We start from the raw sequence: 40,857 nt of genomic DNA on the forward strand, positions 1-40,857 counted from the left end.
TAACCTAGCTGCAATTGGTTATCCCGACTGCGGCCATCGCGGTAATCCTGTGACGAGGCGGTGAAATACAGTGAACCGTAGTCCTGCAAACTCTGATTCATCGACATTTCAACCCGCGACCGCTGTTGGTAGCTACCGGACTGCCAGGTTTCACCGTGACTGACTGCCCGAACACCAATGACATCTCCTAAATCACGATAGCCTTCGGTGGAATAACGATAACCTGCCAGAGAGAACGTGGTGCCCGTCGGCTGAAAAGTGCGGCTAAAGGAGGCGCGCATCATCCAGCCGTCCTGATGTTCATCATTAGGCAACTGCGCGCTGGAGTAAGTGGTGTCGAAGCCCAGAGCACCAATATAGTGAGTGAACACGCCACCGAGCATAACGCCTTGATAACCAGAGGCTAAACGCAGGCCTCCGTTGGCGGTTAGGGCGTTATTGATACCGTACTGATAGGTTAGCTCGCTAAATGTTTCGCCGTTCCCAACATCGCGTATCTGGCCGCTGGAAAAGCTGTAGCGGGAATAACCGGGGCGCAGGGATTCTGGTACCGAAGAAAAAGGTACACGAAAACTGCTGGTGGAGCCGTCGGCTTCGGTGATGATGATCGTTAAATCGCCACCAAAGTTGGTAGCTGAAAGATCGGTTATTTCGAATTGTCCCGCAGACACGGCAGTTTGATAAATAGGACGATCATTCTGATAAACCGTTACGTTGGCATTGGTTTTAGCGATGCCTCGCACTACCGGCGCATAGCCGCGAAGGGAATCGGGCAGCATTCGGTCGTCGGTTGCCATGGTCATGCCTCTAAAACCCAGACTGGAAAAAAACTGGCCGGACGTAAATCCCTCACCCAACGTAATTTCGCTGCGCAGGCTTGGCAATGCGCGTTGAGCGTAAACCCGCGTAGTCGTCCAGTTTCCACCGCGGTTATTGTCATAGCGAAAGGAACCCTGTTGGCGTAAACGCCACAGGCCGGCGTTTACGCCGTTAGTTAGCCCAAGGTAAGTGGAATCGGTATTCTGCGTGACGCCGTTGCGGTTGTAAGCTACGTGATATTGGTTCAGATTATAATTACTGAAGCCTATGCTATCGCCGATGCTGAGGTTTTTCGGATCGACATAGCCCCGAGGCACCTGCTTCACAAAACTTTGTGGTACGCCTAGATCGAAGCGTAATAAAGAATAATCAAAATGCTGAGTGTTGCCCGGCAGTAACATTGCTAGAGGCTGACAATCCGCCTGTTTATTGGCATCTGCCAGCGCTTTATCTGCTATTCCCGCCTGAGCCAATTGATCGAGAGAAAAACAGGCCTGAACCCCGGTCGTTTGCTGCGTGAATTTCAGATCTATTCTGTCGATAAAATGATTATTCATATAGAGGTCGACTTGATAGATGCCGATCTCAAGATTATTTGCTTTATTAAATCTGGCGAGTGAACCTTCGCCTAATGGGGAGCCACGTAATAAGGCTTCTTCAAAAACGTATTCATCTCTATTGCCATCATTAGGCACTGAGGCAAAGGCGGAGTGCATTATCAGCAACCCCGGCCCCAGCGTATAAGACAACCAAGAGATTAATTTCACTTTCTATACCCACTGACTTCTTGATTAAACATAAACCAGTTACAAGCGATAAATGGTTGAGATATTCGCTCCGTAGTCGTTCACTAACGTAAGGGTAAGTTGCTGACCTTTAATCGCTTTTATTCCCTCTGGAATCGTCAGAGTGGACGAGGATTTTGGGGATACCATCTCACTGCTGGCGAAAGAAACGATTTTATTATTCACCGTCATCTGCGCGTCTCGTAAGCTAATGAAATATCCGGTTGGGTTATTTATGGTTATTTTCTGTCCGGTATTGTCACTGAGGCTAACCTGGATTTTTTCATGCAGGTTATCGGTATTTTCATTAAGCGCCGTTGGTCGATAAAATACCTTCAGGCGATTTTTTACAATCAGCACTAATTTATTATTGACTTGGTTATCCGCTTTCATGGCGGGAATCTGTAGAAAGTTAAGATAGAAAACGGATTCGCGATCTTTGGGGAGATTACGTTCGATATAAGCTAGACGAACGACCTGACCGCTTTGTGGCTCCATGCGAAATATTTGCGGAGTCAGCAAAAAAGGAACGTCGTCTTTCGTTGGTGATGACTGGTTATTGCCGTCATCCATCCAGATTTGCACCAAATTCGGATTATCATCTTTGTTGCTGAGCTGTAATATTTTTTCCCGTGTGCCTTCCGGATAAACCACCCGCGTACCTGTCATTACAACGCTTGCCTGCGTTGTAAAAGAAACAATGCTGGCCAAGGCCAGCAAGATGCAGGCAATGATGTTTTTAGTGCATATCGTCATTGGTATCTCATATTCTTGGCATGTTTAATTAATTAGCCTGAACTGGTAGGCCAGCATCACTGGGATTATCAGGGGTAAGTAATGGCGTATTGTGCCGAAGCCATAACGCTACCGGCGACGGCATTTCCGCTTTCTGAAATATATTGTACGGAGAGGTCTTGAGAGGCCGAGGTTGAGCCTGTTGCTAGCGTAATTCCCGGAACCTCAACGGGACCGGAGGTTAAAATGACTGGGCGATCGGATGGGTCCAATAGTTGGATTGCTACAAACTGAGCGGTACCGGTGTTACCCAAATTGCCGGCTGGCGTGACGTTCATTCCCTGGAATACCGAACTGATTTTGGTTTCTTTACTGGCGACATTGCAGCCAGTCAGATTGATGGTGAAATTGGTTTTACCGGCGACGCTATTGGGGCCGGAAAGACTGGCGGAAGCGACGGTGGGCAGTAATACAATCGGCGTATTTGCCGAGCCATTTATATCGACCTGACAGGTTTGTTCTGCCACCTCACCCTGAAACTTAATGGTGTTATTGGACGTGGCAGCCAATGTAACACCGGGCAGGGTGAATAGCAGGGCCATCAGTAACGTTTTATTCATTCTGATCTCACTTACTTTATATGATTTAAGGACACAGACTTGTTCGGGGGGGATGGCAAGATCTGCGAGACACGGACGATGGCGATGTCAAAGACCGTGGTTAATCAGCGCGTAGTGTAGGTGGGATGACCTGCAAGCAGAATGAGAGGCGTCTTTGATTTCTATAGGAAACGTCCTACAAACTTTGTAGGACAAAGGCTACTAGAGCTAAATAGTCTATTTTTTAGCGGGTTAGGTATTAATAAAAAGGCGATTGGCGCTAGGCTTCATTTTGTTATAGAGAAGCGTCATAGAGAGTCGGCAGAATTAAACGGGGAAAGCGCCCTCTTTCGGTGGCGGCGTTGTTATCAGTCGCGGGAACTGGCCATTTGCCCGTATTACCGGGCAATGGCTTCATCAATTTGCTCATTGGCTTGTATCAATAACGCCTGCCATATTGGCCAGTGTTCGGTTATTGCGTGATGATTCCGACAGGATAACAAATCCTCAAACCGAATACAGCTTGCGACCAAATCCTCTGCTGAGACAAATTGAACGCCGCCTTTTATGCGATGTATCAGGCTGGCAATTTCCTTGTAATCTTTTTCCCGTTCGAGGGGGTTGTCGCTTAGCTGAGTCATAATGTGCTGGAGGCGCGCCAAATCCAGCTGATTACTGCTCAATAACGAGGCCAATAGCTCTTTTTCCACGCCAGCGTTGCCACCGGAAAGCAGGCGGAGTTTATTGTGCGTCGCGGGCGTATCTTTATCCGCCTGCATCAACTCAGTCGGGGCTTGGGCGGTGACAAAACCTTGCTGTGCCAAAATCATACGCAGGGAATCCAGCGTGACGGGCTTAATGAGACAGGTATTCATTCCGGCTTTTTGACACTGCAACACGCTCTCTTCACGAGCATCTGCGGTACAGCCAATCACAATAATATGACGTAACCGCTCATCGTTACGAATGCGATAAGTCAGCTCAAAACCATTCATTACTGGCATATTGTAATCGGTAATGACCAGGTCAAACGTTTGTTCCTGCAGCAGCGCCCATGCTTTCGCACCATTATTGGCGGTGACTACTTGCTTCAGACCGATGAACGCCAGTTGCTGGCGTAATACTTTACGATTTACCTCCATGTCGTCCACCACCAAAATATTCAAGTGGCTGACCTGTTGTTGCATAGCGGGAAGTCTCGGCGGATTATCGGTTGCCGCCGGTGTCAGTTCAGCCAGCGGCAGAGGCAGCGTGATAAACAGGCTGGTTCCTTTGTTCAACTCACTTTCCATAGAAATATCGCCACCCATCTTCATCACCAGTTGACGACAAATCCACAGGCCTAAACCGGAGCCGCCAAAACGAGGCGATCCTCCCTCATTGGCCTGACTGAATGGCTGGAACAGTGAAGCCTGCGCCGTATCGGAAATACCGATTCCAGTATCCGTAATATCTATGCTCATTATTCCATGGTGAGGGGAGGTGGTTTCCCAGGTCACATCAATAGAAACGCCGCCTTGCTCGGTAAATTTGAGGGCGTTGCCCAGCAAATTGCCGACAACCTGTTTTACCCGCAGCATATCTACCAATAATAATGGGGGCATTTGATCGTCAATCCAGCTGGAGAAGCGTAACTGGCGCTCATTGGCGATAGGCTGATAAATTTGTAACAACCGTTCGAATTCAGTGCGAAAATCGGTCGCAACCGGATGTACGCTAAGTTGTCCTGCTTCGATTTTTGCCGAGTCGATAATGTCATCTAACAGGCGAAGCAGCGATTGAGCAGAATTAGACACGGTTTTTAACGTTTCTTTTTGTACCGGCTGCTGACCACGAATTTCCAGTTCCAGTAGTCCTAAAATGGCGTACATCGGCGTGCGTAGCTCATGGCTAATGGTTGCCAGAAAGGTACTTTTGGCTCGGTTGGCGCTCTCAGCCTCTAGTCTGGCGGCTTCCAACTGGCGTTCGAAGTTTTTACGCTGGCTAATATCCAGCCAGCCGCCTAATAGCCCTTTCTCGGCGCTATTTAATGGGATAATCCACAGGAATATATCCCGCCGCTCGCCGCCAATTTCGATTGAAATATCCAGCATTTGCGGCTGCATATCCTGCAATACCTGTTGGCATAAAGCATCAATTTGTCGATCCAGCGGGGTAATTAACGGCCAGTCGGCATTGTCGCCATTTTGATTCAGCAGATTTTTAAGCTCATCTTCACGATCGGCGGCAAAATAACGGTTGTAGGTCGCCAACTGCCCATCGGCGGTGCGGATAAACACGGCGAACGGCAGGGCATTAATGATCGACTCCTGCTGTAATAATCGCGTATGTAGCTGGCTAGCTTGACGACGTTTATTAAAGACCAAGTACCCAAGGTATAAACCGCATAATAACAGCACCGCAGAGCTAATTTTAAGTAACAGCATCAGCCATTGGCTTTCTATAGAATGATCTGCGGCATACACAGGTTTGGGTTTATAAACGCTCCATTCGCTAATAATGCTATCCAGATCCTCCGGTGCAATGGAATCCAACACTTTATCGATAATCGCTTTTAACTCTGGCAAATCCGGCTGGATAGCAAAAGCCATACCCAGCGGTTCTTCACTCGCAACTGCAACGATTTTAATATTGGGTTTAAAATCCTGCGAAGCAATAAAGTTGGCGGTCATCATATTTTTCAAAATAGCGTCAACTTTGCCTTGCTGTAACCAGCGCACCAGCGTCATGGTATCCGGCGCTTCGATAAAATTAATTTTCTGATTTAAGAATGGGTTAGAAATAATGTTGCTAGAGACGCTGCCAGCCTGTAACCCCACGCGTTTACCGGCCAGATCGGCGACATTATTAATGTCCGTTCGGTCTTCACGCACTAATATTCCCCATAATGACTGGGAAAAGGGCGTGCTAAATAGCGCATCGCCATAAAGGCCATCGCGAACTGCCACGCCGGGCAGTATATCTATTTTCCCAGAGCGGAAATCTTGCAGCCCTTCACCGGTATTAGTGATAAAAATCGGTTCGAATGTAAGACCGGTACGGCGGGCGATCAAATTAATGAGATCGACAGAGAGTCCTGCCATTTTTCCAGTACGATGATCGCGGAATATAATGGGAGCCAGATCGAGCGGAGCCAGATAAGTCACAATCGGATGGCTATGAATCCAGTCTATTTCCTGCTCGGTGAGCAGCATTTTGGCGTCGATATTGTAGTGATGTCGACTGCCAAACCAGCGCTGTTGAATATCGCCGGTTGCTCGGCTGGGCAGCAACTCCAGCACTAAATTGAGATCGTCTATCAGCTTTTGATTACTGGCTTTTGCCAGAAAGGAATAAGGCGCCGGATGATAGGGCGCGAAGTTGCGGATTTGTAATGTCAGCAGCTGTAACTGATCGATTAGGTAGTTGGCTGAGGTTGCGTTAGCGACAAAAACATCGGCGTTACCATAGGCCACCGCCAACAATCCTTGTAGTTGGTTGGGATAGGCGATGATGTTATCGTCATGATAATTAAATAAAAATTCTGGTGATAGCGGTTCATTATTCACAATCGCTACGGTTTCAGGATGGCGGCGTTGGGTTGGGTCCCAATCTTTGCTGCGTACTTCGACGTGACGGTTAGTGAAGAAAGCGTGGGAGGCAATTAGCCCCGGCTGCGCCAGCATCGGTGTTCCCGCCATTAAGTCAATCTGACCGCTTTCTAACGCATTGAGCACTAAACCGTAATCGCAATATCCGATCATCTGGAATGATAACTGACTGGAATCACTGATTACTTTTAGATAGTCGGCTACGATACCTTCGATTGAATTATCATCGCGATTCACCACGAAAGGGGTATTGGCATCGATCACCACGCCCACTCTCAGGGTGCGACGGCTGGATTGACGAGTATCGATTTCTGGCGTGAGCAGTAAGTCATCGCTGTAATTCTTGGCGATGCTATGTAATGTTAGCGGTTGGCCGGTATCACACCCCAGCCGGCTATTTATCGGTGCGGCCAGCGCAGGCGCGACAAGTATAAATAGCAGGCAAAACAGCCAGGCAGATGGCAGGCTACACCAAGTTGTGGGTATGCGCATAGTCAGCCAGCTCAATCACCGAGGATAGCCCCAGCTTGGTTAAAATGCGGGTTTTGTAGGTGCTGACCGTTTTATTACTAATAAACATCTCATCGGCGATCTGTTTATTGGACAATCCATTGACCAGATAACGTAAAACGTTAATTTCCCGTTCAGACAACATGCGCGCGCGGTTGACCGAATCATGGCTGGAAGGTTGCCCTGCGAGCTGGCTTAAGGCCTCGGATGGGAAGAACGAATAGCCCCGTAAGACGTTTTGAGCGGCGAAGAGTATTTCGCTAATATCTTTGTTTTTGCTGATAAAACCGTTAGCGCCAGCTTGCAGTGCGCGCACTGCAAAAACCTGTTCGTTTTTGGCGGACAGGAACAAAGACTTGCCGCTGAATCCACGTTGTTGCAGTTTTTTCAACAAAGAGAAACCGTCGAAGTTAGGTAATTCGATATCAATAATCACTAAATCAACAGGTTGGGTATTTAATATTGCCAGCGCTTCATTACCGTCGGCGGATTCGTAAATCGCTGAGAATTCATTGTCCTGCGATAATAAGGCGCGGATAGCGACGCGAATTGCGGGATGATCATCGATTATCATTACAGACTTCATAAATACTCTCCAAAAAACGTTATTTTAAGGATATATCAAGCATAGCATGCTGAATTTCCTGGCTGACAGAGACACGAATAGTAAGATAAAAGAGACCACAATTAATGACTACCAATCCGCAATCAAACAGATTCTAATCACTGCTAACATATTATCAAGAAAAGAATTTTTTGATTACAATCCGTTATTGTTTCAGCACGATAGCCAGCTTCTGACCTAACGAAAAATGAATGTATTCGGCGTTGGGATTTATCTTAGCTTAATCATAATGCTAGATTTTAAATTGGGAGGAATATATAAACTTATTGAGAATGAATACTATTATTCAGCGATTGCGATGCGTTTAAATTTTTCCTTCGGGTTTCGTGTAAACGTAAATAAACCGCACAAAAAGATCCTAATCTAAAACGCATAAGCAAAAAACCCGACTAAGTTTCCTTAATCGGGCTTCTCTAATATGGCTCCTCTGACTGGACTCGAACCAGTGACATACGGATTAACAGTCCGCCGTTCTACCGACTGAACTACAGAGGAATCGTGTGAACGGGGCGAATAATAGCGGGGTGAGAGGGGGATGTCAAAGGGGAATACGTTAATTTCATTCGTTTGCTCATAGAATGCGCAACTTATTGAGATTTTGTCATTTTTCGCACAATAACCCACCATTTTTTCATATCATATGGGTTGCAATCCCTTTGCAATCTCCGTTAAGGCTGGCCATAGCGTATGGCCAGCGAGCAAATAAGCTTTATTGGTCGGTTAAAACGAACATGCCGTAGGGATGAATTTGTAGGAAATAACTGTCCCCCGGTGCGGGTTGTAGTTGAGTGGCGTTAACCTGTAGCAGCAGTGATTGCCCCTGCCAGTCCACCAGCACTTCGTACTGCGGCCCCATGTAAGCCACTTTATTGATAATACAGCGCTGGCTCGGCTCCCCTTGCTGGCTCAGCGTAATGGCTTCCGGGCGAACGCCGACGGTAGTTTGCTGAATACCGGTAGCAAAATCGTGAGGACGCGGAATGTGATAACCAAAGATTTCCACGCTGTCGCTATTGATTCGCGCGGGGAATACGTTAGCGTCTCCCATAAAGCTGGCCATGAAGTGAGACGCTGGGTGACGATATAGCGTCTGTGGCGCGCCAATTTGCATGATTTTGCCTTTATTCATCACCAATACGGTGTCTGAAACGGCAAAGGCTTCGCTTTGATCGTGAGTCACATACAGTGAAGTGATATTAAACTGCTGCTGTAATTCACGAATTTTATCGCGCATGCTGCGGCGCAGGTTGGCATCCAGATTACTGAGCGGCTCGTCGAATAACAGCACCTTGGGTTTTAGGATCAAAGCACGAGCCAGGGCTACACGCTGTTGCTGGCCGCCAGAAATCTGATCGACATAACGATCGGCAAAACCTTCCAGATCCACCAGCGCCAGCGCTTCTTTCACCCGATCGTTAATTTCAGCCTTTGGACGACCAAGCATTTTCAGGCCGTAACCAATGTTTTCCCCTAAAGACATATGGGGGAACAGGGCGTAGGACTGGAAAACCATACAAATATCCCGTTGCTGGATGGAACGGTCCGTCACATCCTCACCGTCAATAAAAATTTGTCCGTCGCTGGGTTTCTCCAATCCTGCCACCAGCCGCAGTACCGTAGTTTTCCCGCAGCCGGAAGGTCCTAATAGAGTGACCATTTCCCCTTTGGGTATTGCCAGATTCAAGCCATCGATCACCGTATTGTTGGCAAAGCGTTTAGCGACGTTCTTGAGCTCGACAAAATGTTCTTTGTTTTCAGTGGGTTTTTTATCATCAGACATAATATTCAGCCTTGTCAGTACGCCATTATTCAGCGGTGCTGGCTTTGGAGCGGGCAACCCGCGCTTCGCCAACCAGATAATCAAACAGGAAGATGATGGCCAGCATCACCACAATCAGGATTGAGCCATAGGCAATGGCAATGCCGTATTCTCCGTCTTCCACTCGATTCAGAATGTAAGACGTCGCCACGCGCGTGTCTGGTGTGACTAAGAACACAATGGCGCTAACGGTCGTCATGGCGCGGACAAAGCTGTAAATCAATGCGGAGAGGATCGCCGGGCGCAGCAGCGGCAGCAGAATGTACATAACGGTGCGCAGAGAACCGGCGCGCAGGCTGAGAGAGGCTTCATCCAGCGATTTATCCAACTGACCTAATCCTGCAATACCGGCGCGAATACCCACCGGAACGTTACGCATCACCATTGAGATAATCACGATAGCGGCGGTGCCGGTCAGGTAAACCGGCGCACTGTTAAACGCCAGAATATAGGAAACCCCAGCCACGGTGCCCGGAACGGCGAAGCACAGCATGGTACTGAATTCGATGGTTTTTTTACCGCGAAAGTTCTGGCGCACCACAATATAGGCGATCAGTAGCCCCAGCGCCGCGGTAATAGGCGCGGCGATACCGGCGTACAGTAGGGTGTCTAGCAGGGAAGGCCATGCACCGTCGCTGAAGCCCTGACCGAATAGCTGAGTAAAGTTATTCAGCGTCAGAGTGTAATCCACGCCCCAGTTGACGGTGAAACTGCCGTAGAAAATGCTGCCGTACAGCAAGATGTTAAAGGCGATCCAAACATACAGCATCGCCGTGGTCCCCCACACTAGCGTCACTGGCAGCGGTTGTACGTCTCCGCGAGAGGATTTACCGGAAATAGTGACGTAGGAACGTTTGCCTATCCACATATATTGAATGCAGAAAATAAACAGCGAGAACATCAGTAACACCACGCCAAGCGTGGAGGCGGCCGGATAATCAAGCTGCGCGCCGGTAATATAGAAATAAATTTGCGTGGCCAGCACGTCAAAGTTGCCGCCTAACACCAGCGGGTTACTGAAATCAGCCAGAGATTGCACGATGACGATCAGAAATGAGTTGGCTAATGCCGGTTTTAATAGCGGTAAAAACACCTGCATAAACGTCTGCCAACGGCTGGCGCGCAGAGTGTAAGAAGCTTCTTCCAACGAGGGATGAATCGTTTTGATCGCACCGTCAAGAATCATAAAGGACATCGGCGTGAAGGCCAGCACCTGCGCCAGCCAAATACCGGTAAAACCGTACAGCCAGTTGGTATTGGTTAGCCCGAACCCGGTCACCATCAGTTCGGTGACATAGCCGGAACGCCCCATCATTAGCGTAACGCCTAGCCCAACGACAAAAGGCGGCGTGACGATAGGTAAAATGGAGAATATTCGCCCTAATAATGCGGAACGCTTGGCAATTCGGGTGGTATATATTGCCAGAACCATACCAAAAAAGGTGCAGCCGATACCGACGGCAACGGAGAGCACGAATGAATTCCAGATGACTTGCAGAATATGTGCTTGACCCAAAATGGTCATAAACTGCCACGGAGCAAAGGCGCCGCCGTCATCGGTAAACATAGGAATAAAAATGGCGATGCTGGGATACAGAATAAAGACTGTAATCAGTGCAATCACCGTCACCAACGAACCTAATACAAACCGGTCGCCTCCCAACCATTCCAATCGCGCCAGCGCCAGCGTAATAATGGCTCCCAGTGCGATAAACAGCCCGATCGTGGCGAAACCTAATCCGCGTTCAAGCCAGGTGGCGCTGATTACCACGAACAGAGCACAAAACAGGGCGTAACCGGCGTCAAATAGATGGCGATTCCGTCGTTCCCGACCGGCGGGATTTTGCGGACGAATCAATAGAACCAGTGGCAGAGCAAACCATAGCTGGCTGATATTCAAACCAGACCAACCGTAAGCGGCCAGAAGTTCGCTGCGGCTGGATTCCAACAGACCGTAATCCAGACTGAATGCGGGTAATAAAGCAAAAGCAGCTACGGCAACGGCCAGCCAATAGAAAATAGCATCCCGTGTCTGCGGTGGCCGCAGAGCATAAGCGTGTGACATGGTGTTCCCTCGGTGTTGGCAACCTGAGAGCGCGGCAGGTAAAAACGCCCTCAGGTATTTCAATAACAACCCAAAAAATGACGGAAGGTCGGTGGGTTATTTACCCATCTTGACCTCGCTGACCCACTTGGAGATCAGTTTTTTACGCATGTCGGAAGCCCCGTAGGTATCCATGTCGTAATTAATGAGTTTCAGGTCGTCCAGCTTCAGGGAGTTCGGGGAGGTGGCGGCGGTGGTGTTGGTCAGAATCTGGTAAGACTGGCCTTTCTGCCACGCGAGTTCCTGCGCTTCTTTAGATAACACCCAGTCGACGAACAGTTTGGCGTTATCCAAGTTGCGCGCACCTTTCAGGATACTGACGCCGCCGATTTCATAGCCGGAACCTTCGCAAGGGGAAATTAATTTCAGCGGAGCGCCTTTTTCTTTCTCCAACGAATAATCATGTAGGAAACCAATGCCGATGGTGGTTTCGCCGCGAGCCGCGTTACGTGCCGGAGCAATACCGGATTTGGTGTACTGAGAGACGTTGGCATTCAGCTGTTTTAGGTAATCAAACGCCGCCTGTTCTCCCCACAGTTGTGAGAACGTTGCCAACGCGGTATACGCGGTGCCAGAGCTTTGCGGGTCGGCAATCTGTATTTCGCCTTTATAGATTGGATTAGTCAGATCTTTCCAGCATTTTGGCTCAGGTAACCCCTTTTCTTTCAGTCGGTCGGTATTGACGCCTAAACCGAGAATGCCGATGTAAACCGCGGAGGAATAATTGCCTTTGCGTTTAGCCGGATCGCGAAACTGCGGCATGATCTGTTCCAGATTGGCGGATTTGTACGGATACAGTAGATCCATTTCTCCTGCTTGAGATTGGGGATCTAACGTGCCGCCGTACCAGACGTCAGCCTGCGGATTCTTTTTCTCTGCGTCGACTTTAGCTAACGTGCTGCCGGAACCATTGCGGATAAAGCTGGTTTTTACGTCATATTTTGCGCCAAAGGCTTTGGCTTCTTCTTCACACATGGCGTTGGTTGCGCTGCAATAAATCACCAAACGGCCTTCGGCTTTTGCCATACCAGAGAGCGCGGTCAGCGCCAGTCCTGCGGCGACCAAGGCGGAGATCTGAGTCATTTTCATAACGGGTCCTTTTAAGTGCCAATAGTCATTCGTTCTTTGCGGAACGCGCAGCCAAGGCACCGATGTTGTAGGGTAAGGTGTATTTGACGTACTGTTTTATTTGTTTTTCTTACTACTTTGCGGCAAGCGAAATGCTTACCAATCCACCGTCCCTGACAGATTATTCTTTCTGTCTGGCCGTCGGCTCAAAGCTGAGTCGGCTCAGACCGGCCATCAGCAGCGGCATTAACAGTAATCCCACGCAGGCTGAGGCTAAGGTCAGTAAGGCAAAAAAGCCTGACCAACCATAATGTTGCAGAACTTGCGCCAGCGGCCATCCTGCCAGCGCGGCGCCCAGATAGGCGAAAAGTCCGAGAAATCCGGTCACGGTGCCGGCAGCATCTTTATGGGTATATTCGGTGGCCGCCAGACCAATCAACATTTGTGGACCAAAGACAAAAAAGCCGATGCTGAAAAAACTGACCGAAAGCAGAGCGTAGTGATGTACCGGTGCCAGCCACAGTGCGGTCATGGTGAAAAATAACCCGAGTGCGAACAGCAAAATCATCGGTGCCCGCTGGCCGCGAAACAGTAAGTCTGAGCCCCAACCGGCAAACAGCGCTCCAAATAATCCGCCCAGTTCAAACAGTGACAGTGTGGCGTTGGCGCTAAGTAAATTGGCTCCGTGGCTTTCCGCTAGCCAGATATTTCCCCAATCATTCAGGGCGATCCGAATCAAATACACCAGCACGTAGGAAACACCCAGCAGCCAAATAGTTCGGTTGCGTAAAATGGCATGGCGGAAAATTCGCCCCATTGGCATCGGCGGACTTTGTTGTTCCTGCCATTGATCCAGCGGATCGCGCCGCCACTGGCCAACGCTGGGTAATCCCTGTTGCTGGGGTTTGTCGCATAATTGCCAGCACAACCATAATCCCAGCAAAATACCTATTACGCCCGGTACCAACAGCGCCGCCTGCCAGCCGTACTGCGAGGCGAGAAATCCCGAGAGCAAAGGCACTGCCGCGCCGCCGATGCTAATGGAGGTATTCCAGCAACCCCACCAGGTTCCCCGTTCGTTTCGGGAATACCAAGAGGTTAGTAATTTGGCGCAGGGCGGCCAGCCCCATCCCTGAAAGAAGCCGTTTAGCGTCCACACTATTAACAGCGCAGGCAGCGAGTGGCACAGGGTAAAGATAATGTTGAGTACCCCAGTCATCATCAGGCCTATACCCATAATCCAGCGCGCTTGAGTGCGGTCGCTGACGATGCCGGAAACAAACTTCGAGCCGCCGTAAGCCAGATAAAATAGCGTTCCCATCAGACCGATATCGCCTTTATCCAGCCCCAACTCCAATTGCATCACCGGCATAGCGTAATTAACGCTTTTCCTCGTCAGATAAAATGCCGCGTAGCCCAACACCATGGCTGCCATTAACCGTGGTCGCCAATAGCGATAACGGGCATTGATTTGCTCTGGCGACAACGGCTCTAACGTTAACGGCGTTGTGGGCATGATGTTCTCCGGTTGATGAAAACGAGTGTAGGGAAAGGCAAATGAAAGCGGATGAGACTAGGTTGTAGAGAGCTAGGAGTAATGCTTAGTTATGGCGAAGTTTGATCGGAATTTGTGGGCAGGTTAACAATTATGCGTGTTCCTAGGCGGCGCTGTAGGTTCCAGTCGCCGCCCAACGCTCGAACTCTCTCCTCGATGCCGCGCAGCCCAAAGCCGCCCTGTGGCTGAGCAGGGATGCCCATACCGTCATCGCGCACGTCCAGCGTAATCACGTTATTTACCTGCCGTAGATAAACCTGAATATTTTTAGCCTTCGCGTGCTTATTGATGTTATTGAGCAATTCCTGCACCAATCGATACAACGTAAAAATCACCGCATCTTCGGCGTGAGACGTATCTAACTGATAATCCAGTTGGAAATTGATCCCCTGTTGCCGAAAGGCAAATTCTTCCGCTAAATGGTGTAAAGCCTGATCTAACGGCATTTCGTCCAATACCGGCGGCCTCAGCTGACGCAGCAGTTGGCGAGTAGTTTGGTGAATACGTTGTGACAGGGTGCTGATTTGATCCGCAGCTATTTGTGCCGCCGGCGTTGGTGAACTGCGATTGACCAGCATGGCCTGAATCTGAATGGCGGTAATATTCTGGCCGATTTCATCGTGCAGCTCGCGGGCAATCTCTTTCCTGACATCCTCTTCGGTATGCACCAGCCGTTCCATCAGTTCGCGTCGGGTTTTTAGCTCCTGCTCTAACTGGTTACGGTAGCGGTGCAGCCGTTGAGCCAGCTGTTGCTGGCGGCTAATGGCGATACCCAAGGTCATACCCAGTAAGGCTTGCGTCGATAGAAATAGCTCCAATTCGCGCAAATCGTGAAATGCACCGCTGGCCTGACGAGTCAGGGTAATCATCAGGCTGCCCAATACCGCCGCCAGAACGCCTCCCTGCCAGCCAAATTTGTAAGCCATAAACACGTTAGGCAGAAAAACAAAAATCAGCAGCAGGCGCTCCATATTGGGCGCTATAGAGATTTGTACGCAGATGCCGATGGCAAAAATTAGCGAGCACCAGATTAGCAGTGAGGTGCGTAGAGGGGGATCGGGCATTTGCTGGGTGAATAAATTTCGCCAGTGCTGTTGTTTCAAATATTCATAAATCAGATAAGTAAAGGGAACCAGCAGAATCCCGCCGGTGAAACTCGCCAGCAGGCTATCGGTTAGCGGCAGTGGTAACGCAGGGCCGAGGACCAAACCCTGCAGCAGGCTATTGGCGGTCACGGCCATTAATAGCAGCAGTAAGCGTTGCCAGTACAGAGTGTAATGATGCCAAAAGCGCTGGCTGAGCCAGGCAGGTAATAAACTCAGCCAGACCGAGGTGAAAATCAGGCCACCAATATGAAGTTGGATCTGATTTAACCACAGCAATAGCAAAGATTCGGTAAGCAGCAACACGGGCCAGAAACGGCGCGGTAGCAAGATAAGTAGAGCTAAACGCAACCCTTGCGGCAGCAGTAAAGTGGCGTGCAGGCTCTCATCGCTCAGGTAAAAGCTGATGGTCCAGAGAGCCAGCCAACTGAGGGCGAAGGATATCGCTAAGAATAGCGAAACCCCCAGTGAGCGGAGCCGTAGCATGTCAGTGAGCAGTCAGCAGTTGATGGTGGAGTGCAAAGTGAACCAGTTCGACCGTCGTTTCACAGTTCAGCTTGCCCAATATATTGGCGCGATGAACGTGAACAGTTTTATGGCTGAGAGTGAGCTGATCGGCAATGGACTTTACGCTAACGCCGTTTACCAGAAGCTGAAACACCTCCTTTTCCCGAGGCGTTAAGACATCCAACTGCTTAGGTTGCTGAGGCATGTGGCGCAGTGCTCGCAGCGCATCGGCACACAGATACAGCCCGCCGCCGCTAACGGAGCGCACTGCCCGCACCAGTTCTTCCGGGCCGCAGCGCTTAGTCAGGTAACCGCTGGCTCCGGCATCGACTGCACTTTGCACAAAGGCGGTGGTGTCATAAATGCTCAGAATAATGGCACGAAACTGCGGACGCTGTTGGCGCAGGCGCTTGAGCAGGCTCAACCCGCTTTCATCCGGCATAGAGATATCCAGAACCGCGACGTCAACATCGGTGGTTAGCAGGTTTTGCCAGGCTTCAGCGGCGCTACCGTACTCGCCGACAATGCGAATATCCTTTTCTAAAGATAATAATTGAGCAAACCCGGAACGAACCACTACGTGGTCGTCAATCAGCGCGACATTTATCATAACTTCGTAATAATTTGGAAGAGTTATAAACATCATGCTTATCAATTCTTGTTTGGGCAATAATTGTTAGCGAAAATGTCGGGAGGTTAACAATTTAAAATGAAGAATGATCGGAGGGGGGAGACACCCCCTCTGGCGGCCGCAGGATTTCGGCGTGTGCCGGAGGGGATGGAAGGGCAATCAACCCAGCGTTTTGGCGCGATAAATTCGCTGTGGGCGTCCAACCTTACCGTAAATGATTTCCGCCTTTAGCGCATTGTTTGCAGAGCAGAATTCCAGATAACGCCGGGCGGTTGTGCGACTGAGTCCTAAGGTCACGGCCACGTTTTCGGCGGTATATTCGGCATCGCTATCGGTGAATAAAGCCTGAATTTTATCCAAAGTGAGCTGATCGATACCTTGCGGCAATACCGCTTTTTGCGCACCCCGGGCGTAGGTGTTGTACATTTCGTCAATTTGGCGCTGGCTGACTTTATCACCTTCTTGTAAAGCCTGATGCCGGTGACAAAAGCGTTCCAGAGAGTGTTCCAGCCGCTCATAAGCGACGGGTTTGATCAGGTAATCGAATACGCCGTAGCGTAACGCTTCGGCAACGGTGTCCATATCGCTGGATGCGGTGACGAAAATGACACCGTAATTGCTGCCTTCAAGAGCCAGTTCCCGCAGGAATTCCAGCCCGGAGCCGTCGGGCAGGTAGTTATCCAGCAGGATCAAGTCCGGTTTAAAACGTGCCGCCATGCTACGCGCCTGCTGTAGATTTCCGGCTAACCATACTTGGCGGCAATAATTGCTTTGCTTGATAAACTCCGCGTGCATTTCTGCCAGTGGCGTTTCATCTTCCACCACTAAAATGTTAAGCCATTCCATGGGATCCCCTAGCTTTTGAGATCATGGGTCTTTGGAATAAAGACCGTGAATAAAGTACCCTGCGGCGGGTTCTTCTCAACGGTGATGGTGCCACCGCTCTGATGAACATAAGTCGCGACCAGATATAAGCCGATACCGTGTTCCTCTGAGTGTTTGGAACTGACACCGCGCTCAAACAGGCTGTCTTGCAGCTCAGGGTCAATACCACAACCGTGATCGGCGACTTCCAGAATCAACTCATGACCTTCATCGGATAAATACATTTCAATATTTTTATCCCCATCAGGGTTCTTCAGACTGGCTTCAAAAGCGTTATCCAGCAGGTTGCCGATGATTGCCGCCAGTTCGTTCTCACCGAGGGTTACAGGCAGTATGCCCAACTGACAGCCGGGAATAAAGGTTAAGCTCAGCCCCAACTCTTTGGCCCTATGATATTTTCCAAACAACAGTGCCGCAATTTGCCGGTTTTTAAAGGTATCGCGCAGGGTATCAATGAGCGCCTGCTGGGAGGACGATTCGGTTTTTACCATCTCCAGTGCGCGATCAAACTCCTTCATTTGCAATAATCCGCTCAGAGTAGACATCCAGTTGAGATGTTCATGGCGAACGGTACGTAAATTTTCAACATACTGCTTTATCTGGCTGAGCTGTGCGCTGAGGGTATGAATATCATCCTGACTGCGGAAGCTAACCACCCAACCTTGAAAAATATCATCAGTCCAAATGCCGGCACGGTTTGCGATGATATTTAACCCATTAAAGGTACACAACTCATCCTGTCGGTTGCCGCCTTCTCGATCGAGGAAGAAATGATCCGGAGAAACCACGTCGCTAACGCTACGGCCAACCAATTGCTGTGGCGTGGCTGATACCCGTAACATTTTACGAGCGTTTTGGTTGATTGCCGTGATCTTGCCCTCAGGATCTACCGCCAATAGTCCTTCAAACACTGCCCCAAACAGGGCTTCCTGCTGACGAAGTACCCGCGCGATCTCCTTGGGTTCCATTCCCATCATTTGACGACGAATATGATTGGAAAATAGCCATGCAAGAAACAGCAGGGTAATCAACATAATAACAAAAGAACTGGTGAGGGGAGTGAGATAGCTCAGACGCCAGTGATCGATTTTACTGATCAGATAGCCGAGAGACACCACGCCGATAACTTTGCCATCGCTATCAAAGATCGGTGTTTTAGCTCGCATGGCTTTCCCCATCGACCCTTTGCCATAAATGATGTAGCTCTCGCCGCGTTCCAGTGCGCCTTCTTTAGTCCACTGCATCGGCAGGCCGATTTTGTCCGGATTAGGATGGTAAAGACGACGGGAATTGGCATCGCCAATCACGATGTAGTCAAAATCGGAGCTGGTGCCTAGGCGTCTGACAATTTGGGCTAAGCGTTGTTGGTCTCGTTGCTTGACCGCAGAAACCACGGAGTCCATGGAGGCAACAATTTTGGCCTGATTCATGGCCATTTTACTGACCTGATTGATCAGATATTGTTCGAAACTATGGGTTAGGAAGCGATCCATGGCCCCGATCAAGATAACGGAGAAAACCAAGAGCATTAAAAAGATGCGCAGCGGAAAGGCAATGTTTTTTAATCCACGCCATTTTAAAAAATGGGCTTTACCAGAAAGCACGTTATTCACCTTTATATGGCTGAATCAAATAAAATGACGATTAACATAATTTAAATTAAATGACTAATGCAAATAAAAAAACATTATCTCTAATTAAATTAATTAAAACCATAAAATAATTTATATTTACTAAATTAACTGTGAATTAGGTCAATTAACCGAGAAGTTTTTATGTTTAGCATATATTTCGGAACAGGGGGCTCAAAAAGTAAGAATAAAAATCTATAAGAATTTTAATGCGTTACTTGCATTTATATTTTTAATAAAAAGCTATGTTCCATCTGTTAATTACATATGTTTATTGTGTTTTATTTGTTATTTAATGGTTATTCCAGAGAGAGAATTATGGACAGGGTATTTAGGATAATTAAGCGTTCAGACCATCAAAGGATTGTGGAAATAACGCATTTTTTACGTGAAAACGACTTAAATATTGATACTTCCGTTGAGGTGTTTATTACCGTATCGGTAGATGAAAGATTGGTAGCCTGCGGTGGAATCGCTGGGAATATTATTAAGTGTGTTGCCATTAGCGAACAAGTTAGAGGGGAAGGGTTGGCGCTAACGTTGGCAACTGAGCTGGTCAATCTGGCCTATGAACGGCACCACAGCCACTTATTTATCTACACCAAAATTCAGAATCAGTCCTTATTTAAACAGTGCGGGTTCTACCCCATTGCCAGCGTGCCTGGCATCGTGGTGCTGATGGAAAACAGTTCTTGCCGTCTGTCTCGTTATGCGCGCCAGCTTTCAACTTTACGCCAGCCGGGCAAAAAAATAGGCTCCATCGTAATGAATGCCAACCCTTTTACTTTAGGGCATCAATATTTGGTACGGCAAGCGGCGGCGCAGTGCGATTGGTTACACCTGTTTTTAGTCAAAGAAGATAACTCTCGTTTCCCTTATCAGGATCGCCTGCAACTGGTACTGAACGGTACACAAGATATTGCCAATTTAACCGTGCACGCCGGTTCGGAATATATGATTTCCCGCGCCACTTTTCCCTGCTATTTCATAAAAGATCAGGGGGTAGCCGACGATTGTTATACCGAAATCGATCTGAAAATCTTCCGTCAATATTTGGCTCCGGCCTTGGGAATAACTCACCGCTTTGTCGGCACTGAGCCATTTTGCACCGTAACCGCCAAATATAACCGGGATATGAGTTACTGGCTGGAAACCCCCGATTTACCTTATCCGCCCATTGAGCTGGTGGAGATCGAGCGCCTGAAATATGGCGCAACCGCTATTTCTGCCTCGTGGGTCCGCAAATTACTGGCGCAGGGGGATAAGGACACCATTAGCAAGCTGGTGCCTGCCGCGACCTGCCATTACTTACAAAGACTGCTGGCTCAGCCTGCAAAAGCGTCGGCCAGCGCGGTCAACAAATCTGTATTTCAACTAGGTGAATAATGAAAATTATCCGAGAAGCGGTCGCCGGCACTTTGGAGTCGAGCGATGTCATGGTGCGAATTGCCCCCCACGATCTACCAGAAGTAGATTTGCTGATTAACAGCAGCGTGGAGAAACAATTCGGAGAAGCCATTCGCGCCAGCGTATTGGCATTACTGGATCAACTTGGATTAACCCAGGTGCAGGTAATTATTGACGACAAAGGGGCGTTGGATTGCGTACTTCGTGCCCGTTTGGAGACGGCCCTGCTAAGAGCCTGTGACCTACCGCACTTGCCCTGGAGCCAAAAATTATGAAACCAGAGATGAAGCAAAGAATGCGTCGCAGCATGCTGTTTGTTCCCGGAGCTAATGCAGCGATGGTCAGTAATGCTTTTATTTATCAGGCAGATGCCATCATGTTTGATCTGGAGGATTCGGTAATTCTGCGGGAAAAGGATGCGGCACGCCGTTTGGTTTTCCATGCCTTACAGCATCCTTTATATCAGGAGGTGGAAACCATTGTTCGAGTCAATGCGTTGGATTCGCTTTACGGGCTGGACGATCTGGAGGCGGTCGTTCGCGGTGGTGCCGATATCGTCCGTTTGCCAAAAACCGATGATGCGCAAGATGTGATTGATATGGAACGTGAAATTGCCCGTATTGAAGCGGAATGTGGCCGGGAACTCGGCAGTACCGGCATGTTGGCGGCTATTGAATCCGCTCAAGGGATTACTCAGGCGTTGGCGATTGCCCAATCTTCTCCTCGTTTGATCGGCATTGCTCTGGGCGCGGAGGATTACGTACGCAATTTGCGAACTGAACGTTCCGCAGAAGGTGTTGAACTGTTGTTTGCCCGCTGCTCCATTTTGCAGGCGGCGCGAGCGGTAGGAATTCAGGCCTTCGATACCGTGTATTCCGATGCTAATAACGAAGCCGGTTTTTTACAAGAAGCGGCATTAATCAAACAGTTGGGTTTTGACGGCAAATCACTGATTAACCCTCGCCAAATCGAATTGCTCCATAACCTATATGCCCCGACGCAAAAAGAAGTGCGCCATGCGCAAGCGGTGGTAGACGCTGCTGAAGCGGCAGAAGCCGAAGGGCGGGGTGTGGTTTCGCTGAACGGCAAAATGGTGGATAGCCCGGTGATTGAACGCGCCAGGGCCGTCTTGAAACGGGCTGTGCTTTCCGGTTTACGCGACGAATAAGAGGGAACTAATCATGAAACGCCAACAACGGGTTGATGCCCTAAGTCAAAACCCAATTCTGACCGTCACGCCCTATCGGGAAGCGTCTAAAGCCAATTTGCAGGCTCAGAAGCCGAGGGATATCAAGCTGTGTAGCTCACTGGAAAAGGCGATTCGCCGCTCTGGTTTGCAGGATGGCATGACCATTTCGTTCCACCATGCTTTTCGCGCGGGCGACCTGACATTGAATCTGGTGATGGATGCGATTGCTGCAATGGGATTCAAAAATCTGACGCTGGCATCCAGTTCTCTGAGTGAGTGCCATGCTCCGCTGGTGGATCACATCCGCAAAGGTGTGGTTAGTCGCATTTATACCTCGGGATTGCGTGGCCCTCTGGCAGAGGCCATTTCACGCGGGCTGCTAGCAGAACCGGTACAAATTCACTCCCACGGTGGGCGGGTCAATTTGATCGAATCCGGCGAACTGGCGATCGACGTGGCTTTCCTCGGTGTCCCTGCGTGCGACGCGTTCGGTAACGCCAACGGTTACACCGGCAATGCCTGTTGCGGTTCGCTGGGTTACGCCAAGGTGGATGCCGATTACGCCGGTAAAGTGGTGTTATTGACTGAAGCTATTGTTCCTTATCCGCATAATCCAGCCAGCATAGGCCAGGATCGGGTTGATCTGATCGTACAGGTCGAACAGGTAGGGGATGCCGATAAGATCGGCGCAGATGCTACCCGGATGACCTCAAATCCTCGGGAATTGCTAATTGCTCGCCGCGCGGCGGAGGTGATCGCTGGCTCAGGCTATTTTAACGATGGCTTTTCTGTGCAAACCGGCACCGGCGGGGCATCGCTGGCGGTAAGCCGCTTCCTCGAAGATAAAATGCGCCGCCGCAATATTAAGGCCGGTTTCGCTCTTGGCGGCATCACATCCACGATGGTGGATCTACACGAAAAAGGGCTGATCGAAAAGCTGCTCGATGTACAGAGTTTCGATCGCATGGCCGCATCCTCACTGGCGCGAAATCCCAATCACATTGAAATCAGCGCTAATCAATATGCCAATTTCAGCTCCAAAGGCGCGTCTGTCGATCGGCTCGACGTGGTGATCCTAAGTGCGTTGGAGATCGATATCGGTTTTAACGTCAACGTGTTGACTGGCTCTGACGGCGTGCTGCGCGGAGCCTCTGGCGGACACTGCGATACCGCCGCGGCTGCACGGCTAGCGATTATCGTCGCGCCATTGGTCCGCGGGCGTATTCCTACGCTGGTTGATGCCGTGACCACCTGTGTTACGCCTGGCTCCAGCGTAGATATTTTGGTTACCGATCATGGTATTGCCGTTAATCCTGCGCGCCCCGAGCTCGCCGAGCGTTTGCAACAGGCTGGGCTGGAGGTCGTCACCATCGATTGGTTATATCAACGAGCGTTGCTACTCACCGGTCAACCGAAAGCCATTGCTTACACCGACAAAGTGGTGGCGGTGGTGCGCTATCGCGACGGCAGCGTTATCGACGTTGTGCATCAAATTCAGGAATAAGCGATGGATATCTTTTCACCGGGTTTGGCGGCGAATCGGAATATCAGCCTGCCGGAGTTATTAACCAGCCGGGAGGCACGCTATGCCCGCCAGCGAGTATGGCTGACGCGTTATGGCACTACGCTGATTTCACTCACCGTGGTTTCCCCTGGAGCGTTGAAAGACAGCCCGTTAACTCGCCGAATTTTTGGGCTGGCATGGCAAGCGGTGACGGAGGTGGCGCAACAACAAGGATGGGAATCCTTGGCGCAGGAGGCCTTCCCGCTACCGACCGGCTGTGAAGGGTTATTTGCTCTGAATCAGCCCGCTGAAGCGGTAAAAGATGCGGCGCTACTGCTTGAGATGAAGCACCCGTTAGGGCGGCTGTGGGATATCGATGTATTAGATAGCCACGGACGGATTTTGTCACGTGGGGATGTGGGGCTGGCTCCGCGTCGTTGTCTGTTGTGCAACCGCGCGGCCAACGTGTGTGGTCGGGAGCGAACGCATTCAGTGGAAGAATTGTTAGTTCAAATGGAGTGGATGCTCGATGCCGCTATTGCCTGTTGATAATCCATTCCCGCTGACTTTTCCGTTACAGGACTATGCCGATCTGGCCTATTTCGCGCTATTGGCTGAAGTCAATCTAACGCCGAAGCCGGGGTTAGTGGATCGCTTTAACACAGGTGCGCATAAGGATATGAATCTGGATGATTTCTATCGCAGCGCCGATGCTATTGCGCCTTGGTTTTCTCGCTTTATCGAGCAAGGAATAGCCACTGAGCATCTGAAGGGGGAGGCGGCATTGTCTGCGCTACGCCCGCTCGGATTAGCCTGCGAACATGCCATGTTCCAGGCTACCGGTGGCGTTAATACCCACAAAGGTAGCGTGTTTTCCCTCGGGCTTCTGTGTTGTGCTCTGGGTCGTTTGTCCGTCAGAGACGTGGCTATCAGCGCAGATGCCGTTTGTCAGGAAGCAGCCCAACTGTGCTGCGGCCTGACGGAAAGGGAATTACAACGCAAAAATCTGCAACAAACGGCGGGTCAACGTTTGTTTACTCGACACGGTCTGACAGGGGCCAGAGGAGAGGCAGAATCCGGTTTTTCTACCGTATTAACCCACGGATTGCCGGTGTATCAACGTCTATTAAGTCAAGGGATAGATCAGGAGTGCGCCCTGCTGGAAACCCTGCTGCATCTGATGGCGGTTAACGGTGACACCAATGTGGTGTCTCGTGGCGGCATGGCGGGATTGCTCTGGTTGCAACATCAGGCAGCGGAGATTCTGGCTAACGGTGGCATTAAAACGCCATTGGCTAAGGCTCGACTTCGCCTGTTCGATGCCCAATGTATCGCCCGAAATTTGAGTCCGGGAGGAAGTGCCGATCTGCTGATTTTAACTTGGTTTTTGGCTCATATTCCCGATCGTCCACCTTACAAACACAATAATAACAATGCTACAGGAGTATCTCTATGTTGAAGTCACAAGAGAAGATATGGAAAGCACTTGCTCCCTTTATTGTTCTAGGGATCTTGTTATTAATTCCCACACCAGAAGGAATGCCACCGCAAGCGTGGCGCTATTTCGCTATTTTTGTTGCCATGATTGTCGGGATGATTTTAGAGCCCATTCCTGCGACGGCGATAAGCTTTATTGCCGTGACGGTCTGCGTGTTATCCGCCGATTGGGTGCTATTTTCACCGGCTGAAATGGCCGATAGCAGCTTTAAATCCGGTAAAGAAGCGCTGAAATGGGGGCTAGCCGGTTTCTCCAGTACCACGGTATGGTTAGTTTTCGGTGCCTTTATTTTCGCCCTGGGCTATGAGGCAACCGGACTAGGCCGACGCATTGCTCTGTATATGGTCAAATTTATGGGGAAACGCACGCTAACGCTGGGTTACGCCATCGTCATCATCGATATTCTGCTGGCGCCATTCACGCCATCGAATACGGCCCGAACCGGTGGTACGGTGTTTCCGGTAGTGAAAAACCTGCCACCGCTGTTTGATTCATTCCCCAACGATCCGTCCTCACGCCGTATCGGTGGTTATTTGATGTGGATGATGGTTATCGGCACCAGTATCAGTTCTTCCATGTTTGTAACCGGTGCGGCACCTAACGTTTTAGGTATTGAATTTGTTGGAAAAATCGCCGGGGTTCATATTGGTTGGATGCAATGGTTCCTCGCTTTCTTGCCGGTAGGTTTGATCCTATTGATCGTTGCTCCGTGGTTATCTTACGTGCTGTACAAACCGGGCGTGACTAAAAGCAGCGAAGTGTCTACTTGGGCCAATACCGCTTTACAGGAAATGGGTTCGCTGACACGTAAGGAAATGATGTTAATAGGATTGGTATTGCTGAGTCTGTGTTTATGGGTATTCGGCGCCAAGGTTATTAACACGACGGCAGTGTGTCTGCTGGCAGTGTCCCTGATGCTGGCGTTGCATGTGGTGTCGTGGAAAGCGATTACGCAATATTCGAGCGCCTGGAACACGCTGGTCAATTTGGCGACGTTAGTTGTTATGGCTAGCGGCCTGACTCGCTCTGGCTTTATTGATTGGTTTGCCGACACCATGAGCACGCATCTGGACGGTTTCTCACCGAAAATGACCGTGGCCGCGTTAGTGTTGGTGTTCTATTTCTCACATTATCTGTTTGCTAGCCTATCGGCACACACCGCAACCATGCTGCCGGTTATTCTGGCGGTAGGGAAAGGTTTGTTCGGCATACCTATGGATCATCTGTCGATGTTACTGGTGTTATCTATCGGTATTATGGGCGTATTAACGCCTTATGCGACCGGCCCCGGCGTGATCATTTACGGCTGCGGCTACGTTAAATCCAAAGATTACTGGCGATTAGGCGGGATTATGGGGCTGTTATATATCTCTATGCTACTGCTGGTAGGCTGGCCATTAATGAGTTTGTGGATGTAACTCTCAAACAGAAATAACGGGCGTTGGTGAGTATCCAGCGCCCGCTTTGCGTTCTGATTTGCATTCAGTGTTTCATTAAGCGTATTTAAGTGAACTTCAATGTTTTATAACCATGCTATAAAAGTGGTTATGTCGGTGTCAAAGCGCAAACTTAGCGATAAACGGGTAATTAATCTTTAAAACGCGGCATAAATCACGGCATGTTTATTGTGACCATCCTCCTCAGCTACTACTATGAAATCCCTTTTGGTGATTTGGTCTGATTATCCTGTGAACCCTGTTTTTATTCGGAACTTTGCCTTTTCCTCCATCCCGGCTGTCGGCCTAAATGGTCAGGCACCTTATGAGGGATTACTGGGGAAATGTGATTTTGATGTTAATGCCTATCAGGACAACCTGTTTGCTGTATACGGCATTGCCTTTCCTCCCAGCCTGCAAAAGGCAGTTATCAAGCGGCGAGCGGAGTATCTGGCCGGGCGCTTTGTTGCCAGGCAGGTGCTCAATATGCTTGGCCCGCGGGACTACCATTTGGAAAACGGCCCCGACCGCGCTCCCTGCTGGCCAGACGGCATCCAAGGCACCCTGAGCCATAATGACAATCGGGTATTGTGTGCGGCACAAATCATTCCGTTACGCCTTTCTGCCAGCGGCAGTGGAATAGGGTTAGATGTAGAAAGCTGGATTAGCTTGGATCGGATTGACGAAATCTGGCCGGGCATTATCAATGATGCAGAGCACCATCAATTGCAACGTGGACCGCTGGCCTTTAATAAAATGCTGACGTTGGCGTTCTCTGCCAAAGAAAGTCTGTTTAAAGCGATTTATCCGCAGTTACGCTGCTATTTTGATTTTCTGGATGTGCGTTTGGTGGGATATTCACTGGATTCAGGCCGCTTTGAACTGGAGTTACTGCGAGAACTGAGTCCGGAATTTAAGGCCGGGCGTCGTTTTCAAGGCTGTTTTAAATTGATGGAAACTGATGTGCGTACTTTTGTAGCCTACTAACCGCGATGATTTCCTCTCCCTGAGCCCGTGTTTTTCCTCATGGGTTCCATTAAGCCGAAACCTTGTGGTCTCGGCTTCTTAATGCCAAAGCTAAACCGTTAAGCTCCACGGGAAGATATAAACTGGACTCCGAGTTTCTATTGCTAAAACTTTCGTGCATCTGCGTGGGTATGGCAGAAGATGAATTAATGTCTGGCCTCATTCCGAACTCTCTGTTTTAAACGCTCTTTACACTGGATAAGAATTTTAAAAGGACACCAATGGTGTTCATCTTGTCACTGTGATTGGTTAGTCTGGTGTTGTTAATTAATGCTTTTATCAAATCTCATTCTAGATTTGGCTTTTTATTGTTATGGGTAATAATCAAAAAATCAGCGATGTAACTGGAGTTTCTCCATAGGTGTTTCCTAGATTGTGTATAATAAGTTAACATACGTTTTTATCTCCCTGGCTGCTCAACACCTTATAAAATCGCGGAAAAAAATCAACCCTATCATGGTAATTAAGGTGTATCTACATTATCTCGAAAAGTGTTTCGTTTGAAAATTTTCCTATATAGCGAAAATATAATTTTGATAGATCTGTAAAAGATAGAATTGTGATTAATATAACGAACAGACATGTTTTTCTTGTTGTTTACTTTGTAAGATTTTCCTCGCAAAGATTGTAATTCGAAATCATCACTAATCAGAACGGCTTTCTTTTTTAATCGACTGAATAGTTGATGAATATTATTGTTGTTTATCGTCATCTCTCTTTCAGGCCAAATCAAAGAGAGTAAATCATCCCTATCTATTAACTGACCGTTTGACGCATGATTAACGAGCGCGATAAATAATAAATACTCTTTATTCGTTAACTCTACACTACCTTTCAGGCTATACACAATCTTTTCATCGGCCACTACAAAATACATCATAATTACTCCTCCTTAAAATTAGAACGCCCGCAATATATCGCAACAAAAGTAATATTGTAAGGTTACCTTTGGTTATTGTTTGTTAATATTGATGAGCTTCATATTTTTACCAAATATAACTTAATAAGTTGTTGTTGTAATACTTTGCTGGTATTTTTTTATATTTCTTTAGCCAGTGTAATTAGCTTATTATTTAATTAAACATGGCGATTTTGAGCTTATCTTATTGATCCTGTTGATTCGATTGAACTAATTGTTCAATAATATGAACAAATAAATGTGCAAAAATAGAGCGCTGGCTCCCTGTGTTTACAGGGTTCTTCTGTCATATCGAAGATCTGGATATTATTTTATTGCTGATTTTATCACCAGATAAGTGTAGGTGAATCGAGTTATTATCGTCATAAATGGCTAAATCCAATGGGCGCAAGTTTATATTAATTCTTAACCTTCTTCGTTATGACGTTAACTACGGGTGGGTATCAACAATAGAGAGTAATATAATTCTTATATTGAAATTAAAACTGATTATAAAGTCTTTGTTTTCACGGGTGTAACTAATTAAGTTGCTTATAGGCACTTGGGTTGATTTGTTGTTTTTATGTAATTAATCACAGAAAATAAAATTCAATTACTAAGTATCAAAAAACTATAAATACCGATTAGATTATGTTCGTTAGCTGAAGTCTAAGGGCTTGAAGTTACCTAGATGAATACAATAGAGGTTCAATGAGAACCTCCATTTAGACAAAATCAATTCTTTGTTCTTTGTTCTTTGTTCTTTGTTCTTTGTTCTTTGTTCTTTGTTCTTTGTTCTTTGTATTTAAAACACCAACGGAACCCGTTAACGGCAGCGGCAGGGAATTATATTTTGCTGCTTTTATCTGCTTTCTCAACATCCAAAATTTATTTATCACGAATGGGGGGGGCTATGAAAAATTATCAGGAAAAAGGCTGGTGACGGCCAGATTAAAGGGATAAGGCCGCAATGCAAATGATCCCCAGTGGTTTAAACAGTATGGAAATCAAAAAAACGCGATTGTTCGCTGGCCCGTAAGGCCGTGAAGAAAAGGATGGGGAGGGGATATGACGTTGAAGATTCCGACTGATACACAGGCAATTACCTGGTTAATTATTGGCATTTTTTCAGCTTGGGGAGGTGTTGTGAGATATCTGATGGACATGCAAGGGCACAGAGGGAGTTGGAGTTGGATGGGAATAATAAGCCAGATCATTATTTCAAGCTTCACTGGCCTTTTGGGGGGATTACTCAGCTTTGAAAATGGTAGCAGTCATTACATGACTTTTGCCATTGCAGGCTTATTTGGCACCTTGGGTAGTACGGCGCTGAGCTACCTGTGGCGGCGATTCTTGGGGAGTTCGGAGAAAAATCGTGGGTAACTTTACTTTTAGTCAAATCAGTCAACGCAATCTACAAGGCGTACATCCGGATCTAGTCCGAGTGGTGTACTTGGCACTCAAATTATCCGAGGTGGATTTTCGCGTTATCGAAGGGTTGCGTGATAGCGCTCGTCAACGCCAAATGGTGCTTAATGGCAACAGCCAAACGCTCAATAGCCGGCATCTTACCGGCCATGCGGTCGATTTGGCGCCTTGGATCAACAACACGATCCCCTGGAACGATTGGGGAGCGTTTGCTCAGGTTGCAGTGGCGATGAAACAGGCGGCAAAGCAACTGCAAATTCCTATGATCTGGGGTGGTGACTGGACGACGCTTAAGGATGGGCCGCACTTCGAGTTGCCGAGGACACAGTATCCATGAGCCTGCTCAGTGTTTTGAAACGTGGTCTGCTACTGGCCACGTTATTTGTGGTTTTGGTTGGTGGGCTGTGGGTTGCTCAACTGAAAAAGACCGCGACATTACTGAATTCAGAAAATATTAGCCTGACACAGCAAAATCAGCTTTATCTGCAACGGTTGCAAGGATATGGCCAGCAGATGAAAACACTGGATGAGGCGTTAACCACTAATGCTATAACGCGGCGTCAGGCAGAGGAAAAATATCATGCGATCGAACAAAAAATGCGGGTGCTACTGGCTAATGACCGCTGCGCTCGGGAGCCTGTGCCTGCTGCTGTTATCCGGTTGCAGCAACGAGCACTTGGCCAGAGCTTGCCCGGTGCAGCCAACAGTACCGAAAGCGCTGTTATTACCCCATGATCCCCCGTTATTTAATGTCACTCAGTGGGGGGACTATCCCAGTTATGTGGAAGAATTAAATCTATCGCTGGCGCGTTGTAATGCAGATAAAGCGGCGGTGGCCCAAATCATGTCTCCACAAAAAGGATAATTTTTCTTTTAACCCATTCAGACAAGGCCATTGATTCTATAGGATTGGCAAACACGGATTTGCCGATTTTGCAGTCAATATCGAGGTTCCGCGGGAAGCATGCCCAGCAAAAGCAGGATAATAAGTTTATTCGTCTCGAAAGAAACACGGCGGTTAGGGTCGCTCTCCGCTAGGATTACAGTCAATCTTACTGCAAAAAGAAATCTATGCTGGCACAAATCCGATGGCAAAAAATTGGCGCGTGGTGTTTCACTTTTGGCGGGCTCCAATATTTACTGGCAGAGAAGATAAGCGCGTTTGCCTGGCTGATGCCCGTTTATTCCTACCGCCGAAATTACATCAGTGACTTAGGTATTCCACTTTGTGGATTATTGGCAGATAACCGACAAATTTGTTCTCCGTTACATTGGGTGATGAATATTGGTTTTGCCGTAGAAGGGATACTGTTTTTGCTCGCCTGCTGGTTACTGCGGCCGATATTTAATGGACGGCTACGTCATGCTTTTTTGCTGTTTGGCTTATTACATGGTGCAGGCGGTGTCATTATCGCGCTGTTTCACAGCGGTGGGGGAAGCGGCGGTGACATTCTTCACCAGATAACTTTTCACCAAATAGGTGCGGTAATGGCTATCGGCAGCGGGAATTTATGTTTGCTTGCCGCAGGTTGGATGCAGCGTGATAGAGCCGGATTTTATTATTTTAGTCAGTTGAGTCTTGGGCTGGGAGGTTTAGGGTTGTTGAGTATGTTACTCATCCCGTTGAATCTTTTACCCGTAGGAATGATTGAGCGAGCCTCGGTATATCCGATTACGTTATGGCAGATATTTACCGGTATTTTTCTGCTGACGGCAGGAAAGTGGGGGGCGCGCAATATTTAGCGCAGGCTTTCGGTATAGCCAAGAAAAAGCAAAAAGCCCGACTAAGTTTTCTTAATCGGGCTTCTCTAATATGGCTCCTCTGACTGGACTCGAACCAGTGACATACGGATTAACAGTCCGCCGTTCTACCGACTGAACTACAGAGGAATCGTGTGAACGGGGCGCATAATATCCAGAGGCACCTGAACTGTCAACGCTAAATTCAGTAGAAATGCGCGTTTGCTCAGCATCTGAACAAAAAGTGCGGGTTCGGTTGAAAAAACAAACGACAGCGTTGAAAACTTCGTCAATATATTGAAATCAGATGAAAAATTACCGTTAGCTCTCTGTCAGCTGGCTTTCCCATCTTTTCAGACGGGCGAGGGGATCTTGTAAATAAAACCGACAGAAATGGCGATAAACCGCCGGGAAGCGTGAGGCTAAAAGCTCCGGTGCACTAAAGAAATATTCTGAAAGCACGGCGAAACATTCCGCCGGATCGCTGGCGGCATAGGCATCCATACTGGCTCCCTCAACGCCGACCATATCGATCTCGTCCTGAATATCATCCATTGCGCGGTGTAAATCGAATTCCCACGCTGCGACGTCACGCATGGGAATGGGAGGGACGCCGTTGGAATTACCGCCGTTGCGCATATCCAATTTGTGAGCCGCTTCGTGAATCACCAGATTAAAGCCGGAGAGATCGAAAGAGTCCTGAATATCCTGCCAGTTTAAGACAATCGGCCCCTGTTCCCAGCTTTGTCCCGACAGTACCGTTTGGCCGCTGTGCACCAGCTCCAGATCATCCTGCCAGTCCTCTTCTACGATAAAGGGGGCAGGGTAGATCAGGACTTCGTGAAAACCATCTAACCACCGCGCACCGAGTTCCATCACAGGCAGAGCAAATAACAGCGCCAAACGAGCCTGCATCAGTGCGGTTAACTCCAGGCCCTGCAAAGGCACCATGCGTTTTTGCTGTAAAATCTGGCTGGCGACGGTGACTAACCGTTGCTGTTCCGCTTCATTCATTGGAGACAGTAAAGGAATAGCCAGTGCTTCATGCCATTGCATTAGCACTTCCGCTTGCGGTTGATTTGCTTTCCACAGCCACTTCATCATCGGGTCGCTCGCAATGTGATTTCTTGGATACCAAGACAGGATGTTGTAAACATGCCGTAAAAAAGAGCATGGTGGCAACTATTATCACGGAGAGATGCCGGAGCGGCTGAACGGGACGGTCTCGAAAACCGTTGAGGGGGAAACCCCTCCGAGGGTTCAAATCCCTCTCTCTCCGCCACTATTCAAGCACTTACGATGAAAACTTTCAGAGACCCGCATCACAGTTAGTCTATTGTTGATAATTCGGGTTGCCATATTTATGGGCGACTTCACTTTTTTATTCAGTAAATAGAAGTCCAAAGTTGGTGGAATTTTATTTTACTTGAGCGCCGAGTAATCACTTATCCTGCGTTGCAACATAAATGACTAGCTGCTTGAGTAGTAAAATGATGAGCATTTATAAGTAAAATCCTCTAGGCCTACTTAGATTATATTAGACTTTGAATTTTCATATAACCTATAGCGGGATCCACGCGGCGACTTAAAAATGGACTAAGAGGTAATTAACGTATGGAGGCGAATAAAATGAATCTCTACAAGAAATGATGTAGGAATGAAAAACGACGCGGAAGCGACTAATAGATTCATTCAATTTGGTATGTAAACTGCGTCCGCTTTACTCTATTGGTTGTGGGTTCGCCATATTTTTACTGCCTTTTCTTGATTCAGACTCTATGTCGGACAATGACGCTGCAATCAGCTTATGCGACACCATCACCGATGTAAATGCTGAGAGTATTCGAGATTTTGCTATACCTTTCACGTTTGTTTTAATGCTTCCTCTAATAATGCATCTAATTAGGTCGCTGAAAAAAACATGTACCACCAATATTCGCAGTACTGTTAATGATCTATTGGTGGTGGTCTACTGCCGTTGCCATAGCCGGTCATGGCACCCAGATAGAGGCGTCATATTCACTTAAAAATAAAATGTATTGATATGCTCAGACCTCCCACCTACTGATATTTAATGGAAGGCTTACTTAGGCGCTCGACTCGGAAAGTTTGCTCAGATAGAAAATGCACTTGGCTAGATATGCCGGCCCATTGTTGCTTGACCACTACAAACAATCTGATGCTGGAAAAATAGGAAGGAATACCCTAGGCTCTTCAGAAAGTGCGTAACGACCAATCTAGAGGATTCTGTAACCGCTAGAAAAAAAGCCTGCTAACAGATGATGATATAACTTATCGCTTTAACCTATGGAATTTAATTGCTTATATCACGGTAACTTACTTTACCTTCAAGTTTCTTGGTCTATCTTTGCTAAGCTAAATAGATAAACTAAAGGAGCATAAGAAGATGCAAACTCCCCCTAAACCTCCGGATGAGAGCGCTCGTATTGCGACACTGCGCGCTTATAATATTCTCGATACCTCTCCAGAGGAGCGTTTTGATCGAATTACCCGTTTAGCAAAACGCTTATTCAATGTCCCTATTGCCTTGATATCTTTGGTTGATGTTAACCGTCAGTGGTTTAAATCCAGCGTAGGTCTGGCCGCGTCGGAAACATCGCGAGATATCTCGTTTTGCGGTCATGCGATTTTGGAAGAGGGGATTTTGATGGTGCCCGATGCGTTGACCGATCAGCGCTTTTGCGATAATCCTTTGGTAATCGATGCGCCGGGCATTCGTTTTTATGCGGGTTGCCCGTTGGTGGTACCCAACGGTAGCAAACTGGGCACTTTGTGTCTGATTGATCTAGAACCGCGCTCTTTGGATGAAACCGATCAGCAGCTATTATGCGATCTGGCAAAAATGGCTGAGCAAGAAATAGCCGCGGTACAATTGGCTACTATTGACGAACTGACGCAATTAACCAATAGACGCGGTTTCGAGATATTGGCGCAACATGCGTTAACTTATTGCGTACATAATAATATTCCGGCAAGCGTCGTGTTCTTTGATCTTAATAATTTTAAAGCGATCAATGATACTTTTGGTCACGCCGAAGGTGATAAAGCTTTAATGACTTTCGCGGACGAACTGCAACTGTTCTTCAGTGAGACTGACATCGTTGCCCGCTTGGGTGGCGATGAGTTTGTGGCGCTACTGACAGCATCTGGCTGCAAAGATATGGTGGACATCCTCAGCCGCTTTAAAATTGCCTTAGAGCAAAGAAATCGTCGTGAACTACGGGGATATAATATTTGTTTCAGCGTGGGTTATGCTAACTGCGATTTTGATAAATTTACTACAATCAAAGCATTACTAGCTGCCGCCGACTCTTCTATGTATACACATAAACTAGAGTTACGTGATAAACGGAAACCTCACCCCAAGAACTAAGTTCATATTTCGGTTTTTCGGTCATTGTTTTAATCAACAAGAGTGCAAATATCCTTTGGAACTACGTAATCCTATGGCAATCGTTGGTCTATAAAGATAAAAACAACTGACGTATGCATGAAATATTTAAAATGTATTGAATAAGGTGAATTAGTTAGCCTGTATATCCATAAAAAGGCCTCGCTTGAGCGAGGCTTTGCTGTTTAATAAACAGGATGAGGTGCGTTCTTAATCAACCTCAAGGAAATGGAAAGGTGCGCTTGGAGTAAATAACGCGGAAACTTCGCCAGAATAAACTTTGGTTTGGTTTTCACCCAGAGCGAGTTTACGTGCGCCAGCATCGGCAGAAAAATCTATCTGTTTCAGATCGACCCAAAAAGTATTCGGCATCAAAGCAGATTCGAAATAATAGAGTTTATTTTTGTGATCGGAAACGGTCCGCCAGCGTGTAGAAGAAATATTAGGCTCATCAGGGGTTGTGATACCAAAGGGCACGGATACCGAACGGATGACGCTCATAACGCTTGAGGTAGCAGTTTTGTCGTCACCAAATTTAGGAATCGCATTGATATAGTAATTTGCCCGAACGAAACGGTCTGCGGCGCGGTTAGTGCCCGGCATCATGACCATACCGCCGATACCTTCCCAATATTCATTAATAGCCAGTTGTTTATCGAAGGTGGGGGAGTTGGTCAGAACTTGGAACTGTTTTCCATGATGAATAACCAGCTTTCCATCCAGATATTCCAGAATTGCGCTGTCGCCGCTACTATCAGACAGTGCCAGATGAACCGTACCTAAACGTTCTTGTCCCGGAACATTGGCTGTCATAACGGTGAAGTTTTCTTTCGAAAGTTCAGTAACGGCTTCATTGACGTTAGCAAAATTATCAAGGACATATTGTGCCCATGCCGCTAATGTTAAAGCCGGTTTATTTTTTTCCGCATGAGGATATTCTGATTCCACTAGCCATAATAGATTGGCGACCAGGCCTTTTTCATTCATGCCATCGGTAGTGGCAACTTCATAGGCGGATGTCACCACACTGCCGTATTTAGATACCCAATGCAGGGAATTTTCGCCGGCGTTACCCGAACGTTCCATACCCCGGGGGAAAATCCACAGATTGGATTGCAGGTCTTCTTTCCAGTCCATAGATCGCCCGGTAACGACCAGGTCATTACCGCCGATATAAACTGCTCGGGTGCAGGCCATTGCTGTTACGTTAAACAAAGGTACACCAATGAGGAAAACAAGTAACGAAGCGCCAATAAAAACACTGATGTTTTCTGAATTCACTCTTTTCTCTCCTTTATGGATTGCTACTATAAAATATAGTGCAAATGAAATTATCTGAGCGTAATCATGCCATAGCGTTATTCAATATAACTGAAATGAGAATATCTAAGGTGATGCTGAATAGGCTAATTTGGTAACTGAAAACATTCTCTGTATCCTAAATAGAGCGCTACCCGAAAGGTTAACGACAATGAAATAAGTTAGCATTAATTGGGTGAGTTAAGTTATCCATACTGAATAAATTTTCTCTAATGTTAATTAGAACTCTGGAAGGTGTTGATTTTCTTAGCGTATGAAATAGTTAATTCCAACCCATAACATTGTTCTCAAAAAAAATAATAGATTACTCATGGCGCTTCGGTTATCTCCCTCAACCTGAGAGATGTATATAGTCATGAAATTCATCGGTCAACGATATCGATGAGACAGTATAAGCATATCTGCAGCAAACAAAATAGCCCTATTTCTCGGCCTTATTGGAGTTATTATCCATTGAGGTATCTGTACGTTATAGATCGAAAATTAGCCAGGTGGTTCGTGGCTTAAATTGAAGAAAATGCATGCAAATTAGGTATTAAGATATAAATTATTCATCTATGCTGTTTAAGTTTTTATATGTAACATCATTTTGAACCAGCTTACCCAGCACCGCATAACGTAGATAAGAATCGTAAGTAATTTTAATTAAGGAATAGCATCGGATGAAGCAGACATTAAGATATTCGACAATAGCCCTTTCGTTAGTCGGTGCGTTAATTTTGACCGGATGTGGTCCGGATAAAAAAAACGATAACCATATAAAAGTTGGTATTAGCGCAGGCATCGATCAGCCTCTCTGGGATGTGGTCAAAAAAACGGCTAAAGATAAATATAACCTCGATGTGGAAGTGGTGACATTTACTGATTATGTCTTACCGAATGAGGCTTTAAGCACTGGCGATATAGATGCTAATTCATTTCAGCACGGTCCTTATCTGGATCGCCAGATTGCGGAGCGGGGCTATAAATTAGCGGTTGTTGGTACTACCTTTGTTTATCCTATTGCTGGCTACTCTAAAAAAATAAAATCGCTGGCTGAATTGAAGGATAATGCTCAGGTTGCGGTACCGAATGATCCAACTAACCTCGGTCGTGCGCTGCTATTATTACAGCAAGTTGAGCTGATAAAGCTGAAAGATGGCGTTGGTTTACTCCCTACCTCTCTGGATATTATTGAAAACCCAAAAAAATTGAAAATCGTTGAGATTGAGGCCGCGCAGCTCCCGCGTTCACTGGATGATAAAAATGTGGATCTTGCCGTAATTAACACTAATTATTCGAGCCAGATTGGCCTAACACCGAAAGAAGATGGTCTGTTTGTAGAAGATAAAGACTCACCGTACGTCAATATTATTGTCGCTCGCGAAGACAATAAAGGCAGCGAGAAAGTCAAAAATCTGGTTAAAGCTTACCAAACCAATGAAGTCGCGACCGCAGCAGATAAAATTTATCATGGAGATGCAATAAAAGCCTGGTAATAATCCAAGGTGAAAAGTTTGGCTGCTTTAGTCAATGACTAAAATAATATTATAAAAAGAAAAGCACTCACCCATTATTAGGTGAGTGCTTTTTTTACTACATGTGTTTTTTAGCGAATGATAAAATGTCTTGTTTGAGGTCTGTTACTTTTTTCTCTGGAGACTTTTTACAAACTTCGACGACTTTCGGTGTGACTAGGGTGTCAGTTTCCTGGAAATCTACATAGTCACCTTGCTTATATTCCGTAGTGTCATTTAACACCCAGAATACAACCGGGGTGTAAGATTTAGGATTTAAGTCAAGGAACTCTTTACAAGTCATATCTGCGGGAGTCGTTGCTGCGAAGGTGGTTGCAGCAGCAGAGAGTAACAGGCCTGTCAGTGCGATTTTTTTAAATGATTTATTAAACATGCTGTTTTCCTTTTTATCTCTACCTTGCCAAGGACAATTTATATTTACGCTAAACAACCCTTGTTAGCAGCAATATTCTGAACCCAAATAAGTTTGCGGGTCAATATCAAAAAGGAAATTCTATACATATGGATGATGACCGATAATTAGCAATAAGTCGATGTGATCTTGATGAGTTGAATTTGTTAATAATCAATGCATTGGCTTAATTTGCTGTCATATTCTATGTATGGACTATTTTTCTTATCTGTAAACTTTTGTTTAACTTGTAAATCATAGATTACATGCGACTCCCAAAGTGTTCCTGTTTTAACTACTTAAAAAAGGCAATATTATTTCGCATTAGCTTTTAAATTAGATGTAAAGACAGAATGGATTGAATAATTGAAGCTATTAATATATTAGCGAGGGTGCAACAATTACATTACCTTCATGGTAAGAAGGTTACAATAATTCGCCTGTAAATAACAAAGCATATCAACCTCTAACATGGTGCGGATTCATTAATAAAAAATAATATACATTTCGTTTTAAATATATCAGTGAATCATGTTGTTGTAATCACAGTCCTCAACCATACTTCTCGGGATAAAGTTTATTATGAGTGGGGCGAGGGAATGATAACGATAAAGCAGAAGCTAAGCCTATCTGCAATGATATTCACATTTATCGGCAGTGCTATAGCTATCCCCAAAGTCGTGGCGGAAGAAGTGGGATATAAGCTGGAAAAAGTGGTGATATTGAGCCGCCATGGTGTGCGATCACCGACTAAGCAAACAGAGTTGATGAATGAAGTCACGCCCGATAAATGGCCTGAATGGCCGGTTAAAGCTGGGTATCTTACGCCAAGGGGTGAGCAATTGGTTAAGATAATGGGGCACTTCTACGGTCAATATTTCCGTCATGCCGGATTATTGCCGGAGGAGGGATGCCCGGCGGAGGGGCAGGTTTACGTTTATTCAGATATTGACCAACGTACTTTATTGACTGGTCAGGCGTTAATAGACGGAATTGCACCCCAGTGTGGATTTAACATAGCTCATCAGAAGAACTTAAAGCATATCGATCCCTTATTTCATCCCGTTGAGGCGGGTATCTGTGCTTTAAATGCGAAAAAAACGCAGGTAGCAATAGAAAAGAAACTTGGCACACCTATCACTACATTAAGCCAACGTTATGCTAACTCTCTGGCCTTAATGGGAAAGGTGCTAAATTTTTCTGCTTCCCCGTATTGCCAGAAAATGGAAAAGCAAGGGACGGATTGTAATTTTGCCGATCTATCACCCAACGAAGTTCATGTAAATAAGGAAGGCACCAAGGCTTCATTGAGTGGCCCGGTTGCTTTGTCTTCAACTCTGGCTGAAATATTTTTGCTACAAAACTCGCAGGGTATGCCAATTGTGGCCTGGCATCGTTTGCAGACGAGTGAGGATTGGCAAACTCTGATGCTGCTACATAATACGCAATTCGAGCTCATGGCCAAAACTCCCTATATAGCACAGCATAAAGGAACACCTTTATTACAACAGATAGATATGGCGCTGCTACAGCCTGATCAGGGAAAAGCTAAGTCGGATAAACAGCCAGCTATTAAAAATACGCAAAGCAATACTCAAATACCCGATAACAATGCAGTATTTATTCTCGGTGGCCACGATACCAATATTGCAAATATTGCAGGAATGCTAGGTTTAAATTGGTCGTTACCGCTGCAGCCGGATAATACCCCTCCGGGAGGTGGATTAGTTTTTGAACGTTGGCGAGATCAGCATGGGCAGAGCTTCGTGGCGATTAAAATGTTCTACCAAACGCAAAATCAGCTGAGAAATATGGAGAAGTTGGGTTTGTCGATTAACCCCGCTGGAATGGTCAGCATCGATATTCCAGGTTGTGAAAACGAAGGTGAGAATAAATTGTGCCGCTTAGCGACGTTCCAGAAGAAAGTCGTTGAGGCTATTGAACCGGCTTGTAATCTGCCATAAGTGATAGCGGTGTAATAAGCCAATAAGGCCACTTGTATTGCATGCGGCCTTATTGGTGGTTACGAGAGCAAAGTCAGATGAGAGGTTGAAATCTTATTAAGGACGTTATTGGCCAAGACGAACGAGATCAAAAGGCACATAACGTTCGCAGGCGTGTTGTAACTCAACACACTGAGCGCGCTCGGCCTCAATATCAGAGAGTCCGTCAGCATGTATTGCCTTCGCAACATCAATCAAACCTGACTGTGCGACCATAACGCGATGCCCAGGGCGAATTTGGTTTCTATTTCTGTCATAGACTTTAACCATATTGACCTCCAGTTAATCCTGTCAATTTGCGGCTATAGGCTACTTATCACGCTCCTGATTTCTTTGCCTTAGATCAAAGTTTTTTAATTTTTTATCGCTGAGTTTTATCTACTGAACCATAGCGAAAGGGTATGGAGCCAGAAAGGAAAGGTTTGGCTGCAGGGCTCGCAATTAAGGAAGCGTTATAGAAGGTAACAAGGATGGCAAAGTATAACGCGTTTAAATCGGTTTTTGGCGCGTATAAGTCATTGGGTTATAGGGTTAAATGATGGTTTTAGATTATCAACAATTCCGAATCATAGGCTTACTTAATGCAAATAAGTAGCGTAAATGACTGATTTTTATCCTCAAGTAAAATTATATGCTATTAGTATGATGTATAAGCTTGCTATTTATGAGGCGTTCTGGTTTAATAGTGTCATCGGTTTGGAACACAGACCTTATGAAAGCAGTTTTAGTAAAGCAGTTCACAGTATTAGCGTTATCCTCGATAGATACCTCTTCACCGCGAAACTCCTTCTTAAGTGCCCCATAAGAAATAACTGAAAGACAGACCTCTCTTGCCTTATGGCAGCTTAAAAAATAAATAAAGGAAGTATCGCTATGTCTAATACAATGACGGGTTTAGTAAAATGGTTTGACGCGGGTAAAGGCTTTGGTTTTATTACCCCAACGGACGGCGGCAAAGATGTATTCGTGCATTTCTCTGCTATCCAGAGCAACGATTTTAAAACGCTGGATGAAGGTCAGCGCGTGGAGTTCTCAATTGAGAACGGCGCGAAAGGGCCTTCGGCTGCCAATGTTGTTGCCCTGTAAAGACAGGCAATAACGGGGGAGAGATTTTCCGACCGC

General features: G+C 47.0%; 36 protein-coding genes and 3 tRNA genes (1 of these 39 only partly in view). 19 read left to right on the forward strand and 20 right to left on the reverse strand.

Annotation, left to right across the window (positions count from 1 at the left end; genetic code table 11):
• The 14 genes from AD970_RS04525 to dpiB all read right to left on the reverse strand — a co-directional run.
• Positions 1 to 1,586 carry the 5' portion of a fimbria/pilus outer membrane usher protein gene (locus tag AD970_RS04525; RefSeq protein ID WP_049597131.1) on the reverse strand. Its footprint begins 991 nt before the window's first position, so only the first 1,586 of its 2,577 coding nucleotides appear in the window; it begins with the start codon at positions 1,584 to 1,586; its stop codon lies off the left edge, out of view.
• Between the two features lie 39 nt (positions 1,587 to 1,625).
• Entirely contained in the window at positions 1,626 to 2,360 is a 735-nt protein-coding gene (locus AD970_RS04530) for a fimbrial biogenesis chaperone (RefSeq protein WP_049597132.1), read from the reverse strand.
• A gap of 68 nt (positions 2,361 to 2,428) precedes the next feature.
• Complete coding sequence (locus AD970_RS04535) at positions 2,429 to 2,959, reverse strand: fimbrial protein (protein ID WP_049597133.1); 531 nt, start codon at positions 2,957 to 2,959, stop codon at positions 2,429 to 2,431.
• A 377-nt stretch (positions 2,960 to 3,336) separates the two neighbouring features.
• Positions 3,337 to 7,020, reverse strand: a complete 3,684-nt coding sequence (locus AD970_RS04540; protein ID WP_084728113.1) for an ATP-binding protein — start codon at positions 7,018 to 7,020, stop codon at positions 3,337 to 3,339.
• Entirely contained in the window at positions 6,995 to 7,624 is a 630-nt protein-coding gene (locus AD970_RS04545) for a response regulator (protein ID WP_072080593.1), read from the reverse strand. The genes AD970_RS04540 and AD970_RS04545 overlap by 26 nt, the downstream gene beginning before the upstream one ends.
• Positions 7,625 to 8,082: 458 nt before the next feature.
• Positions 8,083 to 8,158, reverse strand: a tRNA-Asn gene (locus tag AD970_RS04555).
• Between the two features lie 214 nt (positions 8,159 to 8,372).
• Positions 8,373 to 9,443 (reverse strand): ferric ABC transporter ATP-binding protein, encoded by a 1,071-nt coding sequence (fbpC, locus tag AD970_RS04560; RefSeq protein WP_049597135.1) that lies wholly within the window; start codon positions 9,441 to 9,443, stop codon positions 8,373 to 8,375.
• A 25-nt stretch (positions 9,444 to 9,468) separates the two neighbouring features.
• Entirely contained in the window at positions 9,469 to 11,547 is a 2,079-nt protein-coding gene (locus AD970_RS04565) for an ABC transporter permease (RefSeq protein ID WP_049597136.1), read from the reverse strand.
• Between the two features lie 96 nt (positions 11,548 to 11,643).
• Positions 11,644 to 12,675 carry an ABC transporter substrate-binding protein gene (locus AD970_RS04570; protein WP_049597137.1) on the reverse strand — a complete coding sequence of 344 codons (1,032 nt, stop codon included), beginning with the start codon at positions 12,673 to 12,675 and terminating at the stop codon, positions 11,644 to 11,646.
• Between the two features lie 160 nt (positions 12,676 to 12,835).
• The gene (uhpC, locus tag AD970_RS04575) at positions 12,836 to 14,170 is read right to left on the reverse strand and encodes an MFS transporter family glucose-6-phosphate receptor UhpC (RefSeq protein WP_049597138.1); all 1,335 of its coding nucleotides are present in this window, start codon (positions 14,168 to 14,170) and stop codon (positions 12,836 to 12,838) included.
• An 89-nt stretch (positions 14,171 to 14,259) separates the two neighbouring features.
• A complete protein-coding gene (locus AD970_RS04580) occupies positions 14,260 to 15,798 on the reverse strand; it encodes an MASE1 domain-containing sensor histidine kinase (protein WP_049597139.1) in 1,539 nt (512 codons plus the stop codon).
• A gap of 1 nt (position 15,799) precedes the next feature.
• Positions 15,800 to 16,429 (reverse strand): response regulator transcription factor, encoded by a 630-nt coding sequence (locus AD970_RS04585; RefSeq protein WP_049597191.1) that lies wholly within the window; start codon positions 16,427 to 16,429, stop codon positions 15,800 to 15,802.
• A 180-nt stretch (positions 16,430 to 16,609) separates the two neighbouring features.
• Positions 16,610 to 17,296 carry a two-component response regulator DpiA gene (gene dpiA, locus AD970_RS04590; RefSeq protein ID WP_049597140.1) on the reverse strand — a complete coding sequence of 229 codons (687 nt, stop codon included), beginning with the start codon at positions 17,294 to 17,296 and terminating at the stop codon, positions 16,610 to 16,612.
• Between the two features lie 8 nt (positions 17,297 to 17,304).
• On the reverse strand, positions 17,305 to 18,939 hold the full coding sequence (gene dpiB / locus AD970_RS04595) for a sensor histidine kinase DpiB (RefSeq protein ID WP_072080594.1): 1,635 nt from the start codon (positions 18,937 to 18,939) through the stop codon (positions 17,305 to 17,307).
• Positions 18,940 to 19,284: 345 nt separating this feature from the next.
• On the opposite strand from dpiB, the gene citC reads away from it, so the two are divergent.
• The 8 genes from citC to AD970_RS04635 all read left to right on the forward strand — a co-directional run bounded on the left by citC (position 19,285) and on the right by AD970_RS04635 (position 26,987).
• Positions 19,285 to 20,352 carry a [citrate (pro-3S)-lyase] ligase gene (gene citC / locus AD970_RS04600; RefSeq protein ID WP_049597141.1) on the forward strand — a complete coding sequence of 356 codons (1,068 nt, stop codon included), beginning with the start codon at positions 19,285 to 19,287 and terminating at the stop codon, positions 20,350 to 20,352.
• Positions 20,352 to 20,648, forward strand: a complete 297-nt coding sequence (gene citD, locus AD970_RS04605) for a citrate lyase acyl carrier protein (protein ID WP_049597142.1) — start codon at positions 20,352 to 20,354, stop codon at positions 20,646 to 20,648. Before citC ends, citD begins: the two co-directional genes overlap by 1 nt.
• The gene (locus AD970_RS04610; protein WP_049597143.1) at positions 20,645 to 21,541 is read left to right on the forward strand and encodes an aldolase/citrate lyase family protein; all 897 of its coding nucleotides are present in this window, start codon (positions 20,645 to 20,647) and stop codon (positions 21,539 to 21,541) included. Before citD ends, AD970_RS04610 begins: the two co-directional genes overlap by 4 nt.
• A gap of 13 nt (positions 21,542 to 21,554) precedes the next feature.
• Positions 21,555 to 23,066 carry a citrate lyase subunit alpha gene (citF, locus tag AD970_RS04615; protein ID WP_049597144.1) on the forward strand — a complete coding sequence of 504 codons (1,512 nt, stop codon included), beginning with the start codon at positions 21,555 to 21,557 and terminating at the stop codon, positions 23,064 to 23,066.
• A gap of 3 nt (positions 23,067 to 23,069) precedes the next feature.
• Positions 23,070 to 23,615: a citrate lyase holo-[acyl-carrier protein] synthase gene (gene citX, locus AD970_RS04620; RefSeq protein WP_049597145.1), complete on the forward strand. Its 546-nt coding sequence runs from the start codon at positions 23,070 to 23,072 to the stop codon at positions 23,613 to 23,615.
• Complete coding sequence (gene citG, locus AD970_RS04625; RefSeq protein WP_049597146.1) at positions 23,596 to 24,525, forward strand: triphosphoribosyl-dephospho-CoA synthase CitG; 930 nt, start codon at positions 23,596 to 23,598, stop codon at positions 24,523 to 24,525. Before citX ends, citG begins: the two co-directional genes overlap by 20 nt.
• On the forward strand, positions 24,519 to 25,982 hold the full coding sequence (locus AD970_RS04630; RefSeq protein WP_049597147.1) for an anion permease: 1,464 nt from the start codon (positions 24,519 to 24,521) through the stop codon (positions 25,980 to 25,982). The genes citG and AD970_RS04630 overlap by 7 nt, the downstream gene beginning before the upstream one ends.
• Positions 25,983 to 26,252: 270 nt before the next feature.
• The gene (locus tag AD970_RS04635) at positions 26,253 to 26,987 is read left to right on the forward strand and encodes a 4'-phosphopantetheinyl transferase family protein (RefSeq protein WP_157045450.1); all 735 of its coding nucleotides are present in this window, start codon (positions 26,253 to 26,255) and stop codon (positions 26,985 to 26,987) included.
• A 502-nt stretch (positions 26,988 to 27,489) separates the two neighbouring features.
• Here AD970_RS04635 and AD970_RS04640 read toward each other — a convergent pair.
• Positions 27,490 to 27,906 carry a helix-turn-helix domain-containing protein gene (locus AD970_RS04640; RefSeq protein ID WP_049597149.1) on the reverse strand — a complete coding sequence of 139 codons (417 nt, stop codon included), beginning with the start codon at positions 27,904 to 27,906 and terminating at the stop codon, positions 27,490 to 27,492.
• Positions 27,907 to 28,992: 1,086 nt separating this feature from the next.
• Here AD970_RS04640 and AD970_RS04645 point away from each other — a divergent pair.
• The 5 genes from AD970_RS04645 (at position 28,993) to AD970_RS04660 (ending at position 31,095) form a co-directional block, all read left to right on the forward strand.
• Positions 28,993 to 29,307: a phage holin family protein gene (locus AD970_RS04645; RefSeq protein WP_049597150.1), complete on the forward strand. Its 315-nt coding sequence runs from the start codon at positions 28,993 to 28,995 to the stop codon at positions 29,305 to 29,307.
• Positions 29,300 to 29,689 carry a M15 family metallopeptidase gene (locus tag AD970_RS04650; protein WP_049597151.1) on the forward strand — a complete coding sequence of 130 codons (390 nt, stop codon included), beginning with the start codon at positions 29,300 to 29,302 and terminating at the stop codon, positions 29,687 to 29,689. Before AD970_RS04645 ends, AD970_RS04650 begins: the two co-directional genes overlap by 8 nt.
• A complete protein-coding gene (locus tag AD970_RS04655) occupies positions 29,686 to 30,087 on the forward strand; it encodes a DUF2570 domain-containing protein (protein ID WP_049597152.1) in 402 nt (133 codons plus the stop codon). The genes AD970_RS04650 and AD970_RS04655 overlap by 4 nt, the downstream gene beginning before the upstream one ends.
• A complete protein-coding gene (gene lysC / locus AD970_RS20660) occupies positions 29,969 to 30,217 on the forward strand; it encodes an Rz1-like lysis system protein LysC (RefSeq protein WP_435056119.1) in 249 nt (82 codons plus the stop codon). The genes AD970_RS04655 and lysC overlap by 119 nt, the downstream gene beginning before the upstream one ends.
• 206 nt (positions 30,218 to 30,423) lie before the next feature.
• The gene (locus AD970_RS04660; protein WP_049597153.1) at positions 30,424 to 31,095 is read left to right on the forward strand and encodes a DUF998 domain-containing protein; all 672 of its coding nucleotides are present in this window, start codon (positions 30,424 to 30,426) and stop codon (positions 31,093 to 31,095) included.
• 71 nt (positions 31,096 to 31,166) lie between these two features.
• Here the strand turns inward: AD970_RS04660 and AD970_RS04665 are convergent.
• A tRNA-Asn gene (locus AD970_RS04665) sits at positions 31,167 to 31,242 on the reverse strand.
• Positions 31,243 to 31,413: 171 nt separating this feature from the next.
• Positions 31,414 to 32,196, reverse strand: a complete 783-nt coding sequence (mtfA, locus tag AD970_RS04670; protein WP_049597154.1) for a DgsA anti-repressor MtfA — start codon at positions 32,194 to 32,196, stop codon at positions 31,414 to 31,416.
• A gap of 88 nt (positions 32,197 to 32,284) precedes the next feature.
• Between mtfA and AD970_RS04675 the strand changes: the two genes are divergently transcribed.
• The 3 genes from AD970_RS04675 to AD970_RS04680 all read left to right on the forward strand — a co-directional run bounded on the left by AD970_RS04675 (position 32,285) and on the right by AD970_RS04680 (position 34,486).
• A tRNA-Ser gene (locus AD970_RS04675) sits at positions 32,285 to 32,374 on the forward strand.
• 415 nt (positions 32,375 to 32,789) lie between these two features.
• Positions 32,790 to 33,119, forward strand: a complete 330-nt coding sequence (locus AD970_RS20510) for a DUF2645 family protein (protein WP_162199315.1) — start codon at positions 32,790 to 32,792, stop codon at positions 33,117 to 33,119.
• A gap of 380 nt (positions 33,120 to 33,499) precedes the next feature.
• Positions 33,500 to 34,486, forward strand: a complete 987-nt coding sequence (locus tag AD970_RS04680; RefSeq protein ID WP_049597155.1) for a sensor domain-containing diguanylate cyclase — start codon at positions 33,500 to 33,502, stop codon at positions 34,484 to 34,486.
• Between the two features lie 228 nt (positions 34,487 to 34,714).
• Here the strand turns inward: AD970_RS04680 and AD970_RS04685 are convergent, their stop codons facing one another.
• Positions 34,715 to 35,758: a linear amide C-N hydrolase gene (locus AD970_RS04685; RefSeq protein WP_235786906.1), complete on the reverse strand. Its 1,044-nt coding sequence runs from the start codon at positions 35,756 to 35,758 to the stop codon at positions 34,715 to 34,717.
• Positions 35,759 to 36,486: 728 nt separating this feature from the next.
• Between AD970_RS04685 and metQ the strand changes: the two genes are divergently transcribed.
• On the forward strand, positions 36,487 to 37,302 hold the full coding sequence (gene metQ, locus AD970_RS04690) for a methionine ABC transporter substrate-binding lipoprotein MetQ (protein WP_049597157.1): 816 nt from the start codon (positions 36,487 to 36,489) through the stop codon (positions 37,300 to 37,302).
• A 97-nt stretch (positions 37,303 to 37,399) separates the two neighbouring features.
• Here metQ and hdeB read toward each other — a convergent pair whose 3' ends face one another.
• The gene (gene hdeB / locus AD970_RS04695; protein ID WP_049597158.1) at positions 37,400 to 37,714 is read right to left on the reverse strand and encodes an acid-activated periplasmic chaperone HdeB; all 315 of its coding nucleotides are present in this window, start codon (positions 37,712 to 37,714) and stop codon (positions 37,400 to 37,402) included.
• A 617-nt stretch (positions 37,715 to 38,331) separates the two neighbouring features.
• Here hdeB and AD970_RS04700 point away from each other — a divergent pair.
• Positions 38,332 to 39,696, forward strand: a complete 1,365-nt coding sequence (locus tag AD970_RS04700) for an AppA family phytase/histidine-type acid phosphatase (RefSeq protein ID WP_049597159.1) — start codon at positions 38,332 to 38,334, stop codon at positions 39,694 to 39,696.
• Positions 39,697 to 39,801: 105 nt separating this feature from the next.
• Here AD970_RS04700 and ydfZ read toward each other — a convergent pair whose 3' ends face one another.
• A complete protein-coding gene (gene ydfZ, locus AD970_RS04705; protein ID WP_049597160.1) occupies positions 39,802 to 40,005 on the reverse strand; it encodes a putative selenium delivery protein YdfZ in 204 nt (67 codons plus the stop codon).
• A gap of 603 nt (positions 40,006 to 40,608) precedes the next feature.
• On the opposite strand from ydfZ, the gene cspE reads away from it, so the two are divergent.
• Positions 40,609 to 40,821 (forward strand): transcription antiterminator/RNA stability regulator CspE, encoded by a 213-nt coding sequence (cspE, locus tag AD970_RS04715; RefSeq protein ID WP_049597162.1) that lies wholly within the window; start codon positions 40,609 to 40,611, stop codon positions 40,819 to 40,821.
• Positions 40,822 to 40,857 lie beyond the last annotated feature (36 nt).

This window comes from Yersinia nurmii, from assembly GCF_001112925.1.
Lineage (GTDB): Bacteria > Pseudomonadota > Gammaproteobacteria > Enterobacterales > Enterobacteriaceae > Yersinia > Yersinia nurmii.

What these genes read in the sequence shown, in the direction of transcription:
- AD970_RS04530 (WP_049597132.1), bottom strand. Translation starts at nt 2,360, where the DNA reads ATGACGATATGCACTAAAAACATCATTGCCTGCATCTTGCTGGCCTTG.
- AD970_RS04535 (WP_049597133.1), bottom strand. Translation starts at nt 2,959, where the DNA reads ATGAATAAAACGTTACTGATGGCCCTGCTATTCACCCTGCCCGGTGTT.
- AD970_RS04540 (WP_084728113.1), bottom strand. Translation starts at nt 7,020, where the DNA reads ATGCGCATACCCACAACTTGGTGTAGCCTGCCATCTGCCTGGCTGTTT.
- AD970_RS04545 (WP_072080593.1), bottom strand. Translation starts at nt 7,624, where the DNA reads ATGAAGTCTGTAATGATAATCGATGATCATCCCGCAATTCGCGTCGCT.
- fbpC (WP_049597135.1), bottom strand. Translation starts at nt 9,443, where the DNA reads ATGTCTGATGATAAAAAACCCACTGAAAACAAAGAACATTTTGTCGAG.
- AD970_RS04565 (WP_049597136.1), bottom strand. Translation starts at nt 11,547, where the DNA reads ATGTCACACGCTTATGCTCTGCGGCCACCGCAGACACGGGATGCTATT.
- AD970_RS04570 (WP_049597137.1), bottom strand. Translation starts at nt 12,675, where the DNA reads ATGAAAATGACTCAGATCTCCGCCTTGGTCGCCGCAGGACTGGCGCTG.
- uhpC (WP_049597138.1), bottom strand. Translation starts at nt 14,170, where the DNA reads ATGCCCACAACGCCGTTAACGTTAGAGCCGTTGTCGCCAGAGCAAATC.
- AD970_RS04580 (WP_049597139.1), bottom strand. Translation starts at nt 15,798, where the DNA reads ATGCTACGGCTCCGCTCACTGGGGGTTTCGCTATTCTTAGCGATATCC.
- AD970_RS04585 (WP_049597191.1), bottom strand. Translation starts at nt 16,429, where the DNA reads ATGATAAATGTCGCGCTGATTGACGACCACGTAGTGGTTCGTTCCGGG.
- dpiA (WP_049597140.1), bottom strand. Translation starts at nt 17,296, where the DNA reads ATGGAATGGCTTAACATTTTAGTGGTGGAAGATGAAACGCCACTGGCA.
- citC (WP_049597141.1), top strand. Translation starts at nt 19,285, where the DNA reads ATGGACAGGGTATTTAGGATAATTAAGCGTTCAGACCATCAAAGGATT.
- citD (WP_049597142.1), top strand. Translation starts at nt 20,352, where the DNA reads ATGAAAATTATCCGAGAAGCGGTCGCCGGCACTTTGGAGTCGAGCGAT.
- AD970_RS04610 (WP_049597143.1), top strand. Translation starts at nt 20,645, where the DNA reads ATGAAACCAGAGATGAAGCAAAGAATGCGTCGCAGCATGCTGTTTGTT.
- citF (WP_049597144.1), top strand. Translation starts at nt 21,555, where the DNA reads ATGAAACGCCAACAACGGGTTGATGCCCTAAGTCAAAACCCAATTCTG.
- citX (WP_049597145.1), top strand. Translation starts at nt 23,070, where the DNA reads ATGGATATCTTTTCACCGGGTTTGGCGGCGAATCGGAATATCAGCCTG.
- citG (WP_049597146.1), top strand. Translation starts at nt 23,596, where the DNA reads ATGCCGCTATTGCCTGTTGATAATCCATTCCCGCTGACTTTTCCGTTA.
- AD970_RS04630 (WP_049597147.1), top strand. Translation starts at nt 24,519, where the DNA reads ATGTTGAAGTCACAAGAGAAGATATGGAAAGCACTTGCTCCCTTTATT.
- AD970_RS04640 (WP_049597149.1), bottom strand. Translation starts at nt 27,906, where the DNA reads ATGATGTATTTTGTAGTGGCCGATGAAAAGATTGTGTATAGCCTGAAA.
- AD970_RS04645 (WP_049597150.1), top strand. Translation starts at nt 28,993, where the DNA reads ATGACGTTGAAGATTCCGACTGATACACAGGCAATTACCTGGTTAATT.
- AD970_RS04655 (WP_049597152.1), top strand. Translation starts at nt 29,686, where the DNA reads ATGAGCCTGCTCAGTGTTTTGAAACGTGGTCTGCTACTGGCCACGTTA.
- lysC (WP_435056119.1), top strand. Translation starts at nt 29,969, where the DNA reads ATGACCGCTGCGCTCGGGAGCCTGTGCCTGCTGCTGTTATCCGGTTGC.
- AD970_RS04660 (WP_049597153.1), top strand. Translation starts at nt 30,424, where the DNA reads ATGCTGGCACAAATCCGATGGCAAAAAATTGGCGCGTGGTGTTTCACT.
- mtfA (WP_049597154.1), bottom strand. Translation starts at nt 32,196, where the DNA reads ATGATGAAGTGGCTGTGGAAAGCAAATCAACCGCAAGCGGAAGTGCTA.
- AD970_RS04680 (WP_049597155.1), top strand. Translation starts at nt 33,500, where the DNA reads ATGCAAACTCCCCCTAAACCTCCGGATGAGAGCGCTCGTATTGCGACA.
- metQ (WP_049597157.1), top strand. Translation starts at nt 36,487, where the DNA reads ATGAAGCAGACATTAAGATATTCGACAATAGCCCTTTCGTTAGTCGGT.
- hdeB (WP_049597158.1), bottom strand. Translation starts at nt 37,714, where the DNA reads ATGTTTAATAAATCATTTAAAAAAATCGCACTGACAGGCCTGTTACTC.
- AD970_RS04700 (WP_049597159.1), top strand. Translation starts at nt 38,332, where the DNA reads ATGATAACGATAAAGCAGAAGCTAAGCCTATCTGCAATGATATTCACA.
- ydfZ (WP_049597160.1), bottom strand. Translation starts at nt 40,005, where the DNA reads ATGGTTAAAGTCTATGACAGAAATAGAAACCAAATTCGCCCTGGGCAT.
- cspE (WP_049597162.1), top strand. Translation starts at nt 40,609, where the DNA reads ATGTCTAATACAATGACGGGTTTAGTAAAATGGTTTGACGCGGGTAAA.